Here is a 57671-nt window from a genome sequence, read left to right on the forward strand (position 1 = left end):
AAGTGGTCTGTTATCCTTTGCCGATGGCAGTCTAAAACCATAATCCACCAATGTGCTTTTTCTTGCCTGGTCCCCATTATACATTCCACGAATTTGCGGTATTGTAATATGGCTTTCATCAATCATTATAAGGAATTCATCACCAAAATACTCCATTAACGTATGTGGTGTTGCTCCGGGAGCCAGTCCTGCCATATGGCGGGAATAGTTCTCGATTCCTGAACATATCCCTGTTTCCCTAAGCATTTCCATATCAAAATTAGTTCTCTCTGCTATTCGCTGTGCCTCAATCAGCTTATCCTCTGATTTAAAATAAGCCACCTGTTCTGCCAACTCTGCTTCTATATCCTTAATAGCTCTCTCTAATTTCTCCGGATTAACTACATAATGTGAATTTGGGAAAATAGCCACATGTTCTAATTCGTGACGCACTTCGCCTGTCAAAGAATCAATCTCTGTTATTCTTTCTATTTCATCATCAAAAAATTCAACTCGTATGGCACTATCTGTGTATGATGCAGGAAATACTTCCAGATTCTCCCCTCTTACCCTAAAAGTTCCTCGTTTAAAATCCATATCATTTCTGTCATACTGAATCTCTATTAGCTTATGAATAATATCGTCTCTATCTCTAATAGTTCCCGGTCTAAGGGACACTACCATGTTTTTGTAATCTATTGGATCACCTAAACCGTAAATACACGAAACCGAAGATATAATAATAACATCCTTTCGCTCTATTAACGCCATAGTAGCCGAATGTCGTAATTTATCTATTTCATCATTTATTGCAGAATCCTTCTCAATATATGTGTCTGTACTTGGCACATAAGCTTCCGGCTGATAATAATCATAATAGGAAACAAAGTATTCCACAGCGTTATTAGGAAAAAATTCTTTAAACTCCCCATAAAGCTGTGCCGCCAAAGTCTTATTATGAGCAATAATTAATGTTGGTTTATTCATTTGTGCAATAACATTTGCCATTGTAAAAGTCTTTCCAGAACCTGTTACACCAAGCAATGTTTCAAACTGATTTCCTTTCTTAAAACCTTCAACCAACTGCTTAATAGCCTGAGGTTGATCCCCGGTTGGCTGATATTCTGAATGTAATTCAAAATGATCCATACAAATCTCCTATAAATCTATTTCTAACCATCTATAAATACTTAACTAATTCCAATGACACATAATATTTGTTTTCTTTTCAGCAACATATAAATGTCTCATTTCTTTTCGACAACTGCATAAACAAATTATAACAAAAAGTCTGAAAAAAGTATATAGTATTTTCGAACTCATGTTCTTTTTTTATTTGTATATATGTCTTTTTTACTCTACACTTTTTTATTTATACTCATTATTACTTTATATATCATATATTTTTAAAATTAAACTATTTCCAGCTCATCTATGGGATTTCTAACTTACATTTTCTGTTTCTCTCAGCATAAAAGCAGGTGCCTTTGGATTACATTTATCCTTTAGCATCCTGCTTTATATTTTACCTATTATTACATATCTAATTCAAACCTATTATCATAGTTTTATTTTCCTCATAAAAATTGATAACACAAAATTGATAATATAAACCTTCCTAATATATTTTTTAATAGACTACAATTTCCGTAATGGATTTTCTGTTTTAAAAAAATTATTACTTTGAATTTTTTAAACGTCACATTGTTTCTAATTTATTTTTATGATCTATTTTTTCTTTAAAACTTCTAATGCTTTATTTAGCTGTACATCTGTTTTTCCGTTTGCCTCAATCTTTACATCTGGTGTAATACCTTTTCCATGAATGTTTTTGCCACTTGGTGTATAGTAGTCTTCAATTGTAATTTTAACTGCTGAACCGTCTGTTAATGGAATAATTTGTTGTACGATTCCTTTGCCAAAAGACTGTGTTCCTACAATTGTTCCTGCACCAAAGTCCTGTATGGCTCCGGCAAAAATTTCAGATGCGCTGGCACTGTTTTTATTTTGTAAAACGACAATCTGCATATCTAAACATTTTGCGTCAGAAGTCTGCTTTTCCTCGTTTCCGTATTTGTCTTTAGTATAAACAATCGTTCCTTCCGGTAAGATTTCATCTAATATTTTGCAAACGCCTTCATAAGAACCACCCGGATTATTTCTTAAGTCAAAAATTACCTTTTTCATGCCCTGCTTTTTCAAAGAACTTAAAGCTGATGAAAACTGATTAGCGGTTACCGTATCAAATTCAGAAATCTGTATGTAACCGATTTTGTTCTTCTTATCAAGCATTTTGTGTGCTACAGTAGGTACTTTTACTTCTCCTCTTGTAATTGTAACGTCCACATATTTCTTAACTGATTGACGATATACTGTTAACTTAACTTTTGTTCCTTTATCCCCTTTCATCATGCTGACCACTTTATCAACATCTTCTGAAGATACATCTTTTCCATCAACCTTTGTAATAACGTCACCATCTTTTACTCCGGCTTTGTCTGCCGGGCCATTCTTAAAAGCTTTTGTTATTGTTATTACTTTTGTTTCTGTGTTCTGTGAAACATAAGCTCCAATCCCGCAATATTCACCGGAAGTGCTTTCCATTAACTTTGTGTACTCTTCTTTCGTGTAATAAACTGAATAAGGGTCTCCCAATCCTTCTAAAAGTCCCTTATATAAACCGTTTTCCAAATCTTCCTGATCCACATTCTTCAAATATTTTAAGTTGATTAATGCCTCTAAAGATTTGATCTTTGATTCTGCCTTGTCCACAGCATATGTAGCATCCGTTTTTACGCTATCTTGAGAAAAATGCAGTCCAACGCCAACTGCTACTCCCAAAACCAACATTGCAAACATACCTAAAAGAAAGCCAGGTACAAATTTTGTTTTAGTTTTCTTTTTCTCGATTTTTTTATTAATTTTCTTTACATTTATTTTTTCCATATCAATCTCTTCCTCGCTTTACACTTTAACCTTTTCATTTAAGTATGTTCAAATAAATTATAATTCAAATTTGCATAATAACATAATCACTTTTATGAATTTTTTAACAGGACTTTCTCCTTGCGAATCATACTACTTATGTATATTAAACTATTTTTTCTTTTATAACAATAAAGAATGAAAAACTAAATAATTAATTTTTCATTCTTTACTATTTATAAAATATTATGTTTCATTCTGTTTAGAAGTAACTCCATGGATTTACCCAGTTACCTGGTGTTGTTCCACTTGTTGCTCCAAGATGTAAATGGTTACCTGTTGATGAACCTGTTGTACCAACTAAACCAATTGTCTGTCCCTGACTTACATGCTGACCAACACTTACTAAAATTGATGACTGATGCATGTAAACTGATGTTACACCATTTGAGTGTTTAATACCTGTCCAGTTTCCTGCTGTGGCATTATAATTTGCCCAAACTACAGTACCGTCTGCTACTGCTACTACAGGAGTTCCACCTGGTGCAGGGAAGTCAATTCCGTTGTGGAATGTGCTACTACCTGAGAATGGATCTTTTCTGTATCCATAATCTGATGAAACTGATGTGTGTCCTGGTACCGGATAAATCCAACCACTGGATTTGCTTGGTGTTGGGTTTGTATTTGTATCAGTATTGTTATTATTATTTGTGTTGTTATTTGTATTATTGTTTGTATTTGTCTGTGCTTTTGCAGCTGCCTGAGTTGGAGCCTGTGTTGTCTGTGCTGCGATCTTAGCCTGAGCTACTTTTTCTTCCTGTGCCTTAATTTCCTGATCAAGTGCATCTGAAGAAGCCTCATTCTGCTCAAGCAAATCTTCATATTCAGATAATTCTGACTGCTTTGATGCAACTGTACTTTCAAGCTGTGACTTATCTGTCTTCTGCTTTGTCTGCATTGTTACAAGGTTCTTCTTATCTTTCTCCAAAGAAGTTTTTGAATCAGAAATTGTCTTTCTTGTCTGCTTTAACTTGTTAAGCATTTTTCTATCATACTGAGATAATTCTGTAATATATTCAGCTTTGTTTAAGAATTCTGTAATGCTCTTTGAATTTAAAATTAAGTCAAGTAATTCTGTATCACCATTTTCGTACATATACTTAATTCTTAACTTCATGTCAGCATACTGAGCCTTAATGCTTTCTTCTGCTGCTTTTAATTTCTTCTCTGTTTTCTTAATATTAACTTCTGTCTTATCTAATTCCTGCTGTGTTTTATATATCTGTGTTGATAAATCAGTTAATTTTTTATCAACTTCTTCAATATAAGCTTCGACTTCACTTTTTGAAGCCTGAAGTTTTTTCTTTTCTGCATTTTTCTTAATTTTCTGGCTATTTAAATCTGACAGCTTGCTTTTTTCACTTGAAACGCTGGCAAATGATGTTCCTGCCATTGATAAAACTAATGTTGCGGAAAGTAATAAACTTAATATTCTCGAAAAATTCTTTTTCATCTGTTTATCTCCTCCATTAAACTTTTAAGTGCTTTCTAATTGAAAGGAATGAACCAACTAAACCAATTCCGGCTCCAATTCCAAGTCCTAATGGAACAAGCACTCCAAATATTTCACCTACTGTTGCAAAAGAAATTGAACTTGCCATAACTCCTACCTTTGACATTACAAAAGCTATTAATCTTTCATAAATCACTCTTAAAATAACAAGAGGTATAGCTGAACCAACAAGACCAATTATAACACCTTCTATAATAAATGGTGCTCTAACAAAGCCGTTTGTTGAACCAATCAATTTCATGATTTTAATTTCATGTCTTCTAACGGTTATACCAATCATAACTGTATTACTGATTAAGAAAATTCCCACGCCTAATAAAATTACTATCAAAGCTATTGATACATATCCTAAAAGTTTTGAAAACTTACTTAATGTTTCTTTTGCCTGCTCTGAATGTTTAACCTTTCTAACACCCTGAACTTTTGAGATTCTATTTACAAAAGCATCCTGTTCATCAATGTTTTTCAGGAAAACTGTATATGATGCTGAATCAGCTAATGGATTATCATTTGCAAATGCCTTTGCCAATTCAGGATCTTCTGCGAAGTAATCTCCCTGGAATTCCTTCCAAGCTTCCTCTGCTGATGTGTATTTGTATTTTTCAACATGCTTATCAGCTTTTATTGTTGCACCAATAGCGTCAATCTGTTCCTGTTTTAAACCTTTATCAAAAAATACAGTAACACCAACGTTTTGCTCTACCTGCTTCTCCACAGAATTAACGTTAATAATAATAGAAAGTATAATTCCAATAAGAAAAATACAGGCAGCAATTGTACAAATTGATGCAATTGAGAACAACTTATTTCTCTTAATATTAACGACACCCTGTTTAAAGCAGTATCCTACTGTTCTTCCATTCATTTATTCCACCACCTTGCTATCGCTGACTTTTACACCTTTCTTCATTGTAATTACTCTCTTGTTCATTGCCTCTACAATTTCAAGGTTGTGAGTAACAACAATAACGGTGGTTCCCTGTTTGTTTACTTTATCTAATAATTTCATAATCTCCCATGAGTTTTCAGGATCAAGGTTTCCTGTAGGTTCATCGGCAAGTAATATGTCAGGCTTGTTTACCAACGCTCTTGCCAAAGCAACTCTCTGCTGCTCACCACCTGATAACTCATTAGGATTTGAACGATACTTTTCTGATAAACCTACCAAGGAAAGTACCCTTGCAACATTCTTCTTTATTTCTCTTGGAGACGCTCCAATAACATGCTGTGCGAAAGCAATGTTTGAATATACATCTCTGTCCTGTAGTAATCTAAAGTCCTGGAAAACTACACCAAGTTTTCTACGATACTTAGCCACTCCTCTTGATTTTAATTTAGATAATTTAATGTTACCTACTGTTATCATTCCTTCTGTTGGATTAAGTTCCTTCAAAAGCAATTTAATAAAAGTAGATTTTCCTGAACCACTGGCTCCAACAACGAATACAAACTCGCCATCTTCAATTTCTAAATTTAAATTGCTAAGAGCAGGTGCGCCGTTTCCATAAGATTTACTTACACCTTTTATACTAATCATTTGTCTACTCCTTAACATATGTGTAATGAACTAATCTTCCACATTAAATGTTATACATTATCGCAATCTTATTTTTTTACACACCAAAAAATTATATTACGCAAATGTAATAAAAATTTGTCGAATATAATTTTTTAATTTCTTTTATGTTCTATTTCTTCCATAAAAGTAAAATATGATTATTATATTAGTTCATTAATATAAGTCCCGACATCACTGAATCAACACCAATGCTTACCCAGCCTGTCCACTTATATATTTAAATAGCAATTTGTTAAAATTCTGTGTCCTTTTTATATGTAATATTTAGAAATATTTAAATTTCTGTACTTAAAGCAGCACTTAAACAATGTATGAATGTCCTTCTATTAAATATCATATTAAGTCTTTAATAAATAGATTAAAATTCAATATTACTAAAATTCAGTATTACCCATGTACTTCATATATTTAACAACCATTAATGCAATCTTAAATGTAATGGCATCTTCGAACACTCTAATGTCCAAACCTGTTGTCTTCTGAAGCTTGTCTAATCTATATACTAATGTGTTTCTATGAATATATAACTGTCTAGATGTTTCTGAGACATTTAAACTATTTTCAAAGAACTTGTTAATTGTTGTTAATGTTTCATCATCGAATTCATCCGGTGACTTGCCATCAAAAATTTCATTAATAAACATCTTACATAGTGGAATAGGTAACTGATAAATCAAACGACCAATTCCAAGATTGTTATATGCAACAACATTCTTTGTACTAAAGAAAATCTTTCCAACATCAAGTGCCATTCTTGCTTCCTTGTATGAACGTGAAACTTCTTTGATTTCCTTAACGATTGTTCCGTAAGCTACGTTTGCCTTAACCATAGCTTCTGTATTCAACATATCAACTATTGTGTTGGCAATATGTTCAACTTCTTCATATCCCTGATTGTCATCAACTTCTTTTACAAGGATAATACTCTTTTCATCTACTGCTGTAATAAAATCTTTTTTGCTACCTGCAAACAATGTTCTAACTGTTTCAAGTGCAACACTGTCTTTTTCATTTTTTGTTTCAATAATGCAGACACATCTTCTTGCATCCACATCTACATGTAATTTTTTTGCTCTATTATATATATCTACAAGGAGGAGATTGTCTAAAAGAAGATTCTTAATAAAATTGTCCTTATCATATCTTTCTTTGTATGCAACAAGTAAGTTTTGAATCTGAAAAGCAGCCATCTTTCCAACCATAAACACATCATCACTTGTTCCCTGGGCAATCAAGATCAACTCTAACTGATTTTCATCATATACCTTAAAAAACTGGTAATCCTGTACTGACTGGCTGTCTGCTGGTGATGCTACAAATGCCAAAACTGAATTTTCAAACTGTTCACTTGTATGTGATGTTGAGGCTACAACCTTTCCATCTGTATCTGTCACATGTAAATCTACTCTTGAGATACTCTTAATTCCTTCAATTGTGTTCTGTAAAATTTGATTTGAAATCATATAATTCTCCTTGCTTTTTTAACTGCATTTGTGTATATAAACAATTATTCAAGTTATATTTTAAACCAGTTTACTGTAAAATACAAGTGAAAAAAAATCCCTTACGAACCATTACAGTTCATAAGGGACTCTGTTAGATTAAAATATGTAATTTTAATTATTTCTTTACTTTAATTTTAACAACCTTTGACCACTTCTTAGCGCCAACTGCTTTTACTCTAACGTATAATTTCTTCTTGTTCTTTAATTTCTTGCTTGAAAGAGTAACTTTTATCTTCTTAACTGTCTTCTTGTAAAGAACTTTCTTAAACTTCTTACTTTTTGATACCTGTACTGTGTACTTCTTAGCACCCATAACTTTCTTGAATGTTAATTTAACTTTCTTTGATCTAAATTTCTTTGTTACTTTCTTAGCAATCTTTGTTCGCTTAAGTGAAGCTTTCTTTGTTACTTTCTTTGTTGTTGCCTTTGGCTTAGCTGTTGTTGGCTTTGGTGTTGTTGTTTCATCTGGTGTTGATGTGTCTGGTGTTGATGTATCTGGTGTTGTTCCATCTGGTTTTGTATCAATACTTTTTCCATAAACAGCAATATCCCTTATAGAATACCCATATTCTGTGTTTCTAGACGTACCATTAATTCTTATATAGCGGGCATTCACCATTTCATCTAGAATCATCGTGTCATTTTTATAATTATACGAAATTCCATCTTGCTCTTCCGCAATTCGCGTGAATGTTTGGCCATCTGACGACACTTCTATATAATACTCGCTTGCACCAGCATCCTCACATATAATATTTACCTGCTTAATATTGCATAAAGTTCCTTATAAAAATACCAGGTTATGAATGTTATTCACAACCTGGTTATAAACTTGAGTTACCCCCATGCTTGACAAAGGGCCCTAATTAGTTTGTAATTACCTTTTCTGTGTCCTTATCGAAGATGTGTAATTTTGATAAGTCCATAGCGAATTTAACTTCATCACCAACTCTTGCTTCTGTACGGGCATTTACTCTTGCAGTACAATCAAATCCTTCAACATCGAAGTATAAGTAAACTTCTGCACCAAGTAATTCGTAAATTCTGATAGTTGTTGTAAATACACTTTCAGGTGATTTTGCAATGAAGCTTTCTTCATCATGAATATCTTCTGGTCTGATACCCATAACAACTGTCTTACCAACATAACCGCCTTCTTCAAGCCTCTTAGCCTGTTCAGCTGGAACTGTAATGTATGTTCTAGCCTGGCCAACATGTAACTTGATATCTGTTCCAACCTTTTCAACTTCAGCATCGATGAAGTTCATCTGTGGAGAACCCATGAATCCTGCTACAAATAAGTTTACTGGCTTGTCATATAAGTTCTTAGGTGAATCAACCTGCTGTACAACACCATCTTTCATAACTACGATTCTTGTACCAAGTGTCATAGCTTCTGTCTGGTCATGTGTTACATAGATGATTGTAGCACCTAATCTCTTATGAATCTTTGCAATTTCAACACGCATCTGAACTCTTAACTTAGCATCCAAGTTTGAAAGAGGTTCGTCCATAAGGAATACCTTAGGATTACGAACGATTGCACGTCCCATAGCAACTCTCTGTCTCTGACCACCTGATAAAGCCTTTGGCTTTCTGTCAAGTAACTGTTCAAGGTCAAGAATCTTAGCTGCATCTTTAACTAATCTTTCCTGTTCAGCCTTTGGTACTTTTCTTAACTTAAGACCAAATGCCATGTTATCATATACTGTCATATGTGGATATAATGCGTAGTTCTGGAATACCATTGCGATATCTCTATCCTTAGGTTCTACGTCATTTACTAACTTATCCCCAATGTATAATTCCCCTGATGAAATTTCTTCAAGACCTGCGATCATTCTAAGTGTTGTAGACTTACCACAACCTGATGGTCCTACGAAGATGATGAATTCCTTGTCCTTAATTTCAAGGTTAAAATCCTTAACTGCTGCAAATCCGTTTGGATAAACTTTGCAGATATTTCTTAATGATAAACTTGCCATATATCTTTTCCTCCTAGAAATAGTTTTCACTACCTTTTGTATGTTGATATTCTAAATCACATCGTAGGAAAATACTATATGGCAAATAAACAAAATAACAAAAAAATCTTTGTATATTTTGCATATGGCTACTGCTATTTCTCTATAAATATGTTATTTTCACCAATAATTACTTGGTGTTCTTTGAGCAATCTGCCAATAGCTCTCTTAAATTCACTTTTGCTCATGTTAAAATCACGCTTAATAACCTCCGGTGATGCCTTGTCTGTGTAGTCAATTTTTCCGCCATTTTCTTTCATAAACTGCAATATTTTTTCAGCATCTTCTTCTATTTGCAAATATGATTTTTTTCTAAGAGCCAAATCCAGCTTGCCATCAGGTCGAACACTTTTAACTCTGGCTTCCACTTCCATTCCTACATGAACTTTCATTGTAAGTTCTTTTGTCTGAATCAGACCGTGGTATTTATTATTAACCGCAACAAAGGCTCCATAGTTTGGATTGTAATTATATACAACGCCTTTTACAATATCTTCTTCCTCGTATGTGGAATTGCAGCTTAGGTAGTTGTACACTTTCATTGTGGCGCATAATCTGTCACTTTTATCTGTATAGATGCCCACTAAAATTTTGTCGCCTGCTTTAATGTTTGTTGTCTGTTCCTTATAAGGCAGAAACAAATCTTTTCCAAGGCCCCAGTCAAGAAACGCCCCAAACTTAGTTATTTCCTTTACTTCAACATAAGCAGTTTCTCCAACTTCTGCTACCGGCTTGTGAATTGTAGCAATCAATCGGTCTTTTGAGTCCCTGCAAATAAAAACTTCTACAGTATCTCCAAGCTCCGTTCCCTGTGGCACCTCGTTTTTTGGTAAAAGAACCTTATCATCCTCAGTTCCTAAATAAATACCAAAATCTGTTTTCTTTACCACTCTTAATTTTAATGTCTTTCCTAATTCCATTAGATTCTCCTCCAAGGGGCAGGAAACAGTTTACAGACATCTGCAAACTGTTTCTTACCTAAATATTTTTTAATTTTATTTGTCCATGTATTTGACCGTCAGCACTTTCAAGATTTATGCCAAGATAATCCTGATTATTGTAAGCCACACACACTATTTCTTCATCTATTAAAGCTTCCTTTTTGTATACAATTTCAATCTGATTATATTTTTTTCCCTTTGGCAGAAACTGTTCAACAATCCGCATATAATCTGCATTGTTTAAATGACCATTTGTGTCTATGAAACTTTTGAAAACCTTTGTTGTTCCAAGAACTTCTCTTTCTCCCTGAAACTTTAATTTTCTTGACACTTTAAGTGAGTCAAAAGCCTCACCTAATTGGTACTTGGAAATGTCACCTTCAGTTATTCTTACGGGCATGCGCTTTTCTGTATCAAGCAGACTCCAAATAGATTCAGCCTTTACAATGTACCCACCATTTGCATCCTTAATCCAGAACTGTCTTGTTGCCATTACCTTGTGAAAATTTAACGGACTTGTGCCAACTTCAACTTCTTCACCAAATCTTAAATCCTTAAAAATCTGTATTTTGTAAGCTAAAAGTACCCACGCCCTGTGGTGTTTTTTTAAGTAGCTAATGCCAATTCCTAAATCCTCTGACTGAAATGTGCTACAATCTTGTAAATTATACAATATTCCATAATAAGGAACTATACCGTCTTTTCCAATTTCACTAAAACTTACTCTTTTTTTATAAGAATACATATTTACCTCTTTACGCCTACTTTGCCTGAGTTGTTGTTTCAGGAGCTGTAGTTGTTGTTTCAGGTGTTGTTGGCTGTTCTGGTGTTGTTGGCTGTTCCGGTGTTGTTGGCTGTTCCGGTGTTGTTGGCTGTTCCGGTGTTGCTGGTTTTGCCTTAACTGTAACTGTAAGCTTCTTTATTACTGCTGTGTAAGTCTGATTTTTGTACTGAGCCTTGTATGTAATTACATATTTACCAGGCTTGTTCATGTCAACTTTTCCTGTGTATGTAACATATTTTTTGATTTTCAAATCTTTGTCATCATAAGTCTTTAAGCTCTTAACATAAGTATAACCAAATTCTGCATTTGTACCCTGAACTAAAGTTACCTTTGAAGCTGTTAATGTAAGCTTAACTTTATGACTTTTTACTGTATATTTAACAGTTTTCTTAGCTTCTTTTTTGTTTCTGCCTTTTACACTATATGTAATTTTATATGTTCCTTTATTTGAGAATTTTACGCTACCTTTCTTTACAGAAACTTTTTTGTTCTTATATTTAACAGAAACTTTAATCTTTGATGTTAAATTTTTTCCCGGTACACTCTTTGCTGTAACACCGGTTAAAACGTTAGCTTTGCTACCCTGAGCAACATCTTTATTATCTGCCGCACCGCTAATTACAGGTGCCTTTGTATCTACAACCTTAAACTTAAATGTTTTTGTAACCTTGTTTCCAAGAGAATCTTTTACAGTATATTTAACTTTGTATGTACCAAGCTTGTTTGTGTTTATTTTTCCTTTTGTCTTAATTTTCTTCTTGGCAATTGCATTTCCTGCACTGTCTTTTGCTGATACTAAATTCTTTAATTTTACTTTTGTACCAAATTCGATTTTAGTCTTATTAGCTTTGACCGTAGGAACTTTTTTCTTGTATGGGTTCTTTGGATCTGGATCAGTTGGATCCCAATCTGTGAATTTTCCGTTTGTAATTGGTGTAAATGATGGACGTTTTATTGGATCATCACTTTTTTTGCCCCAGAAAATTACTACTTTTGTTCCAACTGCACAATGGTCATAAATCCATTTTGAATCTTTGCATAAAAGTCTTACACATCCATGAGATGCCTTTTGTCCCATTACATTGTAGGCTGCAACAGACATTGTTGACTTATCGCCCTTCTTGTAATACCAAACTGAATGGAATAAAATCTGATCACAGATTCTTGTACAATACTGTGCATAACAGTTTCCAATCATTTCATGCCATCTGTATTTTACAGGTACATAGAATGTTCCTGTTGGTGTTTCATTACTTGGAGAACAAATCATTGCCTTGATGGCTTTTCCGTTTTTGTAAACTGTTGTACAGTTTGTTCCTAAATTAACCTTGATTGTGTACGCTGTACTGTCAGCATTAACTCTGTTTGGTTTGCTTACAGTTATGCAGCTTATTACCATAACTACAGCTAAGAATAATGATAAGCTTTTTGTCATTATTTTCTTCATTTCATTTCCTCCTGCTCATTGCATTTTAATTTTTAAAGCTAGTTTTTTACTTAAAATCTTCTTAATTATACTACATTCTTCCTTTTTTACAATGTAATAATGTTGCTTTTCTACCTATATTTAATATATAATTACATACATTAGAGTTTTGGAACGTTTTTTGTAATTAAAATACTACGGCGGAGGTATTATTAATGAAATCAAAGTTTAAATTAGCCTTTATACTATTGGCTATAGGATTTATTTTGTTAGCACTTGATGTGGATGTATCTACAGGCGTCAAGTATCCACATGACTATAGTAATTCCAATAATGTTATTGGAGAATTTCAATACTACAATATTGCATCAAACTATGGTGCCAAATGTACTTATAAGCTTATTGATACTTCTGGTTCTTCTGATTCAGCCTTAGAAAAAACACCTTTGGTTTCCGGCACTACGGATTCTACAGGCACAACCCAGACAAAGGTAATCGACAAAGTATATTTTGGAACTGTACATATTGACATTTTCAATGATGGGCTTGGATTTATCTTAATTTTTATTGCATGTTTTTTATTAAAAAAAGTAAATAAAAAATTCAGTTATGGTTCTTTAAGTACATTTTGTGGCTTAATATTGCACATACTATTAAAAGCACTTCCTTTTGTTTTCAATGGTTTGTTATTATGTAATTTAGCCATGTTTATTGGAATAGCTTATATGTGTTCAATTATTTTAACCACCTTTTTATTTACAGGCGGGTTATTTGCAATGTGTCCTGATGTATGTTGCAGAGACGAAAGAAAATGGGGAAAAATCACATGGTTTGTGTCTATGGTACTTATAGTCCTAAATACTTTTGTATTTTGGATTGGTTCAGACTATAGTGCTTTACAGTCTTTAGGCAAATTTTCTGAAGGACTTTTAGTAATTGATATTCTAATTTTTTGGATAATTTTAAGGAGGGTATATTACTATTTAGAACAATCTTATGAAAAAGCCGTTAATGCATAATTTATGCTAAATTGATTTTTCAATTTTAATGGTCATGAATATTTGATTTATACTTATGGTATTTTTCTGATGAAATGCTTTTATAAGATTTTCTTACTTATTAAATAGTAATAAAAAAGAAAAATGAAAACAGCTTATGTAACTTTAAAAAAACTTTTATTTGTGTTAGCCATATTATTATGTTCAACATGTTTTTACGCTATGCACGTATCGGCTAACGACAACGAAATGACATTTCATTCTATTTATGTTGGCTCAGGTGATGCCCTTGTAGTTGAGAGCAAGGGACATTACATGATTGTTGATTCAGGTCCACCAAGTGCATCTGAGTTAGTTGCCAATTATATTAGCAAATTAAATATACCTGATAATAAAATAGATTATGTAGTTGCCACTCATCCTGACGGAGACCATGTTGGTAACTTCAATAAAATTTTTGAGAAATATGAAGTTGGACAGGTTTTCTATTCGCCTTGCGTTAAAGGTAACAAAACTTATTCAAAATTCATTAATAGCGTAAAGGAAAAGGGCTGTCCTTACAGAAATCCTATTGATGGAGAATCTTGGAAGCTTGGAGATGCGACTGTAACTGTTGTTTATGATGGTTTTCAGGGAACAACTTACAATGAATGCAGTATTGTTCTAAGAGTAACCTGTGGTGGTAAATCCCTTTTGCTTACAGGCGATTTGCCTTCAACAATGGAAAAGCAGTTACTTGCTAAAGGGTATAATTTTAAGGCTGACGTCTTAAAAGTTGGTCACCATGGTGCCGGTTCATCATCCTGTACCGCTTTTATAAAGGCCGTTCAGCCGCAATACGCAATAATTTCTTCTTCAAGAGCTTCAACAGCAAGACTTCCAAGAGCTTCTGTTTTAAAAAGACTTGCTTTGCAGTTCGTTAAGGTTTACAGAACAACCGATAAGGATGTTGTATTTAATTTTATAGACGGAAAAATTTCAACACCTAATAAGGAAAGTATCAAGTACACATGTATAAAGAACGGAACCATTGCTTTATCTTCCAAGGTCTTCAGATCAAAGGGAAAAGCAATTACTCCTAGTGTTTCTTTAGTTGTAAATGGCAAGGTAGTTTCCCCTTCCGAATATAAGATTAAATATTCTTCAAATAAAAATCCCGGTGTTGCCAAGGTTAAACTTACGGGATTAGATAAAAAGTTTGTAGGTACCTGCACAACCACATTTATGATTCTTCCTAAAAAGGAAGCCATAAAAACTAAGACTGTTAAACTTAACAAAATCAAACTTGGCTGGGAAGGTCAAAAAAATGTTACCGGTTATTATTTGAAATACTCAACCAGTAAAAGTTTTAAGAAAAATGTTAAATACAAAATTTTTAATAACGAAAAGAATTTAAGCACTACGATAAAAGGTCTTTCTTTTAATAAGAAATATTATTTCTCTGTTCGTGCTTTTAAAAGCAATATTGGAGACGGCAAGTGGAGTAAAACAATTTCTCTTAAAACAGAAAAATTACCGATTCCTACAAAAGGATTTTTTACTGAGATAATTGAAAAGACAAAGAGCATAAAATTACAGTGGAAAAAACAATCTTCCAAATATGACGCAGGCTATATGATTCAATATTCACCTGACAAAAAATTTAAGGATGATGTTGAAACTGTAACTATTAAGAAAGCTTCAAAAAATTCTTTTAAATTAAAGAAGAAACCAAAAACAAAAAACTACTACATTAGAGTAAAAGGCTACAATAAATACTGTGACGGCAAGTGGAGCAAAGTTAAAAAAGTAAAATTTGCTGATTAATTATTTAAATATTAAAGAACCTGTATACAATTTTTATATACTACTCTCCTTACTGATTTTTGTAATCCGGTAAAGACTTAACATAAAATTGTATACAGGTTCTTTTTTAATAATATTTCTATGCAAACTAAAGATTTCTAAATATTTCTGTCCCATTATCTTTTAACCACTTATATGCAATAAGTAGTAAGCATAGAAGCACTAATACTAGAATGCCTAAATATGTATCCGCACCTATCCAATCTACACATACTTTCAAATACACCACTGCCATTACTGCAATCATTGCCCATGCTAAAAGTATTGCAAGAAATACACCAAAGCTTTGTTTTACGGCTGCCGCCTCAGTAACCCAGTTTAAATTTGGCATTTTCAAATTAATTATCAGGCCCAACGCACCATTAAGCATTACGAAAATAACGGGTACAACTGTAACTAATATTATCTGCAATATTGATAGTTTAAATTCAATGCCCAGTATCACACTACATATAACCATAGGTGTGATTGTTATTATATTATGAAGTTTTAATTTTGCTCTCAAAATCTGCCAAGTGTCCACAGGCAATGTTTTCGCAATCCATATACTTTTTCCTTCTAGAGAAATTGATGGTGCGGTAATATCGTTCATTGACATAACTGCACAAATCATCAAAGTTATACCAAAACTAAGATATACACTTCTAATGCCTGTAAGGCTTATGAGCCTGTTTATTTCATCTATTTTTATTACTACTGCTACTGTTATGACTATTATAAATAAACAGCCTAGTGCGCAATTTAACATATACACTGCGCTTGAAGTAAATCTTTTTAACTCTCTAAACAGTAATGCTTTGGAGACGCTTTTTTGCTTTTCAGTTTTTATTTTATAAACCTTTTTCTTTTCGCCTTTTTTTTCAGTAGCTATGTTGAAAAAACTTTTTGCCAAAACAAAAATTACAACTGCCAGCAAAATTAGAACCATTAGCGAAAATATTGCCATATATTTCACATTACCGGTAGCTCCCTTACCCATTGCATACAACGGATATGCTACCCCTTTTATTTTTTCTCCAACAACCGCCGCCTGAGCAATTATCCCCTGCATTACATCATAAGCTTTATACGATATATAATAGTAAATTCCGAAGAACGCTACGGACACGATTACTGTCACCAGATTTTTGAATTTCAATCTGGAACTAACCTCTGCCACTATCCAGCCTAATATACATGACATTGCCAGTAAAAACAGCGAATTCATTATTGTAATTACAATACAACCGATAATTCTTTCCACAGTTATGTCTGCATTAAAAAAGTATACTATTGCTGTTGGTATCATTACTAACAACTGATAAAACAAACCTACAATATACACTCCGGCAACTCTAATTAGCAATATATATAGTGCCGGGATTGGAAGTGACATTAGCAAATCATTGTCTTTTGCCTGATACAAGCTTGCATAAGTGTTAAATACACTTCCAATTACTCCAAATGTAATCGCCACCATTCCCATTATAACAAAGTACAGCCAATCCAATCCTACCTGTAAAAATGGCTTGCAGAATATATTTGCCATACTAAAAAACACTACAGCTACAATTGCAAACAAAACTGTGTATACAATTATGTATGATGCCATTTTTGTTTTTGACATTTTCTGTTCATTTTTCTTATTTCGAAACATTAGAGATATAACTTCCCTAAGTTGCTTTTTTAATAGGGCTTTTATCATTATTGTTCAGCCTCCATTTCTAGGAATACTGCCTCTAAAGATTCGTCACCCTTCACTTCTTCCATTGTGCCGGATTTAATTAACTGGCCATTTTTTATAATTGCAATTTTATCGCACAATTTTTCAGCCACTTCCAACACATGAGTTGAAAAGAAAATTGCCCCACCTTTGTCACACACATCCCTCATCATTTCTTTTAAAATATGAGAAGATTTTGGATCTAAACCTACAAATGGTTCATCCATTATTATTAGTTTTGGATTGTGAATCCAGGCTGAAATAATTGCCAGTTTTTGTTTCATTCCATGAGAGTAGGCACTAATAGGCTGTGCTAAATCATCAGTTAATTCTAACAAATCACCATATTTCTTAATTCTTTCAGTTCTGTCTTGTGAACTTACATTATAAATATCTGCAATAAAATTCAAATAACTGATACCTGTCATAAATTCATATAAATCCGGATTATCAGGTATGTACGCTATTTTCTTCTTGCATTCAATCGGGTTCTCTTTCACAGACATGCCATCCACAAGAATTTCACCTTCATCAAATTTCAAAATTCCTACTATCGACTTAATAGTTGTTGTTTTACCTGCACCATTATGACCAATAAAGCCATAAATCTCACCAGGCTCAATATGTAAAGAAAGACTATCAACTGCCTTCTTGTCTCCAAACTTCTTTGTTAAATTTTCAATTCTTAACATTTTCTCCTCCCCTTTGTATTATTGTTAATTTGTCACTGTTTATTAGTATACTCTATTTTATGTATAAAATATATATTTTTATACATTACTGAAATTTTGTCATTTTTATTAAAAGAAAAGAATGTCGCAAGCGACATTCTAAGTACTGAGTGCGTGTTGCCACGCAACTATATTCTTTTTGCACCAGGGTGTATTCCTAGTGAAACATTTATTTATGTTTTTCGTATTATATTTCCTGTAATTAATTGCCTGATAATTTTTCAATTACCTTGTCATAATTATCTTTTCTATGTGGAAAAGTACAATTACTGCAATCCTTTATGTTGTTGCTAAGAATTGTAAAGTTTCCGCCACACTTTTCTCCCATTGAGTACAACGGGCAAAAACAAAATAGGCAGTTAAATTCTTCTCCTTCTGCTATTTTGTGGCATGGATAATACTCACACTCTTTGTTTGAAAAAAATTTATAACTCATTATTATTCTTCTCTCAAAATTAAACTTACGCCAATTCCTGCTGCTTCAGGACCTGTATGAACCCCAACAACAAGTGATAACGGATCATAATAAATATCAGGTATGTTAGGAAATCTTTCTTTTACCTGTTCAAGCCAACTGTTAGCGTCTTCTTCTTTTTCAAAGGTTCCTGCTGCACCAATTCGAATCTTAGATGTATCATTATTTTCTAAAAGTTTGTTTACATATTCTTCTGTGTAATCAAGCATTTTTGAAATTGCACGCTTGCTACCTCTAACCTTATCTACTGCGTCAAAATTTTCTCCAACAGTTCTTAAGACAGGTTTAATATTTAAAACTGCTCCAAGAGCTGCCGCTGCCGGTGTAACTCGTCCACCTTTCTTTAAATATTTTAAATCATCAACAGTAAGATATATTATTGAATCAAAGGCATTTGCCTCAAGTGCTTCTTTGATTTCCTTTGCATCTTTTCCATTATCAGCCATCCAGATTGCATCTAAAACAGCCTGACGCATAGTAACAGAAATTCTATGGTTATCCACTACCTGAACTTTGCCATCATATTCCTCTGATAACTGAATTGCCGCATGGCATGAATTGCTCAAGCCACTTGATAGCGGAATATAAACTATCTGCTCATAACCTTCATCTAATAACTTATCCCATCTATCCATTATATCTCCTGGAGAGGGCATAGATGTTGTTATGTTTTTATCTGATTTCAATTCTGCGTAAAATTTTTCCTTAGTCAAACCATCTTCCTGATAAAAAGTTTCCTCTTCGATAACTATTGGTGTGTAAGCTAAATGTACACCAAGTTCCTTTGCCTCATTTATATCAATTCCAGCATTACTATCTGTTAAAATTGCTATCTTCATTATTTTCTCCATTCTTAAAATCTATAAATGCACTTAATCAACTCTTTCGTCGCCCCAGAAGAACAATGCTACTGTTCCCGGACCTGTATGACTGCCAATTGTTGTTCCTATATTGTATATTTCAATTTTCCCTTTTGTATTCGGAAATTTCTCTTCTATTAAGTTTGTAACAGCCTTAGCATCTTCCATACAAGCTGAGTTACTTATATAAACTTTATCATTATATTCTAATCTATTGTCAGCCAATTCTTCCATCTTTTTCACAATAGCCTTGTATACTTTTTTCTTGCCCTTAATCTTTGCTCTTGGAATTAATTTTCCTTCGAAATTCACATTAAGCAATGGACATATACCAAGTATACCGCCTACAATACCGGAAGTTTTTGAAACCCTTCCACCTTTAATGTAGAATGTTAAATCAGTAGAAAAGAACCAATGATTTACTCTTTTTTTGTTTTCTTCAGCCCACTGATATACTTCATCTATTGTTTTTCCCTGATCTCTTAAATCAGCCAACTTGTCCATTAATAAACCGAACCCGGATGATGCTGCCAATGAATCAACAACATAAATTTTTCTGTCAGGAAATTCTTCTTCCAAATTAGCCTTTGCAACTAATGCAGAGTTAATTGTGCCTGAAATTCCTGATGACAATGTTACATGCAATACATCAAGTCCCTGTTCTAAAAATTTCCTAAAATGTGCCTCGTATTCTTCTGCATTTACCTGAGATGTTTTGGTTTCTGCTCCATCAATCATTGCCTGATAAAAATCATCTAAACTCATTGATTTTCCCAAATCATCTAAATATTCTTTTCCATCAAGTTCATAATGAAAAAAAACACATTCAATATCTCTGTCCTTAAAATGCTCTTCTGTTAAATCCGCAGTTGAACAACAACTAATAATATAATCCTTCATATCATACTTTCCTTTCAAACTAGCAAACACTAAGCCGTATTTTAGACATTATAACATTTATAGAATTTTTAAGCAATCCGCCATAAATAATGGATATTAATAATTTGTATTATTTTACAATATAAACTTTACTCCACTTGCCATATTTTTTATTTTTGCCTATTACTTTAATAGCTCTTACTTTTATGTAATACTTTTTACTTTTTGCCAATCCACTAAATGTGTAACTTGTTTTCCTACTTAATTTTGTTTTAGTTTTTTTCTTTTTAAATTTCTTGTTGTCGCTTATTTTAATCTCATATTTGTTTGCATTTCCTACTTTATTAAATAGTAAACAAATTTTAGTTTTATTTTTGTTTTTCTGTTTCTTTTTATATGCTTTTTTGATTTTCACTTTTACCGGTGCTTTTACTGTTACGTTTCCGGTTGTAGGACGAACCTGAGAATCTGTTCTCTCTGAAATGCCAGTTTCCTTTGAAGGCAACTCACCAACCTTTGAAGATGTTTCATTATTTTCTTTCTTTTCTGTAGTTGAGGTTTCATCTCCTACAAAATTAATGGCCACTGACATCCTTACATTATAATAAAAATATTCCATTATAAAAGAATATGTTTCCCCTGCTTTTAAATAATATTCTATGGTAACATTTTTACAGTCTTCTGCATTTTCTTCTGCCATCGCAACGTAATTTTTACAATTTTTTGTGTAGTCTTTGTCTTTATACAAACGCAAGGTTCCTGTATTAAGTCCTGTTGTATATAGCTTATAATAACCTGATTTTTCGGGAGTAAACTCTAATAATGTTGTATACTCGTCTAAATCTTCCAACTTTTCTCCTTGGTTCATTGTATATTTGTACTCTATTACCTTTGTCTGGCAATATATTTTTTCAAAGAACTTTTCATTTTTATACACCAATGCTGAATATTCACGGCAATCGGCATATCCATCACATTTTGTCTTAAATTTCTTATCTGTGCCTAAACATATATTGTCGTCTTTTTCATCCTCATCAACGTCCCCTTTATACCATAAATATGTCATGTTTTTTGGATTCTTTATTTCCTCACCAATAATATTATATAGCACCGGTTCAAACTGTATTTCCTGATCATGTAATCCATAGTTATCAATATCTTTGGTACAGCTATATGTCTCATCCATATCCATTTGTTTAACTATTACATTACATGCAATTGAGTGAAAATTACTCTCCTGTAAATCAAAATAATACATCTCCCCTCCAATTAACTTCTTACTTATGCAACAGTTTAAACGAAATACCTTGCTACTATTCCCGCCACTTTGTATTTGTGTTCCATTTGAGTCATACAAACGAACATAAGTAGCTGAACTACCTACTGTATAGAAAGTGTATATGGCTGTTTCCTTTGGGACAAAAGAATATCTGTACATACAGTTTTCCGGTCCTATAAGCTTCACTTCCATATCTTCTTTAAGCTCACCCTTATTTACAATAGTAATTTCCTGATCTTCATCTTCGTCATCATAAATATTACTATCAAGCCAACTGCTACCTGCTTTTACAGCATACAAATCTCCACTTCCCAAAGACGATACTGTAAGGGTTAATGCTAAAAATAAGGCAGTTATTCCTTTTCTCACATATCCTTTTTTGTAGTTTCTTACTTTGATTAAACCTTTATTGTGGCTTAATTCTAATAGTTTGTCCTTAAGTTTTCTCATTTTATATAATCTCCTTCTTTTTACGGCTTTCGCCTTTCTCATATATTTTGTAACATTTTATTATGTTTTAGTCAATGCACTTTTTGTATAAAAATATTTTTTATTTATATTTACGCCCTAAGCACGTGTTTCTTTAGCAATATTTTTCCTTTCGTGCCAGAATCTATCTCCAGTAGAACGTTTATATGTAATAAGAAATTACATATAAAAAGCAGACAATCTTTCTCACTAAATGTAAGACTTTAAAGTTTGTCGTAATACTTATACGATTTTCATATTACCACGATCAATTACATATATAGTCCATTTTTTAATGAGTTTCATTGTCTGCTTTTCAATAAAGCTACTGTGCTTTTATTTATTTATATACCTAAATTATTCCTGCTGCTGTATTGCATCATAACCTGTCTCACCTGTACGGATTTTCTGTGCGCTTCTTACTTCATAAGTAAAAATCTTTCCATCTCCATAGTCTCCTGTGTAGGCAGCTTTCTGAATGGCTCTTACTGTTAAGTCTGCCCAATCTTCAGATGATACAATTACATCGACTTTAACTTTAGGTCTTACTTTTGTTTCAAGTTTCATGCCTTTAACCCAGTTATCAGCACCTCTCTGTGCGCCGTAACCTTCAACCTTTGTTACTGTAACACCGTTTACCTGAATGTGATCTAATGCTGCAATAACATCCTCTGCTTTTTCTTCTCTGACAATTGCTTCTACCTTAATAATCATTTTACACATCTCCTTACTTTTTTATTCCTGACGCTGAATTGCATCATAGCCTGTCTCACCTGTTCTTATTTTTACAGCTTTTTCTACAGGATAGCAGAAAATCTTACCGTCTCCGTACTCTCCTGTGTAAGCAGCTTTTTTTATGGCATCTATAGTTTTATCTGCCCATTCTTCAGATGAAACAACTATTTCAAATTTAATTTTAGGTTGCATTTGAGGTTCAACTTCCATACCTCTTACAATTTCTTTGTAGCCTCGCTGTAATCCACAGCCCATAACCTGTGAAACAGTAAGACCATTTACTTCTATGTCCATCAAAGCGTTTTTTACATCTTCAAACTTTTCTTCTCTGACAATGGCATCTATTTTCATTATCATGATTTAATCCTCCTAATAATCAACTATTTCCAATATAAATATTTCTACTCCACAATTTACTGGTCCATACCGTTGAAACTTGGATATGCACTTTCTCCATGCTGGGAAATATCAAGCCCTAATTTTTCTTCACGGTCTGTTACTCTAAGAGGTGTAAATATTCTTACAATTCCAACACATATAAGTGTACCCACTACAGCTATTGCTATTGTAATGAGAATTCCTTCAATCTGTGCTGCAAATAATCTCCACTCGCCATATACAAGGCCATCCCATTTTGCTACTGAATTAATAGAACTTTTACCGAAAATTCCTGTTGCGATGCCGCCCCAGATGCCACCAATGCCATGGCATCCAAATGCATCAAGTGCATCGTCAATTTTTAATTTTTTCTTTACTAAAATAACGCCATAATAACATATTGGGCTAACTAATGCTCCAATAATAAATGATGCCCAAATTGGTACAAATCCAGCTCCTGGTGTAATGGCAACCAAACCAAGTACCAAACCTGTTGATGCACCAACCAAAGTTGTTTTCTTATCATTTACCATATCAATAAACATCCACGACAAAAGGGCTGCTGCCGATGATATTGCCGAAGTCATAAATGCATGGGCTGCAAGCCCATCTGCTTTTAAAGCACTACCTGCATTGAATCCAAACCATCCAAACCAAAGAATTGTAGCTCCTAATACAACAAACGGTATGTTGTGGATTCTATATGTCATTCGCTCGTAACCTTTTCTTCTTCCAAGAACAATTGCGAGTACAAGGGCTGTTACACCTGAACTAATATGTACAACGTCACCTCCTGCAAAGTCTACTGAACCTAATTCAGCAAGAAGTCCGCCCTGGCCCCATACCATATGAGCCAATGGATAATAAATCACCAAAGACCATAATGCTATAAAAATAAACAAAGCCTTGAATCTCATTCTGCCTACTACTGCTCCTGTTATAAGAGCTGGTGTAATAATGGCAAACATCATCTGAAATGCACAAAATACAAGATTTGGTATTGAATCTGCATACGGTCCTACATTCCAACCTATACCTTCCAATCCAAACCATCTAAAGTCACCAATAATGCCTCCATGATTTCCGCCAAATGCCAATGAATAACCGAACAAAGCCCACATAACTGTTGCCAGTCCCATAATCATAACAATTGCCATCATGGTGTTGACCACATTTTTTCTCCTAACTAAACCTCCATAAAAGAATGCCAGCCCCGGTGTCATAAAAAACACCAACGCAGAGCAAATGAGTATAAACCCTGTGTCTCCTGAGTTCATAACAAGTACCTCCATTTCCTATACATATTTTTCTAATCTCCAATTAAGACATTTTACTTAAAAAGGGGGAATAAAATGTCCCAAAAAGCAAAACAAGGACGTGCGACAAATAATTGTCGAACGTCCTTGTTCATTGGAAAGTTTATCATTTGAATATAAAAAACACAAGTAAATTTAGTGTTTTGTTAATTTTATTAACTTTTTTCTTTATTTATTAAACATTTACAATATTTTATAAGTTTTGCTTATTTTCCGTAAACTTCCATTTCCCATAATGAATATCCGTATGGTAAACCTCTCTCTACACCCTGTAATTTTACGTATCTTGCTTTTGTGGCATCAAATGAAACTGTTTCCTTGCCACCTTTTCCATTAGTTACGCTCTTAACTGTTGTCCATGTTTTTCCATCCATTGATGTCTGAATCTTATATGCTTTTCCATAAGCACCTTCCCAGTTAAGGAACACTTTGTTAATTGTGTAAGCTTCACCTAAATCTAATGCTAACCAGGCATCATCTGCAAAGTTTGATGACCAACGTGTTCCATCATCTCCATCTACTGCGTATTTTGCTGCCATTGCATCACTTTCACTTCCTGACGCTGTTGCTGTAGCTTCTTTTGCAACATTTGTGCCTGATGGCACGCTTGTATCACTTGAACCTGATGCTATACCGTAAACTGTCATTTCCCATAATGAGTAACCGTATGGTAAGGCTCTCTCTACACCCTGCATTCTTACATATCTTGCTTCAGTCTGTGTAAATGGAACTGTTTCTTCTCCACCTTTTCCATTTGTCACATTATTAACCGTTGTCCATGTTTTTCCATCCATTGATGTCTGAATCTTGTATGCTTTTCCGTAAGCACCCTCCCAGTTAAATACAACTTTGCTAATTTTATATGTTTTCCCAAGGTCTAAAGTAATCCACGCATCGTCTGCAAAATTTGATGACCAACGTGTACCAGTGTTTCCGTCTACAGCGTATTTTGCTGCCATTGCATCACTTTCACTTCCTGATGCTGTAGCTGTAATTCCTTTAGTAATTGCTTTTGCATCTGTTTCTTCAGGTGTATCCGGTACATCAGGTGTTTCTGTGCCACCTGTTATAGTATAAGTTGCCTGTGATACTGCTGAATCAATCATGCCCTTTCTGTAAGCAATTGCTTTTATTGTTGTTTTCTTACTTATTTTAACTGTTGGAACATATAATTTTGAATTCTTGTTTGGTGTAGAACCATCTGTTGTGTATCTGATTTCAACACCCTTTGTGTTACTTGAAATTGATACATTCTGTGTTCCCTTGTATGTTCCTGAGCTTAAGCTAAACTGTGGAGCCTGTACTGTTACTGCTTCGTAAATGCCCATTTCCCATAGAGAATATCCATAGTCTAATGCACGTTTTACACCCTGCATCTTAACATATCTACATGTTGTTGCATCAAATACAATACTTTCTTCTCCACCTTTACAGTTTGATGTTTCGTAAACTGTATTCCAGTTGTTTCCATCTGTTGATGTCTGTACTTTGTATGCTTTTGCGTAGGCTGCTTCCCAGTTAAATGTAACCTTGTTAATTGTGTAATTCTTTCCTAAATCAACTACAAACCACTGATCATCTGAAAATTCTGAAGACCATCTTGTGCTTGTATCATTATCTACAATCTTGTCTCCACCAACAGTTGCATTTTCCGCTGATGAAACCTGAATATTTTTACCTAAAGCAATATTTGTATCCTTTGAAACAGGTGTACCGTCAACTGTAATTGTTGATGATGCCATTGCTGATGTAATATATTCATCGTTAACAGCAATTGCTTTTACAGTAGCTGTACTTGATACTGCAAATGTTCCATTATATACAGGTGATGATTTTGTTGGCATTGTGCCATCAACTGTATAATGAATTGTTGCCCCTTCTGTATCTGTCTTAATAGTTACATACTGTGTATCATCATATGTTCCTGTTGGGACTGAAATTTCAGGTGTTGAAGCCTGTGATACATTAAATGCTTTATCTTTGTAAACTTCGAAACTTACAAGTGCCTTTGCACCAATTGTAGCTGTTCCGATTTTGCCTGATTTGTTGTTGAATGTTACAACTTTTGTCTTGTTTGTTGGATTCCAAACTGTTGCTGTATATTTGTTTGTTGTCTTATTGTAGTATACTGCTGCTGAACAGTCTCCTGTAGCTACAATATCAGTTGTTTTAACACCTAATTCTTTCATTGAATTAATAAACCAATATGTATTAGCTGTATCAGTTTTCTGGACCTTTGTGTCATTTGCAAGGAATTTGTTTAACGCAAGATCAGGATTTGTCTGTGATAAATATGGCCATGTAATATGCTGCCAACCTGTGTCTGCCTGTGGATATTCCTTAAGCATCTTATCAATTTCTTCCTGTGACTTGCCTTCTTTGTTTGCAGCCTTAACTGCTTTGTCCATTGCAATGTCAGTGTCATTTAAAAGTCCCTGATAAATTTCAGCACATCTTGTCTGGTTCATTCCGTAATATGTTAAATATTCAGAAATTGGAAGCCACTGAATACCATATACATATAATGGCTGTCCACCAAAGAATGTTCCGTAGAAGTTTATTCCACCGTAAACCTGCCCAACTACATCGTATGGCCACTGTGCAATCCAGTTGTCTTTATCATAATCGAACCAATACTGCTCTACTGCTTCCATTTCATTTGTAAAACCAAATACACCGGCATCTCTGTATGTGTCATTTTCTGTAAGTACACCCCAAAGATACATACTTACCCAGCTGAATAATGATTCTGATGCTGATTCCTGATTGTTACCTGAGTCATTGTCAGCATAACCACCTGCCCATGAATGACCTTCATATAAATCATAGGCTCTGAATCTGCAATATTCACTGTCATTATCTGAAGGGTTTGCATAATCTCTAATCATCATTTCGATCATGCCCTTGTAATCGTTGTAAAATTCTTCATCGTATGTAGCAAGAACTGTTGCTGCAAACATAAAGTATCCGTATGTGAAGTGGTGGTCACAAATTGAAGCATTAGCACCAAATTCACTTTGTTCGTAATATAATGTTCCCCAGTTCTGATTGTAAATGAAATAACTAATATCATCTTTTCCATCATATGTGAACCAGTTTACAAGAATTTTCTTCATTCTCTTTAAGAATGTGTCTCTTAAATCTGTTACTCCAATCTGGTCTGCCATAAGCACTCCCATTCCAAGTGGATGTAAGTTCTTACCTTCCCAGTATGCATCACCTGCAGGATTTAAGTTCTTAGTTGCGTCTTCTAACTGATTTAAATAACCAAGTAATGCTTCGCCATCAAACTGTGAATCTGCTGGAAGTGCAAAAGTTGGAAGAAGTCCTGCAAACTCTGATGTTGTCTTAAATGAATTACTTTCAATTGCTTTTAAGTCACCTCTTACAGATGTATATGTTGCAAATGAGCTATTGTCATCTGTTGAATTCTTCCACTGATGTGGCAACATACAAAGAATTGTTTCATTTGTAAATCCATTTCTCTTTAATGTTGTTGTTACATTGTAGTTAGATGTAATTTTTGAAGTTCCATCGTTGTAATCATATGTAACCTTTGTATCTGTTACGAAAGCATATCCATGTCTGTAGAATTTTTCAATCTGTGACTTATTTAACATTGATCCAATTGACATGTAGCCATTTTTTCCAGGGAAAGTAATTCTAATATAGCTTCCGATTTTCTTAAATGTTGTATTTTCAGGCACTGTTAAACAATAATAACTTTTTGAAGTTTTTGTTTTTGCCTTGTTGTCGCTGTCTGTTACTTCAAGTCCAATATGGTCTGTTTTTATAGATGATAAATTATTTGCTAAAATCTCGTTTCCATTTCCATCAAAAATTGATGTGATACTTGAGGATGAAATATAAACTGTTTCTGTGTCACCATATTCTGTGTAAACGTATGGTGAACCTTTTACATGTGTACTCTTCATTGCCACATGATTGTCATCACATAACTCTGCTGTTACAGCAAAATCACTGTAATCTGCAACCTTGTCACATGCTGAAGATGTGTCAAGATTCTCCGGTAAAATATAGAAATCCGGTTCTGTTTCAGAATTAACTGAAACATTTACATCCGTTTCTCCCATGTCCGGTAGCCAGCCTTCTGTTGCTGTTAAAACTGCAAGTCCCTTTGTTGAGTATTTTGTTTTAAGAGGAAGTGTTGATAATAAATTACCAAACTTGTTAATTAAAATTGACTGCCACCAATCATTACTGTCAACAGGACTTTTTACTGAATCTTCCTTGTATACAGGAAGTTTTGCTTTTTCATTGTACATTGAATTAGAAAGGTACGTTCCTTTTCCATTTGATGATACATATGATTTTGGCAAATCTTCAATTGTGTAACTTGTTTTGCTGTCTCCTTGCTTATATTCATAAACTTTAAATTCTTTTATGCTAAATCCGCTACCACTTTCAACTCTTGTATATCCGTACATTCTAACGTATCTTGCATTGGCAAACATTGGTACATTAGCAACTGCATTTCCGTATCCTTTTTGTTGTCTATAAACAGTTGTCCAATCTGTTCCGTTTGTTGATACCTGAATGTCGTACATTTTTCCTGCATCAGAATTCCAGTCAATTACAACTCGTCCAATATCATAATTTCTACCAAGGTCTACCATAAACCACTGTTTGTCGCTTTCTCCAGAGCACCAGTATGTGTTGTCATCTCCATCCACTGCATTTTTTGCAAGTACGGACGACTGATTAATTACACCGTTATCGTCATACATCCACCAAACATCTCTAAGTGATGATGACTGAACGTTTTTGTTTTCTGCAATGTTTGTTCCGTAATTTTCAGGTCTTTTTGTAACTCCGTCAGTTCCGAAAACCTGAAATTCATATAGTGAATATCCATATGCACTAAGTGCCTTCTGTGTCATATAAAGTCTTACATATCTTCCACTTCCCTGTAAATTTAAGTTTTCGTCTCCACCCTGACAATTATTATTTGTGTAAATTGTTTTCCAGTTTTCTTCATCATTTGATGTTTGAATCTGATATTGTTTAGCATAAGCGCCTTCCCATTGAAGACTAATACTCGAAAAATTTGTAACCTTTCCTAAATCAACATATATCCATTCTGTATCATTTCCCCATGCACTTTCCCATCTTGTTCCCCTTGTACCGTCAATTGCGTAAGTTGGATCACTGTTTGCCACTGATGAGCTGGCATAAACCATTCTTCCCTGTGAAATAACATACGGAGAATTGTCCGCTGCCTTAACGTTCCAATTTGTTGGTGCCATTCCAAACACCATAGCTGTAGCCAAAACAACTGCTGTTGTCTTTTTAGCCTTGGCAAAAAAATTACCTCTCCTCATTTTTTCTCCCTTCCTAAGGTACATACAGTTTCCGGATTCTGCATGTAAATAAAAATAAAATCATATAGCACTATACCCGTTCTCATCCAAAAAAACAGTTTTGGATTTTAAAACACATTTTATAGAATAGCTTATAAAAACGTTTTTTGCAATAATCTTACAAATTTGAAATTGTTTTATGATTATTTTTGTGCATTTTGCACATTTGAAACGTTTCTCTTAAATATTTGCAACGTTTTTCTTCATCAATATTGATTTTTGATTTGAGAAAACCGGTTTGTTTTTAGATTTTTTTATTGCAAGTTTCCTAAAAACATTTTTATTCAAATTACATTTTTCTCCATTTGTAGATATTTATAATCAACGAATGGCACTCTTATGATGTTTTACACGGCAGGCAAAAAAAACTCCTTCGATTAATAGTTCCAACCTACTAATCAAAGGAGTTCCATATTTACTGATTATAATTTTAAAATCCCATTTTGCTTTTACTTATTCTACAAACAAATTTTATCTGTAATTCACTTGTATTGTCAGGATTTCCGCAATATAGCGATGCACCTGATTCAAATGTGAAGAATATGTACTTATTCCCGCTCATACAAATTCCCTCAAGCATACATGGCAAGGTTTCCGTTTTTACAGGACTGCCAAGTCCACCAGCCTTGCTTACTTTTTTCTTGTATGTAATTAAGGATGAGTTCTTTAATCTGCCATAAGACTGAGCAAATATAAATCTTCTATTTGTTTTACTTATTTTCTGAACAATTAGTCCCTGACTGTTAGCCGGAACATAATAACTGAACTTTCTTGTGAACGTTAATTTTTTCTTTTTAATTTTAACTTTGTAGCCCTGCATTGTTGCATAGTTTATATTAGCACTTTTACCTGCCCAAAAATAAGTCCCGTCAAAAATTGCAAAGTCTGCATCTCCCGAGAATCTCACACGATACCCAGGTTTTAATACTTTTCCATGCTTTGCTTTCTTTATCTTACTGTAACTGTACACAGCTCCATAATCAGGTGTTGATATGTTATTTAAAGAAACAACAAGTCTTCCTTTTACATTGGTAATTGCGCCAACATGATCATAATTAGGCAAGACAATATTTTTTACAAATTTTCCGGTGGACTTACTGTAAACAACCAGTATTGAGCGCTTTGCCAAATGCTTATGATACATGGAAACTATTACATATTTTCCAAGAACACAGGTCCCCTGAGGTACATAGTCTGATAAATATTTTAATTTGTATTTTTTCTTGTCACCGGCAGTTACTTTTGCCAGATAATTGTCGTAAATTGTCTTATTTGCTGCTCTTCTTTTCTTTTCTGAATTAGTGTAATCCCACTTCAACTTCTTTGCTCTTGCATAAGCCTTTCCTTTTGAGTTTGCATATACAAGCAGTGTTAATTTACTGTCATTTGTAAAGGCCCCGTCACCAATTGAAACAATAGTTTTGTAAAGTGTTATCTTTTCAACCTTTGAGCAATTTTTAAATGCGTATTTACCAATGGTTTTAATGTTACTTGACATTGTAAAACTTGTCATGTTTTTACAGCCATAAAACGCATATGTATTAATAGATGTTGTAGTGCTTGGAAGGGATACTTTTTTTAAAGATGAGCAACCATAAAAAGCACTTGTGCCAACTGTTATTGTTGTTGATGATATTGAAACAGTCTCAACCCTGTTAGCGTTCTTTAAAATATTTGAAGGAATTGTTTTCATACCCTTCTTAAAAGTAACTGAAGTAACATTCGATTTTGAACCTAAAATCTGATTTCCATATGTAACGGAACTTGGAATTGTCAGTTTTTTAAGTGCCGGACATGATGCAAATGCCTTGTAACCTATTGTCTTCAATGTGCCTGGCAATGTAACTGTTTTTAAAGCATCACAACCCTTAAATGCATATTTATAAATTGTTGCAATTTTGCTGTTGTGTGCAAATTTTAATGTTTTAATATACTTGCAGTCTTCAAATACATATTCATTAATAGTTGTTACTTTTGCAGGAATTGTAAGAGTTGTTATTGTCTTGTCCTCTTTGTCTCCCACATACTCTACAAGCACACCCTTTTTTACTCTATATAAACCGTCAATTATTTCACTACTTTGTGTTGTAACAGGCTCTGTTGGTGTTTCTGTTTCTGATGGTGTTTCCGTAGGTAAATCAGATGATGTTTCATCTGTAGCTGTTTCAACTGTCTCTCCGCCACTTCCTGTAGGGACCACTTCTCCTGAGTCACCGCTACCTGTATTTTCATTTTGACCTGTAGTAACTTCAATGCTACCGGCTTCTATTTCTGTTACCGTATTAGCTGTCCCTGTGGAAGCTTTTACATCTATAGAAAATAATTTTAAGCCAAACCCACATTGTGTAATCATTGCAATAGCCAAAACAAGGGCTATTTTTCTTATCATTTTTTTAGTCATAGTTTTTCCCTTCTTATGTTCCCAATTTTCCAAACATATCCATTCTACTCTAAAATTATGATGAAAAATAGCCCTTTTCTGCTATCCTATAAAATTATATTAATTTTGTACAATATTTTTCTTATGACACCTGTTCAAACTGGCTATTATACAGGTCAGCATAGAATCCTTTTTGCTCCATTAACTGCTGATGATTTCCACTTTCAATTATATCGCCGTCTTTTAAAACAAGAATTATATCAGCGTTCTTAATTGTTGAAAGTCTGTGAGCTATAACAAAAGAAGTTCTGCCTTTTGTTAATTTGTCCATTGCTTCCTGTATTTTAATTTCTGTTCTTGTATCAACAGAGCTTGTAGCCTCATCCAAAATCATCATTGGAGCATCCTCAACCATTGCCCTTGCAATTGTAAGAAGCTGCTTTTGTCCCGCTGACATATTTAACTTTTCATCAAGTGTTGTGTCATAACCTTTTGGTAAGGACTTAATAAAATGACTTAACCCTGCTGCCTTACATACTTTATCAAGCTGTTCATCAGTAACATTTTCTTTTCCATAAGCAAGATTTTCTCTGATAGATCCCTCAAAAGTCCATGTATCCTGTAATACCATGCCAAATAAATCATGTATATTCTCTCTTGTTAAATCTTTAGTTGAAATGCCATCGATTTTTATGTCGCCTGAATCAACTTCATAAAATCTCATTAAAAGATTTACTAATGTACTCTTTCCTGCACCTGTAGGGCCTACAATGGCAACCTTCTGTCCCGGTTTAACATGTTCATTAAAATCATGTATGATAACTTTATCCTTTGTATAGCCAAACTTAACATGGTCAAATTCCACATCACCTTTAATGCTTTTTGGCAGACTTTCAACCTTATGGCTTTCATCTTCCATTTCTTCAGACTCAAGGAATTCGAAAACTCTTCCTGAAGCTGCTGCTGTGGACTGAAGCTGTGTAGCCGCCTGTGCCATTTGCGCCAAAGGATTTGTAAATAATCTTACATAAATCATGAATGCAACAATTGTACCGAAAGTTGTATAGTCGTTCATTACCAAATATGCACCCATTACACAAACTGCAACATAAGCAAAATTTCCTATAAATGCCATAATTGGTTGCATTAAGCCTGAGAAAAACTGTGACTTCCAATCGCTTTCGCACATTTTTTCATTTAATTTAATAAACTTCTCTTTTTCCTTTGCTTCTCCATTAAATAATTTTACAATGTTATGACCTGAGTAAACCTCCTCAATGTGACCATTCATTGCCCCTAACCATTTTTGCTTAGCTGCAAAGTATTTCTGTGAATGACCCATTATTAAGAACATTAAAATAAATCCAATTACTGATGCAAGAATTGCTGTTATTGCCATAACCACATTAGTATATACCATCATCACAATTGAACCTACAAACATGGTAACTGCAGAAACCAGTGTGGTAATACTACTTTGCATTGTTGTACCAATTGTATCCACATCATTTGTTACTCTTGATAACACGTCACCTGTTGTGGTTTTATGAAAATAACCAATTGGCAGATTGTTAATTTTTTTAGAAATATTTGTTCTAAGTCCCTTGTTTAATTTCTGGGTGACAATAGTCATTATCAGCGATGTAATGTAACTTAGAGCTGTTCCCACTAAATACAAAACTACCAAGAAAACACAAATTGACACTATACCGTCAATGTCCATTTTTCCTGTTAGGCCTGCAGAGATTTTATTTGTAATGTTGCTTATTTTGTTTGGGCCGATTAATTTTGTAACTACACCTAACATGTCGCATATAACTGCAATAATCATTACTGCCCAATATGGTTTACAGTATTTCCCTAATTTTCCAAGAGATTGGAAGGTGTTACCTGTTGGTTTTTCGTAAGTCATTCTTCTACCATGCATTTTACACTTCCTCCTTTTCCAATTCTTCTTTTGATAACTGTGAGTACGCTATTTCCTGATAAAGCGGACAATTCTTCATTAATTCACTGTGAGTTCCGTTGCCAACAATTGCTCCATCTTCTATAACTAAAATTCTGTCTGCGTCTTTTATTGTACCAATTCTCTGAGCAACAATAATATTTGTTGTATCTGCAATTTCCTTCTTAATTGTTTCCCTTAAAACTCTATCTGTTTTATAATCAAGGGCTGAGAATGAATCGTCAAATACAAGAATTTCAGGTTGCTTTGCAATGGCTCTTGCTATTGATAAACGCTGCTTCTGACCACCGGAGAAGTTTCCACCTCCCTGAGCAACCATACCGTCATATTCACCTGGCTGATTTTCCACAAATTCTTTTGCCTGGGCTATTTCAACAGCCTTTTCTATATCATCCATATTAACTTTTGCTTCACCATAACCTACGTTGCGCTCGATTGTTCCTGAGAACAAATAAGCCTTCTGTGGTACAAATCCTATTTTGTCTCTTAATGATTTTTCTGAATAATCTTTTACATCTACTCCATCTATCAATATCTGCCCTTCAGTTGCATCATAAATTCTAGGTATTAAGTTAATAATTGTACTTTTTCCTGAACCTGTTGCACCAATTAAAGCCACCGTCTCTCCTCTGTGTGCCTTAAAATTAATATTGTGAATTACATTGTCTGCTGCGTCAGGATATGCAAACGAAACATTCTTAAACTCAACTTCACCTTTTAATGATTCTTCACCCTGTTCTCTTTCACCGTCTTTCATTGAGACTTCTGTGTCAAGAACCTCGTTAATACGCTTTGCAGCAACTGTTGCTCTTGGTAACAAAATAAAAATCATTACCAATAACAAAAATGCCATCAGTACCTGCATTGCATAAGATGTAAATACAACCATATCAGAGAAAAGTCCAACTCTTTCCTTTATGGCAGCCATGCCTGTAAGTGCAACATTGTTTATTAATATTGCTCCAATCCAGTAAATACCTAAAGTTAAACCATTCATGGCAAGATTAAGTCCCGGATTCATAATTGACATTACCAAATATGCCTGTAAATTGTTTTTTGTTAATCTGTTATTTGCCTTGTCGAACTTTTCTTCCTGATAATCTTCAGCATTGTAAGCTCTCACAACCATAAGACCTGTCAGGTTTTCTCTTGTAACTCTGTTTAAATCATCAGTAAGCCACTGAATTTTCTTAAACTTAGGTAATGCAAAAATTACCACAAACAATAAAATAAAAATTACAAAAGCAACTATAGCCAATGTAAGCGCTGTCCACTCAAAGTTCTTTGAACTGATTTTGGCTACTGCCATTACCGCCATAATTGGAGCTTTAATCATAACCTGTAAGCCTAAAGCTATAACAAACTGTATCTGTGTAATATCGTTAGTTGTTCTTGTAATAAGACTGGCAGTTGAAAAGCTGTTAATCTCCTTATCTGTGTAAGACATTACCTTATCGTAAACATCTTCCCTTAATCTCTTTGAAAAATTAGCTGCTATTTTTGCAGCAAAAAATCCAACAACTATTGCTGATGCCAATGAACCTAGGGCACAGCCCATCATCTTTCCTCCAGCCGTAAATATATCTGACATTTCACTTCCCTTTGTCTGTACAAGCACTGTTATGTCTGACATATAATCAGGCAACTTCAAGTCCAGCTGAACCTGCAAAACAATAAACGCAATGCTTACAATAACCATCGCCCATTCTTTTGCTTTCATATGTTTAAGTAAACGAACCATAATTCCTCCTTGTTATTCCTTAATAATATACCAACTAATAGGACATATTATTTTATTTTGTTTTATTCTAATGTACCAATATATTTTAGCACTCCACACTCTTTGGTGATAGTTTGTTTTCAAACAATACTATTCCTAAAAAAAAGAAATGTCAACAACATTCATTAAAAGTTTACATTTCTTTTTCATTTGTTATTTATTTTCAAGAAGTCGGTTAAGATTATCCCACATTTTCCCGGATACTCTTTTTACGACCTCTCTCTCTTCATCAGTAACACCTTTCATTATCTCATTTTCTGTTTCTTTCATTACCTTATCCAGTTCTTCCAAAATCGGCATTGCCTTTTCCTGTAAAACATAATGTATCACTCTTTTGTCTTTTTCATCGTGAATTGCCTTCACATACCCCTGATCACAGAGATTTTCCATTGCTGTAGATATGTGCCCCTTGTTCATTTTTGATACAAACTGAATATCCTTTGCTGTATTATTTTCTCCACAACTGTTCAAATACCCTATTATTCGTACATCTGCTTTTTTTATATTATATTTTTCCTGTATGCCCTGAGTCTGCTTTTTAAATAACTGTTTAAAAGCCCCCTCCTGCATAAATTTATTCATTCTAAAATGCATATTATTACACCCTTTTATCTTTGATATATTTAATGTTACCTGTTTTTGGAGAATATTTCAACTTTTTGATTAATAAGGAACCACGAATGTGGCCAGCCACATTCCACGCAACCAGCACGTTTTGTTTCCACACTATCTTCCTTTCACGTGAGTGTACATCCCTAGTGGAACGATTTATATGCAATAAGAAATTCTGAAGTAATTTTTTATTACATATAAAAACAGCTGTGAGACTGTTTGCATAAACAATACCCACAACTGCTCTTGTTATCTCTACAGTTAAAGATTATTCTTCAACTTTTTTTTTCTCGAAATATTTATTAATATTAACTAATAATTCATCAGGGTTAATTCCATGTACCATAGCAGCTTCTTCTAAAGATTCTCCAATTGATGATGGGCATCCGATGCAATGCATTCCTGCTTCCATAAGAACGATGGCTACGCCTCTGTCTATTGATAAAAGTTCACCCATTGTCATTTCCTTTGTAATCTTTACATCCATTACTGTATCCTCCTTCAAGATTTTGTATTCCAAACCGGCATAATCATCAACTCCGGTTCATTTACTATTGTGTGCCTTATCCTGCAACCATATTCATTTACTAGGATATTGTCACTTACAGTTCACTATTATAACAACTTTCTAAAGCTTTGCAAATAATAAATTTTTTATTACATAGAAAAGCGATTAACCGGTATTATTTTTTCCAATTAATCGCTTTTTATGATTTCAAAATATTGTGCTTTATTATTACTAAATATTCAAATTAATCTACAACAAACACTTTATTTCTTTTTTGACTTTTTAGTTTTATCCTTCTTTGCTTTAACTTTTTTAATAGTCTTAACTTCTGACCAGCTTCCGTATACAGATTTCTTGCCAACTTTTGTATAGGCTCTGGCTTTTACATAATACTTTTTATTCTTTAATTTCTTTAAAGTAACTGATGTCTTCTTGCTAGTTACATACTTAGTTGTTTTCTTTGTAAACTTCTTTGATGTTGAGTAAGCAATCTGATATCCTATTGCATTTGAAGCCTTTGCTAAAGTAAGCTTAAGTTTCTTTGCTGTTCTCTTGGCTTTTTTAATTGAAGTTGCGCCAACCTTTGTTACAGTAACCTTCTGTTTTGTATAAACTTTTGCTGTTACCTTGCTGCCTAATGAATTAGCTCTTGCTGTATAAACATATCCTTTTTTACCTTTAGCAACATTCTTACCATTAACAGTAAACTTTGTTATTGTAAAGTTATCGTCAGCTTTTGCAATAAGCTTAAATGTATCACCTGGCAAATAGTAGCCTGTGCCTTCTACATAACCGCCGTCTGTACTGCTGTCTACTACATTTGTATATCCACTTGTTACATTAATGTATACTGATTCAATTCCTGCTGCGACTTCTTCGTCACCGTCAATGCTAACTGCACTAGATTTCTTTGTAGTTCCTTTTCCAAAGTTCCAATCATCGTCATCATCGGTCACCTGATTGTTACCATAAAGAACGTATAACTTGTCCTGGACTGTTGTTGCTAAAACATTATCCGCCTTAAAGTTTTCGCTGTTTAAGCTGTAACCTGAAGCCTTGTAGGAATCTGAACTAAGGTTGTATGTAAATGTATCTCCAAGACCTTCTGCCTTTAAATCTGTATAAATAACACCGTTAGAAATTGCACCAATCTGTGCTTCTGTTATACAGAATTCCTTACCATTAATTGTTTTCTTGTAAGCATCTGTAACTTTTCCAATTGTTGCCTTAGACACAGTCCACTTGCTACCATCAAAAATCAAGTTCTTTGGAGTTGATTCTGTTCCGTCTGTTCCCAATGTTACAATTAACTTATTTCCAACCTGAACAGCTTTCGCACAAGCTCGTCCACTTGGCAACTTAGCAACTGTTGTCCACTTCTTTGCTGATAAAGAATACTTCATAACTGATGTATCAAGACTTCCATCCTTCTTAATTCCGCCGAATAAATATAAGTCACCATTATATGCTACTAAATTGTAACCAAATGCCCCCTTAAATTCTTTTGGAACTGCTGTTAATTTCTTCCAACCTTTATTAGTATCATAGTATGCAAGAATTTCTTCTTCTGTGTAACCTAAATCTAAACCTACTGCTCCATAAAGCTTTCCGTTTGTGTAGGCAAAATCGCTGTTAGCATATACACTACCGTTTAATGCATACTTATATTCTGCCCCGAACATTTCTGTTGTAAATGGGAATCTTCCTTCATCAAGTTCTGAAGTTCTACCTGCATCTTTTAAAGATTCCTGTTCTTTTAAGATTTCATCTTTTAATTCAGGGAATTTTTTAATTAATTCATCAATATCAATATCCTGACTATTTGATAAAGAACTCCACATAACAATACCTTCATCAGTAATGTATGCCACTTCCTGACCTGTTGATACTAACTGACCGCCTAACATAGAGTTTATGAACTTCTTGTCAGATGTGAATGCTTTACCACATGAGAAGTAACATGTTCTCTCTATTGTTTTTTCTTCTTTTTGAATCTTAATATTTAAAGTTTTATTCTTATAGTTATTTCCGTCAAATGTAACTGTCTGATCATTGTTTGAAAGCTGTTTTACTTCTGTATTGTTTACAAATACTTTAGCACCTTTAAGGTATGAACCTTTAATTTCAACCTGTGATTTAGCGTTCATCTGAATCTTACCAACGCTAATGCTAGGTGTGTCAACCTTTGTTAAGTCCAGTACACCACTTGATGAAACTTTGTTTGCTAATGCTGGTATCTCTCTTACAGAACCAAGCACTCTGTTTTTAACATCTAATGAATTACTGTTACCATATATATTTGCAATGGCTGCTACTGCACCTGTAACATGTGGTGTAGCCATTGATGTACCATTATAAAAGTCGTATTTTCCAAATTCGTCTGAATTAACATCTTCTTTGCTTACACCAAAATCTTCTACACTAAATCCATACTCGCCATCTGTTGAAGCAACTAAAGCAAGAATAAGAACTTTCTTAGTATCTTTTTTAACTTTACCTGAAGTTGAAAAACTTAAATGTGTATAACAATTATCCTGCTCTAAGTGTGACATACCTATCATTTCTGCATTAGCAAAATCAAGTTCTCCTGAATCTTTTACATCACAATCAAAAATTCCATACGTTCCAATTGTATCTTCATCTAAAAGACCTGTAATGTTTGTGTTGTCTTTTTTAGGTTTCGCATTTACCTTTAACATTGCACTTACTGTTACAGGAGTTGAAGATTTTTTCAATTCGTATGGTAAATAGAAATTATACTGTTCTTCTGTTGCAATATTGCTTACAGATAAATTAAGGGACTTGTTTGTATTTTTTGCTTCTCCAAAATATGAATTGTGAGTTGTAGTTGCTGTGAATTTTGCACCCTCATCATCACTTGAATGTCCCCAAGGAGCCTCCCCCTGTGCTGCATCTTTTACGATAGCTTCATCTTCAACTACATTAACTACTTTTTCTGTGTCGTATGTATAGAATGTACTACTTAAATCCATTGGGTTTTCGTAAATAGATGGATTATAGCAATTATATGAAACTGATGAGAGAATGTTAGTTCCCGGTGCTGCAATGTCTACATTATCTTTTCCATAATTAGAAAAAGTTGCAAGTTCATCATTTTCGTTGCTTGCTGCAACTGAAATAATGTAATCGCTGTCAATACAGGCAGGACTTGTGTATTGATCATCTACATTTACACCGTCATTTCCGGAAGCTACAACTGAAAGTGCCCCCTTCTTACCAACCATTTCAATAACAGCTTTTAATGCATCTTCTGTTTCGTCTGCATCACCGCCCCATGAGTCATTTACAGCTACAACATTTGTGCCTAATGACTGCGCTTTATAAATATAGTTATAAGCACTTATAGCATCTATTGTTGAACCTGAACCTTCTTCATCGAGGAATTTAAGTGCCATGATCCTTATGTTATCACTTTTTGCAGTTCCACTTATACCAACATTGTTGTTAGACTGTGCTGCAATAATACCTGCACAGTGACTACCATGACCGTTGTCATCTAATGGATCTGCATCTTCATTAGCAAAATCATATCCATGTTTTCCTTTTAGTTCACTTTCATCATAAGGGTTGTTCCATATTTTATCTTTTAAATCTTCATGTGTGTAATCAACACCTGTGTCAACAATTGCAACAACTTTTTCCTTATTGTCCTTGTCAGCCAAAGCGCTGCTGTCAGCGTTAATATCTAATCCCTTTGTGCCGCCATTTTGACCAACGTTTTCCTGAGACCACTGATATTTATAATACTTGTCATTATAATCTGAAGCCTTATAAATATAGTTTGGCTGAACACTTATAACACCAACTTTGTTCTTCATCTTTGCAATAAGTTCTTCTGTTGAATATGAATCTGATTCAACTAAAGAAACCTTCACGTCTGAAGCATCATTGTTACTATAAGTTTTCACCTTTCCTTTGCTTTCCTGGAAATCATATGTTTCTTTAATTTTTACCTTACTGTCTGTAATACTCTGTGTTGAAACATTCTTTCCACTTTCCTTATATAGAATGACTGCCTGTCCTTCTACATAACTTTTTTCCTTTTTGTTTTTGTTGTTTTCTTCTTGTTTTATGTCTATAGACGCCTTTGCTGTGAAAGGTGTTCCACCTAGCGTTAATGCTGCTGCCAGCATAATAGACATAATTTGTTTGAATGTCTTTCTCATACAAACCCTCCTATAAATTTATTGTTTTTTTGGGGCATTGTTACTTAGCAAATATACGATAAATTTGTTATGCCCACAAAAATATTTATAATTATACATTATTTCGAGCAAAAAATCACTTTTATATCAAAATTTCTTTTCAAACGCGACACTCCCCTTATTGATTTGTATGCAAATCAATAAGCACGCGGCATTCCCTTTGCTCTGACTTTTTTACGCGCGACACTCCTCTTATTGATTTGTAAACAAATCAATAAGCACGCGGCATTCCCTTTGCTCTGACTTTTTTATGCACGACACTCCTCTTATTGATTTGTAAACAAATCAATAAGCACGCGGCATTCCCAGAATGCCGCTAAATAAAAGAAGAGACAGGCTCCCGTTTATGCAAGCATAACGGGTTGCCTGTCTCTTCTTTTATTATGTCGCTTTGCTCAAAGCTTCGCGATTATTTCTGTGGTCCTGCTGAAACAAGTGCTTTTCCTGCTTCGTTTCCTTCGTATTTTGCGAAGTTCTTGATGAATCTGTCTGCAAGATCTAATGCCTTTGTTTCCCATTCTGAAGCATCAGCGTAAGTATCTCTTGGATCAAGAATTCCTGCATCTACTCCAGGAAGTTCTGTTGGAGCTTCAAAGTTGAAGTATGGAATTGTCTTTGTAGGAACTTCGTTGATTGCTCCGCTTAAGATAGCATCGATGATACCACGTGTATCCTTAATTGAGATACGCTTTCCTGTACCATTCCATCCTGTGTTTACAAGATATGCCTTAGCGCCGTTCTTTTCCATCTTCTTAACTAATTCTTCAGCGTATTTTGTTGGATGAAGCTCTAAGAAAGCCTGTCCGAAACATGCTGAGAATGTTGGAGTTGGTTCTGTAATTCCACGTTCTGTACCAGCTAATTTTGCTGTAAATCCTGATAAGAAGTAATACTGTGTCTGACCTTCTGTTAAGATTGATACTGGTGGTAATACTCCAAATGCATCTGCTGATAAGAAGATTACGTTCTTAGCTGCTGGTGCTGATGAAATAGGACGTACAATATTTTTAATATGATTGATTGGGTAAGAAACACGAGTGTTTTCTGTTACGCTCTTATCAGCGAAATCAATCTTTCCATTTTCATCTAATGTTACATTTTCAAGAAGTGCATCACGCTTAATAGCATTGTAGATATCTGGTTCTGATTCCTTATCTAAGTCAATAACCTTAGCGTAGCATCCACCTTCAAAGTTGAATACTCCGTTGTCATCCCAACCATGTTCGTCATCACCGATTAAGAGACGCTTAGGATCTGTTGAAAGTGTTGTCTTTCCTGTTCCTGATAAACCGAAGAAAATTGCTGTGTTTTCTCCATTTAAATCTGTATTTGCTGAACAGTGCATTGAAGCAATACCCTTAAGTGGTAAGTAGTAGTTCATCATTGAGAACATACCCTTCTTCATTTCTCCGCCGTACCATGTGTTAATGATAACCTGTTCACGGCTTGTGATATTGAATGCAACTGCTGTTTCTGAGTTTAATCCAAGTTCTTTGTAGTTTTCTACTTTTGCCTTTGAAGCATTGTATACTACGAAGTCTGGTTCGAAGTTCTTGAGTTCTTCTTCTGTTGGCTTAATGAACATATTTGTTACGAAATGTGCCTGCCAAGCTACTTCTACGATAAAACGGATAGCCATACGTGTGTCTGCATTTGCTCCACAGAAAGCATCTACTACATAAAGTTTCTTGTTTGAAAGTTCTTTCTTAGCGATGTCCTTTAATGTAGCCCATACATCTTCTGATAATGGATGGTTATCGTTTGCGTATTCATCTGATGTCCACCAAACAGTGTCCTTTGAATTTTCATCCATAACGATGTATTTGTCTTTAGGTGAACGTCCTGTGTATACACCAGTCTTAACGTTTACTGCACCTAATTCACTTTCCTGACCTTTGTCAAAACCTTCAAGTTCTGGCTTTGTTTCTTCTGCAAATAACTCTTCGTATGATGGATTGTAAACAATTTCAGTTGTTCCATTAATTCCATATTTTGTTAAATCGATTGCCATTTTAATAATACTCCTTTTCTATCTTGTTTTTCGAAAAGTCACCAAGGAATTTAATAATTATGGTGCCTTTCTTACCTAAAGCAAAAAAATCTCGCTTTACGCATATATTATACATTAATAACTGACAAATTCAATGCTTATTCAACAAATTTATGCATTTCGTTAAAAAATTAACCATAAATTATTTTTATGATTGACATGTCTTTTAACCAATAAGAAATCATTCCTTTTGAACTATTGCAAAATTTACAACAATTTCCCAATGTTCTAACTCTCCATTTCGTAATTTTTATAATTGGAGTGGTTTGTATATTCTTTATCATCTTTGATACTTTGTTCCTCTTCCATTACCTGTTTTCTCAATATAGTCCTGCTCGACAAGGTGGTTTAAAATTGATATAACTTTTGATTTTTTTACAATTGCAAAACTGGACATAGACTTTGTGTCAAGTAAGTTAAATATAACCGATTCATCGCCTTCTAATGTATTTTTTTCAATGATTGAAAGGCATATTTTAATCATGTTTTCAGTTATTACATATTGCAGCTTTATAGCATTATCTTTATAATATTGATTTATTCTTTTTATTCCAGTTCCGAAACATTCTATACATATGCAATCTTAAAAACACATTGCATAAAATATAGTTTCTAGGTATGGATATTCCTCCGTTCAAATATTCTTCCTTAGAAATACCCTTTGGTAATACACCGGGAGAGGTGATTTCTATCCTATTATCATACATGGCCACGTTGATGTTTGATTTCACATCCCATGTTCTATGTGCTAATTCATTTGCTATAGCTTCCCTGAATGCTTCCTTAGGAATCAATTCTTTTATACGCTTTCGATTTGTAAAAATATGGTTTGTTACTACCCTCTTCAACAGTAAGGACTATTACTGATGTATTTTCATTTATATTTAATCTATAATCCGGTACAGGTGAAATACTATCATTTATCCTATTTTCTATATCCGTGCATGCCTGAACGGGATTTTTAACTCCAACTTCAATTCCATCATCATCTACTCCAAAACGTATTTTTTTCGTTCGCTTTTCGTTTGATTATTAAACATATTTTTTAGTTTTTGTTTGATTTTCAGACGTATTTTTAAGTTTTCGTTTGATTTTACGTTTATTTTTCAAACGTATTCTTAATTTTTGTTTAATTTACGTCTAATTTCCAAACGTATTTGCTAATTTTTAACATTATTTCAGAATCACAATCTGCCCTACTGCTTTCTTATATTTATCTTCTACAATCTTAAGCCTTCCACTTTCAATTAAATATTCCATTGAAAATACACAAAAAAAAGCATCTGATGAAAACAAATATTGATTTATGTATTCCCTTTGAATCTTTACGTTCTTTGGCATGTTATCCGGTTCTAATAAAGCCTGATACTCTCTAATCAGATTAAGATTTTTTTCAATTACTTCATTTTTTATATTGTAAGCCATTTTCTCAAGTTTTTCTCTTATTTCTCCTGATTTTATTGCCACAACACCTAATTCATACACTCCATCTTGCTTTATAATATAGCCTTTTTCCAAAAGATATGTATATTCATCAACACTAAGAATATCGCCACTGATAAATCTGCCAATCAACTTAAGATCCCTTTGTATATTAGGGCCACCATAGTATTCTGTCACTCGTTTATCCGACCATTTGCTATCCACCAGCCACAGTTTTAACAGCTCATCTTCATTCCAACATGGTCCACAAAATTCCTCCGTGATATTTAATATTTCTTTTTCACTCTCTGAATCAACACTGGCAGTAATAATATTGCAACCACCATCCGGTCTAATGGTTGCTGCCTGCTCAAATGTAATTGTTTTTTTAATACTATCTACATTAGCTGTTGCAATCAGATATATTAATAATCCCCACATTCTAAAGTTATCATCCTTAGGGCCTAAAATATCCGGGCTATTTAAGTAGTTGTTATTTACAATTTCATCAAATAATTTTGCAGAAAGCTCTTCTGCTATTTTTCTATAGCATTTCTTAATAATGTTGACTTCATTTTCCCCATTTGTTTCTTCTATAATTATATTGCAAATGTATTTGTTTTTGTCTCTTATAACAAGTTGATGTTCCTCAAGAAATTCGATTTCACTTTCTACATAAACCGGAGAAACATTCATAATATCAGCAATTTCTTCAATTGTTCTTGCTGAATCTTTTATCGTATACAGAATATTTTGAGACAATGCACTTCTTACATACTTTATTGGATTTCCCATTGTTCCCGTATACCCATCATATCTAACCTTTGCAAACTTTATTGGATTAAATTTTAAATCATTTATATTTCTCATCTTTGCCATACCTCGTTTCAATTCGTTCTTTGCCACACTTAGGTGCCACTTTACTGTTCCCACTGGAAGATTTAAAATAGAAGCTATTTCTTTTTGCTTTTTTTCTTCGTAATAATACATAATGAGAATTTGTCGCTGAATCTTAGACAGATAAGCAATTTCTTTTCTAATTCTGTGATAGTTTTCCTTTTCTATCATGCTATCAATTATATCCTTGCCACCATCACTTGTTTTAACTTCATTATCATCTATTGAAACATTCATCTTAAAGCGACCATTTTCCCTATAGAAATTAACCAAAGTATTTCTAGCTACGGTCCACACAAATCCATCTACATTAATCACATCTTTAATGCACAACGACTTATACAGTTTAAAAGCTATCTCCTGCGATATGTCTTGTACGTCAGCCTCGTTTGACACTCTTTTCTTTACAAAACTGTATATTCGATTTATGTAATTATTAACGATTTCTCCTGCTTCTTTTTGCTCCATTTTCTCCTCCATTATGTGCTTTATTGAACATGTTCATTAATATAGACACAACTAAGTAAAAAAGGTTGGAACTTTCTCCAACCTTTTTTAGCTTCAATCTTTTTTATTTATCAAATTAGAAAGGGCATCAGATAAAATGGCTTAAACAGTAAATTTTCTTCCTTTCCAACATCTTTCTGGGACAATAAATATATTTTATTTACATTCTTTGAAAATTTTTCAGAGAACTGCTTTATGGACTGATGTTTCCCTGCACCAGAAGATTTAATCTCAAAAGCATTTATTTTACTTTCTTCAGAAATCAGGAAATCCACTTCATAATAATGTGTGCTTCCATTTTTTTCCCATGTATGATAATACAATTCTCTTCCAGATGCAGTAATCATTTGAGCAATAAGATTTTCATAAAGGAACCCTAAATTTGCCGGCAATTTATCTGATAACAATTTTGCGTACACAACATTTTCCGTTACAGGACGATCAGCAAACATCAATGTAACAAACAATCCCGTGTCTGAAAGGTATAGTTTATAACTATTAAAATCTTTTGTATCTGCCAAACTCACTCTTGGATCTGTAGAATTATAGCATGGCAAAACTGTTTTTGAATCAATTAACTCATATAATAGTTCATCCTCTCTTTTATTTTTTCTTTTTCCTATTGCTACTGTGATTCGATATTTCCTTCCACCTTTTGCCAGTTGAGCCGGAATAGAATGATATAATGCTGATATTCTCCCAGACGCATCAATCTTTTTAAAATCTTCTTCGTAAAGAGCTATAATCTGTCGTTTTACCATGTCAATTTCAGAAAAATTTTTGCCATCTACATATGCTTCAACAGCCTGTGGCATTCCACCTACAGCCATATAAATTCGCAAATCTCTCATTAGTTTTCGATTTGTTGCCTGTCCAATTGCCGTTCCCATATTACATATTTTTTGTAGAAGATTATAATTATTTCCTGTAGCGAGACAAAATTCTTCATAGTCCATTGGATAGACCTGTATTTTCATTTCCTCTGATGGAATTAATATATCTTTTACATTTTTCTTTATAGAAATCAACGAACCTGTTTCCAAATAACTGTATCTTCCATCAAACACTAAATGCTTAATTGCCTGTCTTGCCTTAGGGAAAAGTTGCACCTCATCAAAAATAATCAACGAATCGTGCTCATACAATGTCACACCCGTTTCTGCCTGCAACCTCAAAAAAAACATGTCCAAATTTCCTATATCATCAAAACACTCACAAACATTGTTTGTTGTCTTTGAAAAATCAATGAGAATATATGATTTATATTCATTTTTTGCAAAATTCTCCGCAATTGTAGATTTACCAACTCGTCTGGCACCCTCAAGTAATGCTGCATATTTATCTGAATAATGTTCTTTCCATTCTGTTAACTTTTTATAGGCTTTCCGTTCAAAATACATAAACACCTCCTAAATATAAACATATCATATCACAAACGTACATTTATTCAAGGTCTTACATTCGATTTTTCTACATTTCTTCAAAGTTTTATTTGCCAAATTCCTACATTTCTTCAAAACTTTTGTGTGTAAATTGTTTAAATACAGCTCTTTTTGATTTTAAGCTACAACTTTACATTCTTTAAGGAAATAAAGTTGTAGCTAATTACGAGCATATCCAATATTAAATATTATATCCTTTGACATTGTTTCTATTTTACTTTACCTCAAGGTAAAGTCCTGCAGCACTATGCTCATAATCTTTTGGAATTTCCAAATCATTAGAGTCATATATTCCATAATAAAATAGCGAAGAAATAGGTTGGAAGAACATTTTCATATCCCAATAAATAAAGTTACTCATCAGTTCTTTTCGCACATATGGCAATAATATTTTTTCTACCTTACCAGCTATACAATCAGAATATTCATATGCGATATTCCTAACTGCTTCTTTTATTAGTGTTGCTATTTTTTCAAATACGTCTCTTTTAAAAATTGGTAATAATACTTTATATCCATTGTCTGCCTTTTCAGCCAAGCCGTTTTTAATAAAACAGGCAACAATTTCTTCTTCATGTGTATTCAGCTGTTTACTACTGTTTTCAGCTATTTCCATTAATAGTGTAATATTATCGCCATTTACCCACAGGTCACGTCCCTTTGCAAATTCTTCTCCTTTGCTTGGAAAAGGGGCACACTGATAATCATTTACGAATTCAATTTTCCCATAACGTGTGGACATAAATTCCTGAGTTAAACATGACCATTCAGCTGTTTTCGTTTCATCTTGAATAGGATAATCGATATTTTCATCAGCATTGCTGTATTGCATTGTAATCCTATAATCTCTTTCCGCCTCATCTTTGTATTTTTCTTTATACTTTTCTAAATATTTTTCATTAGCAAGATACCCTATTTGATAGCCTGCAATAACATAAAAAATCCACTTTAAATATTTGTAGTTAAAATCATTTCCATAAAAATCGAATTTTAATATTTCATCTTTTATGTTCTCCAGAGCCTGATTTACTTTGTCGAAATAACCGTTTTCGCGAAATTCATAGTTCGCAACTGACTGTGCCTGCATGTATGCCTGCTTTGGGAACACACCAAAATTTGAAATATACTTTTTCTTATTATATGGCACGACTAATTTCACTTTTAAAAGTTGTTCCATAATTGGTTCAACATAAATTGGTGCTACTCCCATTTCATCAGAAATTTCATTAATATTCTTCGGTTCTTTTCCACACAAAACACATATCTGTTGTGCTATTTTTTGATTATCAAGTACGCCTGCTGCCTCTCTACAACTATATCCCCAAAACCAATCTATCTCTGCCGGAGCATAAGAAAATGTACCAATATTCTTCATTTTATCAAACCTCTCTTTCACTTTTTTCTTCGCATCAAACAATCTTCTTTTTACAGTTCCTTCTGGAATTTTTAATTCCTGTGAAATTTGTTTTACTGATTGTTCCTTCAAATAAAATCTAATTATTATTTCACGATAGTCTGATGCTAATCTTGAGAGTGAATAATTAAGATACGAAATCTTTTCATCATTAATAATCTGTTCTATCGGCTGACAAATTTCTGCAGCAACACCTCCAGCCACTTCTATTGGCAAAGTTTGAGTTTTCTTGTACTCCATATAGTTTGCATATTTATTATGTGCCATTCTCCAATACCATCCATAAAAATTTGTAAACTTTTTTCCTTTCGAAACAGCCTTTAATGCTTCCAATAAAATATCATGAGCTAAATCTTTTGCCGTATCGCTATTAGCCACTCGCTTTATGCAGAACAAATATGTGTTCTCGATAAGTTCATTATTAATGTATTCACTCATTTTTTCTTCCTCCTGTAAATCGATTTACACTATATTAGTCCCTAAAAAAGCCAAAAGGTTCGCTAATTTTTATAATCAAATTGTTTTCCAACAATGCTCTTTCATAAAATCTGCAATAACTTTAAGATCATTACCTTCATAATATTTTACAAGCAGTCGTTTGAACTCCGGTACTTCTTTTTCAGGAATTACCAAGAACCCACCTCCGTGTGAAATAAGATAATGATTTGCAAAAATAACTGACGCACGTTTATTACCATCCAGAAAAATCTGTGTTTTCATACAATAAAGGCAAAGTTTTATCGCTATGTTAATAGCCTCGTCATCCTCTTCGACTATCTGTCTAATTTTGTCTTTTACATCTAATTCATTTGGTAGTGGTGGGACATAGGTAGAACCACCTATGGTAACTGGAACACCTCTAATTCTACCACCTTCAGCGAAAAATCCTTCATTTACCAATCTTGCAATATGACTGAGCATATAGTAATCAGAACGGCTTGCAATTACATCACGATCCAAAATAAACTCCCATGCATGTTTCAAATTTAAAATTTTCTGTACGTCAGTCGCTGTCATTCCAGAAACTTTTCCATTGTCTATGATTTCTTCTGTCTGTGGAAATGATGTTGCTACACCTTCCAAAACAGCCTGATCATAAATATTCATTTTCATGTTTGCACGAGCAAATTCTATATTAGTTATTACGTCAGCAGAAAGTTCATCCTCGGAATAACCAACTGCAGCAAGTTGCTTTTCAATTGAACGAAGTGACTTTCTTATTTCACGTGATTCTCTGGCATTACGAAGAAGCAAATTATATAGTTCTTCAGTGTATACGCCCACATACGTTGATGTTTGTTTTCCTGCCACACGCTTTCTTACATAAAGATATTTTCCACCTCCACGTTCTTTGATTTCCGGTGTACCATCGTAAGGCATTAAGTTTAATCTTGCATGGAGATCAGCACGACTTCTTAGTAATTCCTGTACTTCATTGTATTGTACTGTCATTTTATCTCCTCCTTTGGGGAACATTTTTATCATTATTATAATTAAACGCTCCCCAATAATCAATGTTTATTGGGGAGCATTTATATAAACATATTCCAAGTATTGCTCCTCAAATATATATACATTTATAGTATATCCAATATTTTCTCAACATTTACGTCTAGTAAACTATAAAGTTTGTTTTTATAAAATCATACGATACTTATTATCGTTTGCATCATATATAATTATCAAAAAAGTTTGTGACATAAAATCACAAACTTTTTACCCTAAATTAAATATATTTTTCAGATTATTTCGAATTAAATTTTAGTGAAAAACTATACGTTGTCAATTTCTTATATATTTTTAATTACTGTCATGATTGGTATCCTCTGACCGATATTGCTCAAGCCATGCCACCGTCTCCACATGCACTGTCTGACCAAACATGTCGCATGGTGTTGCTTCCTTTAGCTTATACCCATGTTCTTCAAGCCACTTCAAATCCCTTGCCAATGTAGCGCTGTCGCAGCTTACATACACAATTCTTTCCGGATTCATTTTTACAATAGTATCAAGCAAAACCTGGTCGCAACCTTTTCGTGGCGGATCCACCACGATTACATCTGGCTTACATTCAGGTTGATTTTTATGTTCCTCGAAATATTTAGGAACTACTTCTTCTGCTGCCCCAACCAGAAACTCTGTATTTTCCATGCCATTTATGGCAGCGTTTTCTCTGGCATTATCAATTGCTTCTGGAACAATCTCCACACCAATAACTTTCTTTGCGGATTTTGCAAGAAAAAGTGAAATGCTTCCAATACCACAATACAAATCCCACACATTTTCCTCACCTGTAAGGTTTGCATATTCCAGCGCCTTGTTGTAAAGCTTTTCTGTCTGAATTGGATTTACCTGGAAAAAGGACAATGGTGAAATTCTAAATTTAACATCACCAATGTAATCTTCAATATAGTCTTTTCCGTACAGGTTAATAATTTCTTTTCCTAATATAACATTGCTTTTTTCTTTGTTTACATTAAGACAAATACTTGTTATGTCATCAATTTGCAATAACTGTTCCACCAATTCCTGTGAATGTGGCAATTTATTTCCATTAATAACCACACAAACCATTATCTCATTTGTAAAAGCACCAATTCTAATAAGAACATGTCTCACCAAACCTTTGTGCGTTTTTTCATCATAAGGTTTAATGTTATAAATATTCATAAAAGTTTTTACTATATGCATTACGGTGCCATTTACGTCACCATCTTTTTCAATGCCAAGGAGACAATTGTCCACACTAATAATGGAATGAGTTCTGCCTGCATAAAAACCGCTGACAATATTTCCCTCTCTGTCCAGACCTATTGGAAACTGTGCCTTGTTTCTATAGTGAAAAGGACCATTGTCTTCATATCCCTTTACTGCCAACTCTTTCATACCAATAATGGGCTTCATTTCAAAATCTTCTATGCCACCGATTCGCTTAATATTGTTGTAAACTTTTTTCTCTTTAAACTCCAACTGCTGCTTGTAATTCATTGCCTGTAGCTGACAGCCTCCACAGCGGTTTGCCACAGGGCAAAGAGGCTCTACACGATAAGGGGATGGCTTTACGACTTCAAGTAATTTAGCAAAAGCAAAATTCTTCTTTGCCTTCATAATTTTTACTTTTACCACATCACCAATAACTGCATCCTTTACAAAAAGAGCATAGCCATCAACTTTGCCTATGCCCTCTCCTGTAGTTCCCTGATCAATAATTTCTATTTCAATAATATCATTCTTATTAAACATATATTTTAATCATTCTCCATTTTTATTCAGTAGTTCTTCTAATGTTGCTCTCTAAAAATCTATTGTAGCCTAACCACTGGTCTGATGTTGCTGTTGTGTTACTCTTAAAGATTTCCATAACTGTTTCCATCTTTGCATCTGTATTATCTGCAAAATTAAGTGCAACAGCTTCAATTAATGCCGGCTTCTTTGGTGAACCGTATTCAAGCTCGCCATGATGTGCCAAAATACAATGCTTCAATTCATTTGCCTGCTTTGTTGGAAAATCAGGTATTGTTGCTATAATCTTTGAAAGCATTTCCGAACCCATAACAATATGTCCTAACAACTGTCCTGCATCTGTGTATTCATTAGAAGGAAAATCTGATAATTCATATACTTTTCCAATATCATGACAAATAGCAGAAGTAATAAGTAAATCCCTGTTTAAAATAGGATATTGTTTTGTATAAAAATCGCACAACTTTGTTACTGAAAGTGTATGCTCTAATAAACCACCGATAAATCCATGGTGAACACTTTTAGCCGCTGAATGTTTCTTAAACGCCTCTGCGAAATTAGCATCCTCAACGAATAATGTTGTTAAAATCTGTTTATAATAAGGATTATTAACACTGGCGATGAATTTTAGCAATTCTGTCATCATTTCGTCCATGTTTTTATCAGTGCAAGGTAAATAATTTGATGGATCAACACTTTCTTCACTTACCTTTCTTGCTCGCTTAATACTAAGCTGTGTCTGACCGTTAAAAACTGTAACGTCTCCATGAACTTCTACATAATCTAATGCGTCAAAATCATCAATGCCCATTGAACCCGGGTCCCAGATTTTTGCATCTAACTGTCCTGTTTTATCCTGTAAAATAACATTCTCATACTCTTTTCCTGTTTTTGTCATTGCGCTACTTTTTTGTTTGCATAAGTATACTTCCTGTACTCTTTCACCTTCACGTAATGTTTCGATATATTTCATTATTTCCTCCTAATATAAGAATTTACTTTTATACACATTTAAGCTAAACTTTATTATAATTGATTATGTATTCAAATACAAGAACAGTACCACTGTATTTGGTGGCAGAATATGTATAGTTACATCAAATAAATGGAGATTATAAAATGAACAAAAAGGTATTAAAAACATTAGAGTTTAACAAAATTATTGACTTGCTAAAAGAAGAAGCAGGTTCTGACATGGGACGCAGACTTTGTGAGAATCTCACACCTTCATCTGATTATCATGAGATAAAAATAATGCAGCAAAATACAGGCGATGCACTTACACGAGTTTGGCAAAAAGGCAGCCTTTCTTTTTCGGGACTTCACAACATTGGTGAATCCCTTAAACGATTGGAAATTGGCAGCACCCTTGGCATGGGAGAACTTCTTAGAATCAGTTCCCTATTAAAAGTTGCCAACAGGGTTAAAACTTTTTCAAGACGAGATGACGATGGTAACAAAGACAGCCTAGACGATATGTTTGAAGCCATTGAGCCTCTTACTAATTTAAATAAAGAAATTGAGAAGTGTATTATTTCTGAAGAAGAAATGGCAGATGATGCTTCTTATAACTTAAAAAATATTCGAAGACAAATGAAGCTGACAAATGATAGAATTCACAGTCAGCTTAGTAACCTTGTTAATTCTACTAACAACAAAACATACTTACAGGACTCTCTTATTACCATGAGAGACGGTCGTTACTGCGTTCCTGTTAAACAAGAATATCGTGGCAATGTGCCGGGAATTATTCACGACCAGTCCTCAACAGGTTCAACTCTTTTTGTAGAGCCTACTGTAGTTGTGGAACTTAATAACAAGTTGCGTGAATTATCAGTTAAAGAAGCTGACGAAATTCAGATTATACTTGCTAATTTAAGTGTTACATGTAGCGAATACATGGAACAGCTTAGAACTGACATGGAATTACTGCCTAAACTTGACTTTATTTTTGCAAAAGCAAATCTTGCCAAGAAAATGAAAGCAACCATGCCTGAATTTAACGACAAACGTTTTATAAATATTAAACAGGGACGTCATCCATTACTTGATTCAAAGAAAGTAGTGCCAATAGACGTTAATTTAGGAAAAGATTTTAACCTGCTTATTGTTACAGGTCCTAACACCGGTGGTAAAACAGTTTCCCTAAAAACAGTTGGGCTATTATCATTAATGGGCCAGTCAGGTTTACATATCCCTGCCTTTGAGGGCAGTAGCCTTGCAGTATTTAAAGAGATTTTTGCAGACATTGGTGACGAGCAGAGTATTGAGCAAAGTTTAAGTACCTTCTCAGCTCACATGGTAAACACTGTAAATATTTTAAACAAAGCCGATCAGGACTCTCTTGTTCTCTTTGACGAATTAGGTGCAGGAACTGATCCGGTAGAAGGTGCAGCTCTTGGAATTTCAATTCTTAACTTCTTAAAGAATATGGGTACAAGAACCATGGCAACAACTCACTATAGTGAGTTAAAACTTTACGCCCTCTCCACAGATGGTGTCCAGAATGCCAGTTGCGAATTTGATGTTGAAACTTTAAGACCAACTTACCGCTTATTAATTGGTATACCGGGAAAAAGTAATGCTTTTGCAATTTCAGAAAAACTTGGCTTACCTAAATTTATTATTGATGATGCCAAGTCTAGAATTGATGCTGAAGATGAGCAGTTTGAAGATGTTTTAGCTGAACTTGAGCGCCAGAAGAAACAGATTGAAAAAGACCACGAAACAATTTCTGTTTACAAGTCTCAAATAGCATCTTTGAAAAAAGATTACGAATACAGAACTAAAGAGATTAATGAAAAGAAAGATAAAATTTTATCTAAAGCAAGGGAAGAAGCCCTTGATATTCTTAAAGAAGCTAAGGAAACTGCTGATACAGCAATTAAAAATATTAACAAATACGGTAAGTCCGGCAATACAAAAGAACTTGAGAAATCAAGAACTGCCGTTGGTTCAAAAATTAAAAAGAATCAAAGCCACAGTTCGATTAAGGCTTCTAAGCCTTCAAAATCTTACAAAGCTTCTGACTTTAAACTTGGAACAGGGGTTAAGGTGCTTAGCATGAACTTAAATGGTACTGTTGCCTCCCTTCCAAACGCAGCCGGTAACTTAACTGTCAAAATGGGTATTTTAAACAGCAAGGTTAATATTAGGGACTTAGAAATTATTGATGAACCTGATATTAAGGCACCGGGTCTTACAAGAAACAGTAGCGGCAAGATTAAGATGAACAAATCTCTTAACGTGAAGATGGAAATCAACTTAATCGGTAAAACTGTTGATGAAGCTTTAGGTGAACTTGAGAAATATCTTGATGATGCTTACATTGCACATTTACCACAGGTTTATGTAATTCATGGTAAAGGCACAGGCACATTAAGAAAAGCCGTTCAGAATTATTTGAAAACCTGCTCTTATGTTAAGTCATACAGAAACGGCGAGCATGGTGAAGGCGGTGCAGGTGCTACAGTAGTAGAATTTAAGTAATGTTTAATATTAGAAAATAAAATTTTGTATTATTGCAGATTTTATTTACTGCAAATAAGATATTTTTACATTTTATTATAAGTTATTTAACATAAGAATTTTATGATATAATTATTAAAAATCGGCTGAAAAATTTTAATGAACATTATATTTCCATTATCTTTAAAATATAAAAGATACTAGGATTTTAATTTTTCAGTAACCATTAATGGGAGGACAATCAAATGGCAAACAAACAGAAAATATTAATCGTTGATGATGATGCAAACATTGCAAATCTTATTTCTCTTTATTTAACAAAAGAGTGTTTTGATACAAGAACAGAAGAAGACGGTCAGTCAGCACTTAACGCTTTTAAGGAATATAATCCTGACCTTGTACTTCTTGACATTATGCTACCGGGCATTGACGGATACGAAGTATGTAGGGAAATCCGCAAAGAGTCAAAAGTTCCTATTATTATGCTTTCTGCCAAAACCGAAGTTTTTGACAAGGTTTTAGGACTTGAACTTGGTGCTGATGATTATATGATTAAACCTTTTGATTCCAAAGAATTAGTTGCAAGAGTTAAGGCAGTTCTAAGACGTTACACAGCACCGGCTGCAGCTCCAACTCCTAAGTCAGACAAATATGTGGAGTACAAGGATTTAATTATCAACTTATCAAACTACGAAGTTATTTATAAAGGAAAACAGGTTGAAATGACACCAAGAGAAATTGAACTTTTATTCTTCCTGGCTTCATCTCCTAACCAGGTTTTCACTCGTGAACAGTTGCTTGACCATATTTGGGGTTACGAATATGCAGGTGATACACGTACAGTTGACGTCCACATTAAACGTATAAGAGAAAAAATTTCTGACACAGATGAATGGTCTATTGGAACTGTTTGGAGCGTTGGATACAGATTCGAGGTACATAACAAATAATGAGAAATTCTATTTTAACTAAATTTTTTATAGGATATTTTTCCTTTGCTGTACTTGGATTTTTACTTATAACTTATTGGTCAACAAACCTTATTTACAATCATTTGGTTCAGGACGATGCCAAACAGCTTAACAGCTACGCGTCTGTTGTTTCAGATAATATCAAATCTCTTGATATAGAATCTTTGGATGATATTTCAAGTCCTGATAACTACTTTAGTGATTTTAACAGAGTATTGAATTGTAATCTTCTTGTTTTAGATAATAATAAGAAAATGATTTATACTACTGACAAAACTCAGGAATTAAACAACGATGAACATACAATTGTATTTAACGACTTTGATCCAACTGACTATAGCAAAGGTTCCTATAGAATAGGAAAATTATACAATATTTCAAAAACTGACACTTTAAGTGTTGTCCACACACTTGCAAAAGACGATATAACTTACGGGTACGTGGTAGCCCACATGCCTACATCTTATATTAAGGACAGCAGTTACAATATTACTTACATTTTCTATGTAACGTATATTATAATACTGGCTTTGTCTTTAATAGTTTTTCTTAATTTCATGTGGTTTATTTATTTACCTCTTAAACAAATTCGTCTGGCGGCAATGGAATATGCCAAAGGTAATTTTGAATATGAGGGCTTAAAAGTAAATAACGATGATGAAATTGGTGATGTGGCAAGTTCACTTAAATACATGTCTAAGCAGTTAAACAATTCAAGGGAATATCAGAAGAAATTTATTTCAAATATTTCTCACGATTTCCGTTCACCTTTAACATCAATTAAAGGTTATCTGGAAGCAATGATGGATGGAACCATACCACCTGAGGATTATAACAAATATTTATCAATTGTTATTTCCGAAGCAAACCGTTTAGAGAAATTAACAACCGGTCTGCGTAGCTTAAACAATTGGAACAGCACCGGACCCGAACTTTTATACGAAGAGTTCAGTATGGAAAATGTAATTACTTCCACTGTTGAAACTTTTCAGGGAAGTTGCG

Annotated in this window: 41 protein-coding genes (2 of these 41 cut by a window edge); 5 read left to right on the forward strand and 36 right to left on the reverse strand. The window is 33.8% G+C overall.

The annotated features are described in order from the left end of the window. The 11 genes from uvrB to DW006_RS08670 form a co-directional block, all read right to left on the reverse strand. Nucleotides 1-1128, reverse strand: the 5' portion of a protein-coding gene (gene uvrB / locus DW006_RS08620) for an excinuclease ABC subunit UvrB (RefSeq protein WP_117999917.1). The gene continues 852 nt to the left of window position 1, outside the view; the window shows 1128 of its 1980 coding nt (coding positions 1-1128); it begins with the start codon at nucleotides 1126-1128; its stop codon lies beyond the left edge, outside the window. Nucleotides 1129-1707: 579 nt separating this feature from the next. Then, nucleotides 1708-2925, reverse strand: coding sequence for a S41 family peptidase (locus DW006_RS08625; RefSeq protein WP_117999918.1), 1218 nt, complete (start codon nucleotides 2923-2925; stop codon nucleotides 1708-1710). 241 nt (nucleotides 2926-3166) lie between these two features. Then, a complete protein-coding gene (locus tag DW006_RS08630; RefSeq protein ID WP_117999919.1) occupies nucleotides 3167-4417 on the reverse strand; it encodes a peptidoglycan DD-metalloendopeptidase family protein in 1251 nt (416 codons plus the stop codon). A gap of 16 nt (nucleotides 4418-4433) precedes the next feature. Continuing rightward, nucleotides 4434-5342, reverse strand: coding sequence for a permease-like cell division protein FtsX (gene ftsX / locus DW006_RS08635; protein ID WP_117999920.1), 909 nt, complete (start codon nucleotides 5340-5342; stop codon nucleotides 4434-4436). After that, nucleotides 5343-6014, reverse strand: coding sequence for a cell division ATP-binding protein FtsE (ftsE, locus tag DW006_RS08640; protein WP_117999921.1), 672 nt, complete (start codon nucleotides 6012-6014; stop codon nucleotides 5343-5345). It abuts the gene before it with no gap. A 416-nt stretch (nucleotides 6015-6430) separates the two neighbouring features. Beyond that, on the reverse strand, nucleotides 6431-7519 hold the full coding sequence (locus DW006_RS08645; RefSeq protein ID WP_117999922.1) for a helix-turn-helix domain-containing protein: 1089 nt from the start codon (nucleotides 7517-7519) through the stop codon (nucleotides 6431-6433). Between the two features lie 157 nt (nucleotides 7520-7676). Beyond that, entirely contained in the window at nucleotides 7677-8330 is a 654-nt protein-coding gene (locus DW006_RS08650; RefSeq protein ID WP_117999923.1) for a discoidin domain-containing protein, read from the reverse strand. Between the two features lie 97 nt (nucleotides 8331-8427). Beyond that, on the reverse strand, nucleotides 8428-9546 hold the full coding sequence (gene ugpC / locus DW006_RS08655; RefSeq protein ID WP_117999924.1) for a sn-glycerol-3-phosphate ABC transporter ATP-binding protein UgpC: 1119 nt from the start codon (nucleotides 9544-9546) through the stop codon (nucleotides 8428-8430). 134 nt (nucleotides 9547-9680) lie between these two features. Further along, nucleotides 9681-10505 carry a S1-like domain-containing RNA-binding protein gene (locus DW006_RS08660; RefSeq protein ID WP_117999925.1) on the reverse strand — a complete coding sequence of 275 codons (825 nt, stop codon included), beginning with the start codon at nucleotides 10503-10505 and terminating at the stop codon, nucleotides 9681-9683. Between the two features lie 58 nt (nucleotides 10506-10563). Then, on the reverse strand, nucleotides 10564-11271 hold the full coding sequence (locus tag DW006_RS08665; RefSeq protein WP_117999926.1) for an acyl-ACP thioesterase domain-containing protein: 708 nt from the start codon (nucleotides 11269-11271) through the stop codon (nucleotides 10564-10566). A 16-nt stretch (nucleotides 11272-11287) separates the two neighbouring features. Next, nucleotides 11288-12757, reverse strand: a complete 1470-nt coding sequence (locus DW006_RS08670; RefSeq protein WP_117999927.1) for an immunoglobulin-like domain-containing protein — start codon at nucleotides 12755-12757, stop codon at nucleotides 11288-11290. Nucleotides 12758-12951: 194 nt separating this feature from the next. Between DW006_RS08670 and DW006_RS08675 the strand changes: the two genes are divergently transcribed. Next, complete coding sequence (locus DW006_RS08675; protein WP_117999928.1) at nucleotides 12952-13755, forward strand: hypothetical protein; 804 nt, start codon at nucleotides 12952-12954, stop codon at nucleotides 13753-13755. Nucleotides 13756-13878: 123 nt separating this feature from the next. Next, a complete protein-coding gene (locus DW006_RS08680) occupies nucleotides 13879-15540 on the forward strand; it encodes an MBL fold metallo-hydrolase (RefSeq protein WP_117999929.1) in 1662 nt (553 codons plus the stop codon). 127 nt (nucleotides 15541-15667) lie between these two features. Here the strand turns inward: DW006_RS08680 and DW006_RS08685 are convergent, their stop codons facing one another. The 25 genes from DW006_RS08685 to DW006_RS08800 all read right to left on the reverse strand — a co-directional run bounded on the left by DW006_RS08685 (nucleotide 15668) and on the right by DW006_RS08800 (nucleotide 53203). After that, entirely contained in the window at nucleotides 15668-17263 is a 1596-nt protein-coding gene (locus tag DW006_RS08685; RefSeq protein ID WP_117999930.1) for a hypothetical protein, read from the reverse strand. Beyond that, nucleotides 17263-17973: an ABC transporter ATP-binding protein gene (locus DW006_RS08690; protein ID WP_117999931.1), complete on the reverse strand. Its 711-nt coding sequence runs from the start codon at nucleotides 17971-17973 to the stop codon at nucleotides 17263-17265. The genes DW006_RS08685 and DW006_RS08690 overlap by 1 nt, the downstream gene beginning before the upstream one ends. A gap of 241 nt (nucleotides 17974-18214) precedes the next feature. Then, nucleotides 18215-18448, reverse strand: coding sequence for a cysteine-rich small domain-containing protein (locus DW006_RS08695; protein ID WP_022165243.1), 234 nt, complete (start codon nucleotides 18446-18448; stop codon nucleotides 18215-18217). 2 nt (nucleotides 18449-18450) lie between these two features. Next, nucleotides 18451-19326, reverse strand: coding sequence for a DegV family protein (locus tag DW006_RS08700; protein ID WP_347475121.1), 876 nt, complete (start codon nucleotides 19324-19326; stop codon nucleotides 18451-18453). A 33-nt stretch (nucleotides 19327-19359) separates the two neighbouring features. Beyond that, the gene (locus DW006_RS08705; protein WP_117999932.1) at nucleotides 19360-20247 is read right to left on the reverse strand and encodes a DegV family protein; all 888 of its coding nucleotides are present in this window, start codon (nucleotides 20245-20247) and stop codon (nucleotides 19360-19362) included. Between the two features lie 109 nt (nucleotides 20248-20356). Continuing rightward, nucleotides 20357-21955, reverse strand: coding sequence for a fibronectin type III domain-containing protein (locus DW006_RS08710; RefSeq protein WP_117999933.1), 1599 nt, complete (start codon nucleotides 21953-21955; stop codon nucleotides 20357-20359). A 375-nt stretch (nucleotides 21956-22330) separates the two neighbouring features. Next, the gene (locus DW006_RS08715; RefSeq protein WP_117999934.1) at nucleotides 22331-22687 is read right to left on the reverse strand and encodes a P-II family nitrogen regulator; all 357 of its coding nucleotides are present in this window, start codon (nucleotides 22685-22687) and stop codon (nucleotides 22331-22333) included. Between the two features lie 21 nt (nucleotides 22688-22708). Next, nucleotides 22709-23065 (reverse strand): P-II family nitrogen regulator, encoded by a 357-nt coding sequence (locus DW006_RS08720; protein ID WP_117999935.1) that lies wholly within the window; start codon nucleotides 23063-23065, stop codon nucleotides 22709-22711. A gap of 56 nt (nucleotides 23066-23121) precedes the next feature. Further along, a complete protein-coding gene (locus tag DW006_RS08725) occupies nucleotides 23122-24363 on the reverse strand; it encodes an ammonium transporter (RefSeq protein ID WP_022164920.1) in 1242 nt (413 codons plus the stop codon). Between the two features lie 245 nt (nucleotides 24364-24608). Next, nucleotides 24609-29744 (reverse strand): discoidin domain-containing protein, encoded by a 5136-nt coding sequence (locus tag DW006_RS08730; protein WP_158561102.1) that lies wholly within the window; start codon nucleotides 29742-29744, stop codon nucleotides 24609-24611. A gap of 469 nt (nucleotides 29745-30213) precedes the next feature. Continuing rightward, on the reverse strand, nucleotides 30214-32184 hold the full coding sequence (locus tag DW006_RS08735) for a leucine-rich repeat domain-containing protein (RefSeq protein ID WP_117999937.1): 1971 nt from the start codon (nucleotides 32182-32184) through the stop codon (nucleotides 30214-30216). Nucleotides 32185-32305: 121 nt separating this feature from the next. Continuing rightward, nucleotides 32306-34090 carry an ABC transporter ATP-binding protein gene (locus tag DW006_RS08740; RefSeq protein WP_117999938.1) on the reverse strand — a complete coding sequence of 595 codons (1785 nt, stop codon included), beginning with the start codon at nucleotides 34088-34090 and terminating at the stop codon, nucleotides 32306-32308. A 1-nt stretch (nucleotide 34091) separates the two neighbouring features. Continuing rightward, nucleotides 34092-35870, reverse strand: coding sequence for an ABC transporter ATP-binding protein (locus tag DW006_RS08745; RefSeq protein WP_117999939.1), 1779 nt, complete (start codon nucleotides 35868-35870; stop codon nucleotides 34092-34094). 192 nt (nucleotides 35871-36062) lie between these two features. Continuing rightward, entirely contained in the window at nucleotides 36063-36503 is a 441-nt protein-coding gene (locus tag DW006_RS08750) for a MarR family winged helix-turn-helix transcriptional regulator (protein ID WP_117999940.1), read from the reverse strand. A 286-nt stretch (nucleotides 36504-36789) separates the two neighbouring features. Then, nucleotides 36790-37008, reverse strand: coding sequence for a DUF1858 domain-containing protein (locus tag DW006_RS08755; RefSeq protein WP_117999941.1), 219 nt, complete (start codon nucleotides 37006-37008; stop codon nucleotides 36790-36792). A 284-nt stretch (nucleotides 37009-37292) separates the two neighbouring features. Then, nucleotides 37293-41216, reverse strand: coding sequence for a S8 family serine peptidase (locus tag DW006_RS08760; protein ID WP_117999942.1), 3924 nt, complete (start codon nucleotides 41214-41216; stop codon nucleotides 37293-37295). 448 nt (nucleotides 41217-41664) lie between these two features. Then, nucleotides 41665-43266 (reverse strand): phosphoenolpyruvate carboxykinase (ATP), encoded by a 1602-nt coding sequence (gene pckA / locus DW006_RS08765; protein WP_117999943.1) that lies wholly within the window; start codon nucleotides 43264-43266, stop codon nucleotides 41665-41667. 319 nt (nucleotides 43267-43585) lie between these two features. Beyond that, the gene (locus DW006_RS12160) at nucleotides 43586-43789 is read right to left on the reverse strand and encodes a hypothetical protein (protein WP_199521900.1); all 204 of its coding nucleotides are present in this window, start codon (nucleotides 43787-43789) and stop codon (nucleotides 43586-43588) included. A 40-nt stretch (nucleotides 43790-43829) separates the two neighbouring features. Next, the gene (locus DW006_RS12165) at nucleotides 43830-44153 is read right to left on the reverse strand and encodes an ATP-binding protein (RefSeq protein ID WP_199521901.1); all 324 of its coding nucleotides are present in this window, start codon (nucleotides 44151-44153) and stop codon (nucleotides 43830-43832) included. Between the two features lie 325 nt (nucleotides 44154-44478). Then, nucleotides 44479-46092, reverse strand: coding sequence for an RNA polymerase sigma factor (locus DW006_RS08775; protein WP_158561103.1), 1614 nt, complete (start codon nucleotides 46090-46092; stop codon nucleotides 44479-44481). Nucleotides 46093-46202: 110 nt separating this feature from the next. Next, nucleotides 46203-47531, reverse strand: coding sequence for an AAA family ATPase (locus DW006_RS08780; protein WP_117999945.1), 1329 nt, complete (start codon nucleotides 47529-47531; stop codon nucleotides 46203-46205). Nucleotides 47532-47787: 256 nt separating this feature from the next. Then, on the reverse strand, nucleotides 47788-49425 hold the full coding sequence (locus tag DW006_RS08785) for a sigma-70 family RNA polymerase sigma factor (protein WP_117999946.1): 1638 nt from the start codon (nucleotides 49423-49425) through the stop codon (nucleotides 47788-47790). A gap of 75 nt (nucleotides 49426-49500) precedes the next feature. Beyond that, on the reverse strand, nucleotides 49501-50439 hold the full coding sequence (locus tag DW006_RS08790) for a Fic family protein (protein WP_117999947.1): 939 nt from the start codon (nucleotides 50437-50439) through the stop codon (nucleotides 49501-49503). 348 nt (nucleotides 50440-50787) lie between these two features. Next, entirely contained in the window at nucleotides 50788-52230 is a 1443-nt protein-coding gene (gene rlmD, locus DW006_RS08795) for a 23S rRNA (uracil(1939)-C(5))-methyltransferase RlmD (protein ID WP_117999948.1), read from the reverse strand. Between the two features lie 22 nt (nucleotides 52231-52252). Continuing rightward, entirely contained in the window at nucleotides 52253-53203 is a 951-nt protein-coding gene (locus tag DW006_RS08800; protein ID WP_117999949.1) for an HD domain-containing protein, read from the reverse strand. A gap of 146 nt (nucleotides 53204-53349) precedes the next feature. On the opposite strand from DW006_RS08800, the gene DW006_RS08805 reads away from it, so the two are divergent. The 3 genes from DW006_RS08805 to DW006_RS08815 all read left to right on the forward strand — a co-directional run. Beyond that, complete coding sequence (locus DW006_RS08805) at nucleotides 53350-55719, forward strand: endonuclease MutS2 (RefSeq protein ID WP_117999950.1); 2370 nt, start codon at nucleotides 53350-53352, stop codon at nucleotides 55717-55719. A 224-nt stretch (nucleotides 55720-55943) separates the two neighbouring features. Next, a complete protein-coding gene (locus DW006_RS08810) occupies nucleotides 55944-56648 on the forward strand; it encodes a response regulator transcription factor (protein WP_022165105.1) in 705 nt (234 codons plus the stop codon). Continuing rightward, on the forward strand, nucleotides 56648-57671 hold the 5' portion of the coding sequence (locus tag DW006_RS08815) for a HAMP domain-containing sensor histidine kinase (RefSeq protein ID WP_117999951.1). It continues 401 nt past the right edge of the window; only the first 1024 of its 1425 coding nucleotides appear in the window; the start codon lies at nucleotides 56648-56650; its stop codon lies off the right edge, out of view. The genes DW006_RS08810 and DW006_RS08815 overlap by 1 nt, the downstream gene beginning before the upstream one ends.

Source organism: Eubacterium sp. AF36-5BH, assembly GCF_003460505.1.
In the GTDB taxonomy this organism is placed as follows: domain Bacteria; phylum Bacillota; class Clostridia; order Lachnospirales; family Lachnospiraceae; genus Eubacterium_G.

Bases quoted from the DNA above. Each gene is read 5' to 3' on its own strand.
- DW006_RS08625 (WP_117999918.1), bottom strand. From the start codon at position 2,925: ATGGAAAAAATAAATGTAAAGAAAATTAATAAAAAAATCGAGAAAAAG.
- DW006_RS08630 (WP_117999919.1), bottom strand. From the start codon at position 4,417: ATGAAAAAGAATTTTTCGAGAATATTAAGTTTATTACTTTCCGCAACA.
- ftsX (WP_117999920.1), bottom strand. From the start codon at position 5,342: ATGAATGGAAGAACAGTAGGATACTGCTTTAAACAGGGTGTCGTTAAT.
- ftsE (WP_117999921.1), bottom strand. From the start codon at position 6,014: ATGATTAGTATAAAAGGTGTAAGTAAATCTTATGGAAACGGCGCACCT.
- DW006_RS08645 (WP_117999922.1), bottom strand. From the start codon at position 7,519: ATGATTTCAAATCAAATTTTACAGAACACAATTGAAGGAATTAAGAGT.
- ugpC (WP_117999924.1), bottom strand. From the start codon at position 9,546: ATGGCAAGTTTATCATTAAGAAATATCTGCAAAGTTTATCCAAACGGA.
- DW006_RS08660 (WP_117999925.1), bottom strand. From the start codon at position 10,505: ATGGAATTAGGAAAGACATTAAAATTAAGAGTGGTAAAGAAAACAGAT.
- DW006_RS08665 (WP_117999926.1), bottom strand. From the start codon at position 11,271: ATGTATTCTTATAAAAAAAGAGTAAGTTTTAGTGAAATTGGAAAAGAC.
- DW006_RS08670 (WP_117999927.1), bottom strand. From the start codon at position 12,757: ATGAAGAAAATAATGACAAAAAGCTTATCATTATTCTTAGCTGTAGTT.
- DW006_RS08675 (WP_117999928.1), top strand. From the start codon at position 12,952: ATGAAATCAAAGTTTAAATTAGCCTTTATACTATTGGCTATAGGATTT.
- DW006_RS08680 (WP_117999929.1), top strand. From the start codon at position 13,879: ATGAAAACAGCTTATGTAACTTTAAAAAAACTTTTATTTGTGTTAGCC.
- DW006_RS08685 (WP_117999930.1), bottom strand. From the start codon at position 17,263: ATGATAAAAGCCCTATTAAAAAAGCAACTTAGGGAAGTTATATCTCTA.
- DW006_RS08690 (WP_117999931.1), bottom strand. From the start codon at position 17,973: ATGTTAAGAATTGAAAATTTAACAAAGAAGTTTGGAGACAAGAAGGCA.
- DW006_RS08695 (WP_022165243.1), bottom strand. From the start codon at position 18,448: ATGAGTTATAAATTTTTTTCAAACAAAGAGTGTGAGTATTATCCATGC.
- DW006_RS08700 (WP_347475121.1), bottom strand. From the start codon at position 19,326: ATGAAGATAGCAATTTTAACAGATAGTAATGCTGGAATTGATATAAAT.
- DW006_RS08705 (WP_117999932.1), bottom strand. From the start codon at position 20,247: ATGAAGGATTATATTATTAGTTGTTGTTCAACTGCGGATTTAACAGAA.
- DW006_RS08710 (WP_117999933.1), bottom strand. From the start codon at position 21,955: ATGAGAAAACTTAAGGACAAACTATTAGAATTAAGCCACAATAAAGGT.
- DW006_RS08715 (WP_117999934.1), bottom strand. From the start codon at position 22,687: ATGATTATTAAGGTAGAAGCAATTGTCAGAGAAGAAAAAGCAGAGGAT.
- DW006_RS08720 (WP_117999935.1), bottom strand. From the start codon at position 23,065: ATGATAATGAAAATAGATGCCATTGTCAGAGAAGAAAAGTTTGAAGAT.
- DW006_RS08725 (WP_022164920.1), bottom strand. From the start codon at position 24,363: ATGAACTCAGGAGACACAGGGTTTATACTCATTTGCTCTGCGTTGGTG.
- DW006_RS08730 (WP_158561102.1), bottom strand. From the start codon at position 29,744: ATGAGGAGAGGTAATTTTTTTGCCAAGGCTAAAAAGACAACAGCAGTT.
- DW006_RS08735 (WP_117999937.1), bottom strand. From the start codon at position 32,184: ATGACTAAAAAAATGATAAGAAAAATAGCCCTTGTTTTGGCTATTGCA.
- DW006_RS08740 (WP_117999938.1), bottom strand. From the start codon at position 34,090: ATGCATGGTAGAAGAATGACTTACGAAAAACCAACAGGTAACACCTTC.
- DW006_RS08745 (WP_117999939.1), bottom strand. From the start codon at position 35,870: ATGGTTCGTTTACTTAAACATATGAAAGCAAAAGAATGGGCGATGGTT.
- DW006_RS08750 (WP_117999940.1), bottom strand. From the start codon at position 36,503: ATGCATTTTAGAATGAATAAATTTATGCAGGAGGGGGCTTTTAAACAG.
- DW006_RS08755 (WP_117999941.1), bottom strand. From the start codon at position 37,008: ATGGATGTAAAGATTACAAAGGAAATGACAATGGGTGAACTTTTATCA.
- DW006_RS08760 (WP_117999942.1), bottom strand. From the start codon at position 41,216: ATGAGAAAGACATTCAAACAAATTATGTCTATTATGCTGGCAGCAGCA.
- pckA (WP_117999943.1), bottom strand. From the start codon at position 43,266: ATGGCAATCGATTTAACAAAATATGGAATTAATGGAACAACTGAAATT.
- DW006_RS12160 (WP_199521900.1), bottom strand. From the start codon at position 43,789: ATGATTAAAATATGCCTTTCAATCATTGAAAAAAATACATTAGAAGGC.
- DW006_RS08775 (WP_158561103.1), bottom strand. From the start codon at position 46,092: ATGGAGCAAAAAGAAGCAGGAGAAATCGTTAATAATTACATAAATCGA.
- DW006_RS08780 (WP_117999945.1), bottom strand. From the start codon at position 47,531: ATGTATTTTGAACGGAAAGCCTATAAAAAGTTAACAGAATGGAAAGAA.
- DW006_RS08785 (WP_117999946.1), bottom strand. From the start codon at position 49,425: ATGAGTGAATACATTAATAATGAACTTATCGAGAACACATATTTGTTC.
- DW006_RS08790 (WP_117999947.1), bottom strand. From the start codon at position 50,439: ATGACAGTACAATACAATGAAGTACAGGAATTACTAAGAAGTCGTGCT.
- rlmD (WP_117999948.1), bottom strand. From the start codon at position 52,230: ATGTTTAATAAGAATGATATTATTGAAATAGAAATTATTGATCAGGGA.
- DW006_RS08800 (WP_117999949.1), bottom strand. From the start codon at position 53,203: ATGAAATATATCGAAACATTACGTGAAGGTGAAAGAGTACAGGAAGTA.
- DW006_RS08805 (WP_117999950.1), top strand. From the start codon at position 53,350: ATGAACAAAAAGGTATTAAAAACATTAGAGTTTAACAAAATTATTGAC.
- DW006_RS08810 (WP_022165105.1), top strand. From the start codon at position 55,944: ATGGCAAACAAACAGAAAATATTAATCGTTGATGATGATGCAAACATT.